Below are 48514 nucleotides of genomic sequence, written 5' to 3'. Positions count from 1 at the left end.
AGATATCTAGAAAATCTGTTTTGCTGCACACTTGAATAATCTTCTTACTGGTTTGCATGGGACTTCCCATACAGACCTTCAGGTCGTCGCCAATCGTTTGGCGCGCCGTCCGCAGGCCTTCGGCCGTGAGGACAGAGGACACCCGGGAGATCGGGTTCAAGGGTTCAGCGAAAGAGGTTTCTAGATATCGCAATGAGGTATCTGCATCTGAATACATAGGGTGTAAGAAGCGAACGCAGGGAACTGAAACATCTAAGTACCTGCAGGAAAGGACATCAACCGAGACTCCGTAAGTAGTGGCGAGCGAACGCGGACCAGGCCAGTGGCAATGATGAATAAAGCGGAACGATTTGGAAAGGTCGGCCATAGCGGGTGATAGCCCCGTACGCGTAGAACAGTCATTGTCCTTGAGTAGGGCGGGACACGTGAAATCCTGTCTGAACATGGGGAGACCACTCTCCAAGCCTAAGTACTCGTGCATGACCGATAGCGAACAAGTACCGTGAGGGAAAGGTGAAAAGCACCCCGACGAGGGGAGTGAAATAGAACCTGAAACCGGATGCCTACAAACAGTCGGAGCCCGCAAGGGTGACGGCGTACCTTTTGTATAATGGGTCAACGACTTAGTGTAACGAGCAAGCTTAAGCCGGTAGGTGTAGGCGTAGCGAAAGCGAGTCTGAATAGGGCGTTCAGTTCGTTGCATTAGACCCGAAACCGAGTGATCTAGCCATGAGCAGGCTGAAGGTTGGGTAACACCAACTGGAGGGCCGAACCCATAACTGTTGCAATAGTTCGGGATGACTTGTGGCTAGGGGTGAAAGGCCAATCAAACTCGGAAATAGCTGGTTCTCCGCGAAATCTATTTAGGTAGAGCGTCGACCGAATACCCTCGGGGGTAGAGCACTGGATGGGCTATGGGGACTCACCGTCTTACTGATCCTAACCAAACTCCGAATACCGAGGAGTACTAGTCGGCAGACACACGGCGGGTGCTAACGTCCGTCGTGAAGAGGGCAACAACCCTGACCTCCAGCTAAGGTCCCCAAGTCATGGCTAAGTGGGAAAGGATGTGAGGATCCCAAAACAACCAGGATGTTGGCTTAGAAGCAGCCATCATTTAAAGAAAGCGTAACAGCTCACTGGTCTAAATAAGGGTCTTTGCGCCGAAAATGTAACGGGGCTAAAGCCATGCACCGAAGCTGAGGATACAACGTAAGTTGTGTGGTAGCGGAGCGTTCCGTAAGTCTGTGAAGGCGGACCCGTGAGGGCTGCTGGAGATATCGGAAGTGCGAATGTTGACATGAGTAACGATAAAGGGAGTGAGAGACTCCCTCGCCGAAAGACCAAGGGTTCCTGCTTAAAGTTAATCTGAGCAGGGTTAGCCGGCCCCTAAGACGAGGCGGACACGCGTAGTCGATGGGAACCACGTTAATATTCGTGGGCCTGGTGGTAGTGACGGATCTTGTGTGTTGTTCAACCTTATTGGATTGGTTGGGCGGCGAAGAGGTTCCAGGAAATAGCTCCACCGTATAGACCGTACCCGAAACCGACACAGGTGGTCAGGTAGAGTATACCAAGGCGCTTGAGAGAACTATGTTGAAGGAACTCGGCAAATTGCACGCGTAACTTCGGAAGAAGCGTGACCCTTTTGCACGCAAGTGTGATGGGGTGGCACAGACCAGGGGGTAGCGACTGTTTATCAAAAACACAGGGCTCTGCGAAGTAGCAATACGACGTATAGGGTCTGACGCCTGCCCGGTGCTGGAAGGTTAAAGGGAGAGGTGCAAGCTTTGAACTGAAGCCCCAGTAAACGGCGGCCGTAACTATAACGGTCCTAAGGTAGCGAAATTCCTTGTCGGGTAAGTTCCGACCTGCACGAATGGCGTAACGACTTCCCCGCTGTCTCCAACATAGACTCAGTGAAATTGAATTCCCCGTGAAGATGCGGGGTTCCTGCGGTCAGACGGAAAGACCCCGTGCACCTTTACTATAGCTTTACACTGGCATTCGCCAAGGCATGTGTAGGATAGGTGGTAGGCTTTGAAGCAGGGACGCCAGTTCCTGTGGAGCCATCCTTGAAATACCACCCTTATCTTCGTGGATGTCTAACCGCGGTCCGTTATCCGGATCCGGGACAGTGTATGGTGGGTAGTTTGACTGGGGCGGTCGCCTCCGAAAGAGTAACGGAGGCGCGCGATGGTTAGCTCAGACCGGTCGGAAATCGGTCGTCGAGTGCAATGGCATAAGCTAGCCTGACTGCGAGACTGACAAGTCGAGCAGAGACGAAAGTCGGTCATAGTGATCCGGTGGTCCCGTGTGGAAGGGCCATCGCTCAACGGATAAAAGGTACGCCGGGGATAACAGGCTGATGACCCCCAAGAGTCCATATCGACGGGGTTGTTTGGCACCTCGATGTCGACTCATCGCATCCTGGGGCTGGAGCAGGTCCCAAGGGTATGGCTGTTCGCCATTTAAAGCGGTACGTGAGTTGGGTTCAGAACGTCGTGAGACAGTTCGGTCCCTATCTGCCGTGGGTGTAGGAATATTGACAGGATCTGTCCCTAGTACGAGAGGACCGGGATGGACGTATCTCTGGTGGATCTGTTGTCCTGCCAAGGGCATAGCAGAGTAGCTATATACGGAATGGATAACCGCTGAAGGCATCTAAGCGGGAAACCAACCTGAAAACGAGTGTTCCCTATCAGAGCCGTGGAAGACGACCACGTCGATAGGACGGGTGTGGAAGTGCAGTAATGCATGAAGCTTACCGTTACTAATAGCTCGAGCGACTTCTTCGTTCCCATTGTTCATGCTCATCGAAGATGAGCATCATCTCTTCTGTCCTGACGCGCTTAGCGCTCCGGACGGGCCGCGCCACAAGGCGCGACGACCGCTGGTCTGTATGGCTGCCCAACTCAAACTCGAGAAAGGCAACACACAGACAGGTCGGAGAAAGACGTGTTCAAATCAAATAGAGCAAAACGCTCTCCAGCTTCTCGATACAACAGCACATGCAAAAGCATGTGTCAGTTGCGTTTCGCCGACCTGGTGGTTATCGCGGGGCGGCTGCACCCGTTCCCATTCCGAACACGGCCGTGAAACGCCCCAGCGCCAATGGTACTTCGTCTTAAGACGCGGGAGAGTAGGTCGCTGCCAGGTCTGCTAAACGCAACAAAAAAATCTTCTCAAATCACACTCCTCCGGCCAAGGCCGATACCAAAGGCCGCATCCAAAGCGGCCTTTTGCAGTTCTAAAGATTACTCGACATCTAAGTCGATCGCAGTCAACGCGGGGTGGAGCAGCCCCCGCCGGACCGCAGAAGGCAAGAAGCCTTCGAGGACCGGCAAAACAAAACAACCGGGCGTATAAGCCACGGTCGCTCACAATCAACGCGGGGTGGAGCAGCCCGGTAGCTCGTCAGGCTCATAACCTGAAGGCCGCAGGTTCAAATCCTGCCCCCGCAACCAAATATCTAAGTCACCATCAAAACCCCGTAGCCAAATGCTGCGGGGTTTTGACGTTTAAGGGAGGTGCGCTTCATCAAGCGGTGCTGGGATGTTGCCCACGCGTTCGGAGCGATATCCGTTATTCGGCAATGCCCTTCGAATAACCCGGCGAGTTGGTGCCGAAGAAATTGAAGCGTGACTTGTCCATGCCTTCCTGCTTGTACCTGACCTTGGCACCGGCGATGGTGGACTCAAATTCCTGACCAGCCGCGAGGCTTGTGGCGAGATCTGTTGTCGATGTCCGCTCGCCGATCAGCAGATGGATGATGGACACGGCCCTCTCGCTGAGGGTTTGGCGGGAGAGGGAAGAGCCGAAGTTGAGCTTCAAGCGGAAATAGGTCCACCGGCCGTCCTTGTTGCCGCGAATCTGGATGAAGAGCGAAGGGGTGCGCCCAGTCTCTGGAAACTCCAGCAAGGAATTGCATTCCCATTCGCCGCTGGGCATCTGGGTGAAAGTCGGAGCCTCCTTTTGCGACAAGTCCGCAAGGGCCTTACAGCGCGCCGCATCGAAATTGCGGATCGACATCCGACCTTCCTTTGCGGCAACCTGCTGAAAAGGCGCGGAATCCACCACTTGCGCCGTTCGGGTATCGCCCATCGTTATACCGACGAAGGATAAGAGGGCGACGATGAGCATTCTCAAAGGCTCCGTTTGTGGATCCGCGCGGCGGCCAGTGTCTGGTCAGAGTGCGCGCGCAACTTCCAAAGCGCCTCGCGACCTTTCAGATGCACGACAACTCCCCATGGTTCGTCGCATGCCTTGACCAAAAAACCAACAAGAGTTTGATGAAGGCGCGCTCCCTCCAAGCTGAAACATCCTGGCGAGTGGCGCGCATGTTCATGTCCAGACGGCGCACAGGCCTTTGCACACGGACGTCTTCATCCTTGATGAAGCGCCCTTTGCAAATCACCGATGCGCTTGACGCGCTGTTTGCGGTTGGAACCGTTGTTATGGGTGAGGGACTGCAGCATGAACTCGCTCATGGCGACGAGTTGGAGCATGCTGTCACTGCTATTCTGATGGAGCGGGATCGTTAAACAGATGTCCGCGCTTTCCGGACCCCACTCGTAGAAGCGCGTGGTGATCAGAACTGTCTTGTAGCCGCCGCTTGCGGCTATTTTGGCAAGGCGCTGGATGGCGGGGAGGTTGCCGCCGCAGTCGATCAGGATCAGGAGCGTATCCTCAGGCTCCTCATCCATCAGTTCGATATAGGTAGAGCCGTCGCTCTGGAGATAGTGCACTCGCTCCCGACATTCGAGCAGCTTCATGTAGAAATACCGACAAAGACCGAAGCTTTCCGCCGACGAGGCGATGAAGACGTTGCGGCTTTCGTTGATAGCGTCGAGTGCAGTCTTCCATACGGGCTGACCGGCGAGATCGTAAACGGCCTGCACGGCCTGAATCTGCTGCATCATCAGGCCCGAAAGCGGTGTCTGCCGTGGCTCCTTGCTCTCGGCAGGAGAGGCGGCGGCCGATGCTGTGACGCGCTCACGCAGGTGTTCGCGAATGTCGCTGAGCTGCCGGTAGCCGAGAGATCGCAAAAATCTGCCGACCGTCATCGGGCTCAAGCCCAGCTTTTCTGCCAGCGTCGCAGCCGTCTCGAACGGAAGCTCGTTCAGATGCTCCATGAGATATTTTGCGATACGCCGCTCCGCGGGTGTACCGGACTTCATCAACCGGGACAGATCGATCAATAACTTTTCCAACAACGCCTCATCACGTTTCTATCGGATGACCATTCAGTGCTTCGCGGGTTGAATGGTGGAGCCAGTGCTTCGTGACACATCCTATCCGCTTCGAAAGAAAAATACTATTTTTTCCCCGTTGTTTTTCATAGTTTAGGCGCGCCTTCTATTCAAGAGAAAGATAATTGCGCAGCCTTCATTCAAGTAACCGCTCATGCCTCGGTATTCTTGTGGAGCAAAGGCAGCCTCCTTATCTGTGCATGCAGGTAACACCCATAAGATGGAGAGTGGTTTGATCCTCGATGCAGCAAGACGCGCCTTTGAGAACCTGTTTGCTTCAGAGACGCGCTCGGTCTTCTGGAAGGTTCTCGGCCTCACCATTCTCGTACTGATCGGTTTATGGTTCGCCATTCGCGGCCTGTTCATCTGGCTTGCATTGCCATGGCTCGATTCGCTTGTTCCCGGCATGCCGGACTGGGCTGGATGGATGAGTTTCGTCCTTGCGATTCTTGCAGGCATCGGCCTGGCGCTCGCGCTTGCGCTGTTGATCTCACCCGTCACCGCGGTAATTGCCGGTCTGTTTCTCGACGATGTGGCGGAGGTGATCGAGAGGGAGGATTATGCCGGTGAGCCCATCGGCCGCGCCATGCCGCTGGGCGAAGCTATGGTCTCCTCCATCAAGTTTTTCGGCATCGTCATTCTCGGCAATGCCATCGCGCTTCTCTTGCTGCTGGTGCCGGGCGTGAACCTGATCGCCTTCTTCATGGTCAACGGCTATTTGCTGGGCCGGGAGTTCTTCGAATTCGCCGCCATGCGCTTCCGCTCTCCAGAGGAGGCGCGGGCCTTTCGCTCAAAACACGCATCGACCGTGTTCATGGCGGGCCTGGTGATCGCAGCCTTTCTGGCGGTGCCCTTCCTCAACCTGCTGACACCGCTTTTTGCAGCATCCTTCATGGTGCATCTGCACAAGTCTATCAGCCGGAAGGACCCGTCATTTACGCTTCAATGGGCCGGGTCTCACTCAGGCACCGATCAGCTGGGGCGGTAATTCGACCAGCGGCGCGGGGATGTCCCAGGTCTTTTCCGGCGATTGACAGATATCGGCGATGATGCAGCGCTCGCATTCCGGCTTGCGTGCTTTGCAGCAATAGCGCCCGTGCAGAATGAGCCAGTGATGGGCGTGGAAGAGGTAGGGCTCGGGAATGATCCTGACCAGCCTGTCTTCCACCTCATCGGGGGTCTTGCCCGGCGCCAGCAGAATGCGGTTGGCGATGCGGAAGACATGGGTATCGACGGCGAGCGTGGGAACGCCGAAAGCCATGGACATGACCACATTGGCGGTCTTGCGGCCGACCCCCGGCAGCATCATCAACTCCTCGCGGGACTTCGGCACCTCACCACCGAAATTGTCGATCAGCATCTGCGACAGCGCAATGACGTTCTTGGCCTTGTTGCGGTAAAGCCCGATGGTCTTGATGTAATCGATCAGCCGCTCTTCCCCGAGCGCCAGCATCTTTTGTGGCGTATCGGCAATTTCAAACAGCGCTCTCGTTGCCCGGTTGACGCCGACATCGGTGGCCTGGGCGGACAGTGCGACGGCCACCACCAGCGTGAAGGGATTGGTGTGCTCGAGCTCGCCCTTCGGCTCCGGCCGCTGGATGGAGAAGCGGCGGAAAATCTCGTTCAGTTGCTCTTGCGAATAGGCCGTCTTCACCCGTTTTTGCCTGGGCTTCGCCGTCGAAATTGACTTTTTTGCTGTTTGGGTGCTGGATCGTTTCTTGTCGATTGTCATAACGGATCTACATGCGCGTTGGTCAGCCGTATCGAGGAAGGCAGATGGAAATGCTCAACGATCAGCCGGTTTTTTCTGCCGAACTCATTCCCTATCGCTCGCTGGGGCGCAAGGGGTTTCGTGTCCTGCTGGTGATCTGCGCGCTCGTTGCAGTCCTCTATGGCGGCTTCTTCCTCGTTACCGGTGCGTGGCCAATCGGCTTCTTTCTGGGGCTTGATTTCTTGCTTCTCTATATTGCCTTTCGCGCAAACTACCGTGCCGCCAAGGTTAAGGAGCAGGTGGTGGTGTCTCGCGCCAACCTCTCCATCCGTAAATTTTCGCCGAAGGGAGAGGTGGTTGAACATCGGTTCAATCCGTTCTGGGCGCGGTTTCGGGTGCGCCGTCACGAGGAATTCGGTATTCTTTCCATGCATGTGTCGGGCGAAGGCCGGGTGACGGATATCGGCTCCTTCCTCAACTCGGATGATCGGGAAAGCTTTGCCAAGGCATTTCGCAATGCGCTGGCGACGGTGAAGCTCAAAATCTGATAGGTCTTGGCAAGAAACGGGTGGAGGCAGACGACAGGTCGTGGTCTTCTGATCGCTAAGGAGACATGCCATGAATGCCAATATCATGCTGAAAGAAGACATCACGCCGGTCGGCAGCGATTATGACATTGTGCGCCAGGTCATCGAGATTCTGACACTGGATTATCGCGACCAACCGTCATTGGACGATATCGCCGCAAGGCTCAACCAGTCACCCACGCAATTGCAGAAGACCTTTACGCGCTGGGCTGGATTGTCGCCGAAAGCCTTTCTGCAGGCCGTGACGCTGGATCATGCCAAGCGGCTGTTGCGGGAGGAAAATCTGCCGCTTTTGGAAACGTCCATCGAAGTCGGCATGTCGGGCCCAAGCCGTCTTCACGATCTCTTCGTGACGCATGAGGCCATGTCGCCCGGCGAGTGGAAGGTGAAGGGCAGCGGACTGCAGATCCGCTATGCCTTTCACCCGTCGCCATTCGGTCTGGCGCTGGTGATGATCACCGATCGTGGGCTGGCCGGCTGCGCCTTTGCCGATGCGGGTGAGGAGACGGAATGTTTCGAGGATATGGCGCGGCGCTGGCCCAACGCCATTTATGTGGAAGACAGCGCCGCGACAGCACCCTATGCCGAGCGGATCTTCGATCCTACCCGCTGGAACAGCGACCAGCCGCTGCGTGTCGTGCTGCTGGGCACGGATTTTCAGGTGCGTGTCTGGCAGAGCCTGTTGAAAATCCCGATGGGCAGGGCCGTCACCTATTCGCATGTCGCGCAGGATATCGGCCAGCCGACGGCGTCGCGCGCCGTGGGTGCAGCGATCGGCGCCAACCCCATCTCTTTCGTCGTTCCCTGTCACCGGGCGCTTGGCAAGAGCGGCGCACTCACCGGCTATCATTGGGGCATTACCCGCAAGCGAGCGATGCTGGGCTGGGAAACGGGGCGGCTGTGATTACGCCCCTTCAGCAGCAGTTTCAGGCGTCGCCAACTCCATCAACGCCCGCGCCGCCGCCTCGTCGGTGATCAGCGTGTTGCAGCCGATGCGTTTGATGGTGGCGCGGATGGCGGTGGCGCGGTGGGCGCCGCCGGAGGCGAGTACGATGTGCCTGGCCTTTTTCAGCGTATCGAGATCGATCGCCATGGCGTGATTGTTGATCGGATGATCGACGGAGCGCCCCTCGGCATCGATGAAGTTGAACATGGTGTCGCAAACGCAGCCCGCCGCCACCAGCTCATCCAGCGTCTGTTTTGAAATGAAACCTTCCGACAGCGAGGTTGAATGCGGGCCGATATCGCCGCAACTGACGATGGCAAGATCGAGATTTTCGGCAAGCGCATAAAGGGTGTTGAGGCCACATTTTTCGATCAGCGCCCGCTTGGTTTCGATGGAATCGACCAGAAGCGGTGCCAGGAACATGTAGCATTCGGCTCCCAAGGCACTTGCCAGACGCCAGGTGTAATCGAGCGGGTTTGTCTGGTGCACGGCAACGATACCGCCGAGCAGCGAGACCACCTTGCAGTTTTCGCGCCGCGGCGGGCGAAAGCTGGACAGCGAGGCAGTCATGGTGCGGCCCCAGCCGACGCCGATCGTGGCATTGTCCGGCACGACTTCGGAGAGAAACTGCCCGAGCGCCAACCCCACGCCCTTGGCAACGTCTTCCGCCTTGTCCGAGCCGGTCGGGATGATCACCGCCTCATCCAGGCCATAGGCTTTCTCCAAATGGATGGAAAGCGCGACGAAATCTTCGATGCCTTCATTGATCCAGATCTGCACGTCGGAGCGCTTCATCGCCTCGTCGAGCAAGCGTATGACAGTGGAGCGGCTGATTCCGAGTTTCTCAGCCACATCCTTCTGCGTCATGCCCTGATTATAATAGAGCCATGCGGCTCTCAGTCTCAGCGATGGTGCTTCGGAAAAGGCCGTATGGGTCTCTCTACGCAGTTTTGCCACTGTCTCTCGCCATGTTCTAAGCCATCGTCCGTTTGGGCGCAGTCTTGCGCGTGCAGTGATCGCCCATGCTGCAAAAGGGTTGCGATCTCCGGCTGTGCCACTCGCGGCCACAAACTTTTCTTGGGTGCAGTATTGCAGACATGAAACTTATGTCAATTGCGATGGGCAAATGTCTTGACTTCCTGCCTTGGACTGCGCGATACTCCTCGCGAACAGAGTTCCCTTGTCGCCGTCTGTACGTTCATCCGTGCGGAACGAAATTCGATAGCGATGGTTTCCGAGACATTCACAAGGATTATACGGCATGACTTCCAAGCTTGATCAACTTCGCGCCATCACCACCGTGGTTGCCGATACCGGTGATATCGATGCGGTGGCCCGTCTGAAGCCGGTGGATTGCACCACCAACCCGTCCATCGTTCTGAAGGCGCTCGGTACGCCAGCCTTTGCGGAGACTGTGAAGGAAGCGGTTGCCTGGGGTCGCAAGCAGGGCGGCAGCGCCGATGGCGTGATTGCCGCAGTGGCCGATCGTCTGGCGATTTCCGTCGGTGCAGCCCTTGTCGATCTCGTTCCGGGCCGCGTCTCCACCGAGGTGGATGCCGATCTCTCCTTCGACACGCAGGCGTCGATCGCCAAGGCGCACAGCATCATTGCCGCCTACAAGGAGCGCGGCATCGAGCGCGAGCGCATCCTCATCAAGCTGGCCTCCACCTGGGAAGGCATCAAGGCGGCGGAAGTGCTGCAGGCGGAAGGCATCGATTGCAATCTGACGCTTCTCTTCTCGCAGGCCCAGGCAATTGCCTGCGCCGAAGCGAAAGCTTTCCTCATCTCGCCCTTCGTCGGCCGTATTCTCGACTGGTACAAGAAGTCGACCGGTGAGACCTACACCGCCGAGACCGATCCGGGCGTGCTTTCGGTGCGCCAGATCTACAATTACTACAAGGCCAATGGCATCTCGACCGTCGTTATGGGCGCCTCCTTCCGCAATGTCGGCGAAATCGAAGCGCTGGCCGGTTGCGACCGCCTGACCATCAGCCCGGCCCTTCTGGAAGAGCTGGACAAGGACACCGGTACGCTGGAGCGCAAGCTGTCTCCCGACAACGCCAAGGCTGAGCCGCTTCAGTCGCTGGACGAGAAGACCTTCCGCTGGCAGCTCAACGAAGACGCCATGGCGACTGAGAAGCTTTCCGAAGGCATTCGCCTGTTTGCCAAGGATCTGGTGTCCCTGCGCGAAATCGTCCGCAAGGAACTGGCCGCCGCGTGATGGCAAAGGACCGGGAACCGAATCGGCGCCCGGTCGTTTTATTCGTATAAGATCTCCAGTCTTGAAGCGCGGCTGTTCCCCTGGCAGTCGCGCTTTTTCTTTGCGTCCTCCGCGTGAGATTATTCAGGAGATGACAAGGCGCGGCGTTGTCCAGCGGCTCAGATACGGATCAAAGCGGTATGACTATGGTGGATGCTGGGGAATTGAGGGCCGCGCGTCATAGACGTTATATTGAATGTTGTCACCGCGCGCGCTGATAAGGCGCTTTCTCTGACGAAGACATCAGGCAGGGCGCAAGTGGTTGCCGCCCGCTACGGCGACGCGGGTGGACGCTTCTTGCGTAAGGACATTCGGTGGAGAGCATCCAGTGTCTTACTGTCCGGCGACCACTTCCGAGATCGCTCGGGCCGTTTCGCGGATCAGGGTCAGACACTCCCCCTCCTTGGGTGCCGCTTCGTTGAGCGAGCCGATATAGGGACAGGTGACGACGGCGAGCGCCGTTCCGTCGAGGGTCAGGATCGGGGCGGAAATGTTGCGCACGCCGGCCGTTTGCAGGCTGTTCATGCTTTCATACCCTTGGGCCTTTACCTGTTGCAGCCGTTCACGCAGGTTTGCGGGCAGCTCTTTTTCATCGCCACGCAGCTGTTCGGCAATCATCAACTCTTGGTGGGTCTCGTTCTGGAAGGCCAGAAGGACGTGACCGGAGCCGGTGTTGAAGAGACTCATCTGCGCGCCGACGCGGATGGAGAGCGCCCAGTAGGTGGACGATTCCTGTTGCGCGATGACGACCACCGAGCCGCGATCATAAACGGCTAGATGACAGGCCTGCTGCGCTTTGGCGGAAAAATCCCGCATCATCGGTGCGGCGAAGGAGACGAGACGCCGGACCGGCTGGTGGAAGTGGGCGAGCCCGAACATCTTCAGGGTCAGGGTAAAGCGGTCGCCATCCTGGCGCTGGACATAGCCGCGGCGGACCAGGCGATCCAGCATGCGATAGAACTCATTCGGGCTCTTGCCGAGCGCCTTGGCGATTTCCACCTGGGTCAGCCCGCCATCGGTGCGGGCCAGAAGCTCGAGAATATCCAGCCCCTTGTCGAGCGCCGGTGCGCGGTATCTATCGCTGTCGTCTTCCGTCATCGGGCCTCTATTGATTGCAAGCTGGCTTGACGGTCTATGAATACACCGTTTACATATGAATTGTCGATGCATATTTGAGATATTGCGCCCGAGGGCGCGGGAGGAGAGCCATTATGGGCCAAGACTTTTCAGGACAGACCGTGGTCATCACCGCAGCCGCGCAGGGCATCGGCCGGGCGACGGCGGAACGCTTCATCGCACTGGGCGCGCGCGTGATCGCGACCGACATCAACGAAGCGGCTCTCGCGACACTTGAGAATGCTGAGACCCGCGTTCTGAACGTTCTCGATGGCGCTGCCGTTCAGGCCTTTGCCGCCGAGATCGGTTCTGCCGATGTGCTCTTCAACTGCGCTGGCTTCGTGCATGCCGGCACCATTCTCGACTGCGAGGAAAAGGACTGGGATTTCTCCTTCGATCTCAACGCCAAAGCCATGTACCGCACCTGCCGCGCCTTTTTGCCCGCCATGCTGGAAAAGGGCAAGGGCGCCATCGTCAACATGTCGTCAGTGGCTTCCAGCGTCAAAGGCGTGCCGAACCGCTTTGCCTATACGGCGTCGAAGGCCGCCGTCGTCGGCCTGACGAAGTCCATCGCCTCGGATTTCGTCACCAAGGGTATTCGCTGCAACGCCATCTGCCCGGGCACGGTGGACAGCCCTTCGCTGCATGACCGCCTGCGCGCCACCGGCGATTACGAAAAGGCGCTCTCCGACTTTATCGCCCGCCAGCCCATGGGCCGCATTGCCAAGCCGGAAGAGATTGCAGCGCTGGTGACCTATCTTGCCTCTGACGAGGCTGGATTTACCACGGGTCAGATCCATGTGATCGATGGTGGCTGGACGGCATAAGTTCTGTATCGCCTTATCGTCAGCCTTGAACCAAGGATGATGGCGAAGGGGTTAAACTCGTCTTCGTCTATGCCACACGGGCCATCGATGTGACCAAAAAAAACGGCCGGGGCGACCCGACCGTTTTTGCATTTCAGGACTGCCTCATCCCTACAGGATCGCCTGTCCGGCCATGAGCGCCAGCACCAGGAAGATGAGGAACACGACCACGGCGATGAAGAACAGGATTCGGGCGATGCCGGAGGCTGCCGCGGAAATGCCTGTGAAGCCGAAAACGCCGGCGATGATCGAGATCACGAAAAATATTAGGGCCCACTTCAGCATGGTCGTTCCTCTTGCGTCAGATTTGAAACGGGCAAACGCTTAAGGTCCGGGACCCACTCGTTTGTCTCTCAGTCTTTGTTTAGCCAAGCCCTTGTCACACAGTGATCTTCACGTGCGCGGGCATGCACTAATGACGCAAAAGTGAGGGAAGAGGTTCCAGGGTACCGAAAATCTTTTTCGAGACCCTGCCCATGCGACGGTTCATGCGTTCGCGGTGGCGGATGTTTTCTTGGCCTTCGTCGTCGTGCGGATGAACGCGAGAATGAAAAGACCGCTCATGATGAGTACGATGGTGGGGGCGGGTGCGCTGTCGATCAGGAAGCTGAGACAGATCCCGAGCGTGGAAGAGAAGAGCGCCACGCAAACGGCGGCAATCAGCATGGCGGAGAAACGCCGTGTGACGAGAAACGCGATGGCGCCGGGTGCCACCAGCATGGCGACGGACAGGATGATGCCGATTGCCTGAAGCGCGCCGACGACGGTGAGAGACAGGACGGCGAGCAGGCCGTAATGCAGGATGCGGACCGGCAGGCCGATGGCCTTGGCGTGTTGCGGATCGAAGGCGTGCACCAGCAGATCCTTGCGCAGGATCACGAGGAACAGCGTGGCGGCAAGCGCAATCAGGCCGGTCTCGATGATATCGTCGACCGATACGCCGAGCATATCGCCGAAGAGAATATGATCCAGATGCACATCGCTCTGCACCTTGACGTAAAGCACCAGCCCCAGGCCGAACATGCCGGAAAAGACGATGCCCAGTACCGTGTCTTCCTTGATGCGGCTGTTTTCCTTCAGAAAGCCGGTGCCGAGCGCGCAGATCATGCCGGCGATGAAGGCGCCGATGGAGAAGGGGATGTTGATGATGTAGGCAATGACGACGCCGGGCAGCACCGCATGCGAGACCGCATCGCCCATCAGCGACCAGCCTTTCAAAACCAGCAGACAGGAGAGCATCGCCATCGGCACCGCGATCATCAGCGTGATGATGAATGCATATTGCATGAAGGGAAGCTGGAAGGGCAAAAGCGCCAGTTCGAGATATTCGCTCATGCGGGCTCCTCAAGTGCGGCGCGGGCCTTGGCGCGGGAGGCGAGATAGCCGTGCTTCGGTGCAAACAGGAAGGCGGTGAGGAAGATCAGCGTCTGTAGCACGACGATGATACCGCCGGTGGCGCCATCGAGGAAGTAGCTCAGGTAAGCGCCGATGAAGCTCGTCGCGGCGCCAATGCCGAAGCTCATGCCGATCAGCCGCTCGAAACGGTCGGTCAAAAGGTAGGCGGTGGCACCGGGCGTCACCACCATGGCGACGACGAGGAAGGCGCCGACCGTCTGAAGAGCCGCGACGGTGGAGGCGGCGAGCAGGGTGAAGAAGATGACCTTCAGCACGTCCGGCTTCAGGCCGATGGTGCGGGCGTGGTTCTCATCGAAGAAGACGACCATGAAGTCCCGCCATTTCAGCGACAGGACCAGCAGACTGATGCCGCCGATCAGCGCCAGCTGGATGGTATCTTGCGTGGTGATGGCAAGAATGTTGCCGAGAACGATGGTTTGAATGTTGATGGAGGTGGGCGAGAGCGACACCATGAAAAGGCCGAGACCAAAGAAGGAAGTGAAGATCAGGCCGATGATGGCGTCTTCCTTCAACCTTGTCTTCTGGTTGAGAAACAGCATCGCTGCCGCCGCAAGGCCGCCGGAGAAGAACGCGCCGAGCGCAAAAGGCAGGCCCACCATGTAAGCGCCCGCCACGCCTGGAACGATGGCGTGGGAGAGGGCATCGCCGATCAGCGACCAGCCTTTCAGCATCAGATAGGCGGAGAGAAAGCCGCAGACGCCACCGACCAATGCGCTGACCCAGATGGCATTCAGCATATAGGAGTAGGTGAAGGGCTCAAGCAGGATGGAGATCATCGCTCCGAGTCTCCCACCTTCGCCGGATCGCTTCTCGTCTCCTGACCGTTCTGGCCGTAGATGACGAAGGGGCGCTCGTCATCGGTGATGACTTTCAGATGCCGCGGGTCGGCATCGTTATGCAGATCAGCACCACCCAGGATGAAGTGGCGGAGGCTTCCGCCAAAGGCCGCCTGAAGATTGGCTTCGGTGAAGGTGTCTTTCGTCTTACCCGAGGCAATGACCGTGCCTTTGACGAAAACGGCGCGGTCGCAGAAATTCGGAACGCTGCCGAGATTGTGGGTGGAGACCAGCATGATGCGGCCTTCGTCGCGCAGCGATTTCAACAGCGCGATGATCTGCTCTTCGGTCGTCACATCGACGCCGGTGAAAGGCTCGTCGAGGAGGATGACCTTGCCTTCCTGTGCCAGTGCGCGCGCCAGAAAGACGCGCTTCCTCTGGCCGCCGGAAAGCTCGCCGATCTGTCGCTTGCGGTAATCCAGCATGTTGACGCGTGCGAGCGCCTCTTCCACCATGCGGTGGTCGCGCTTGGTGGGGATGCGGAAGAAGTTCATGTGGCCGTAACGGCCCATCATCACCACGTCCTCCACCAGAACGGGGAAGCTCCAATCCACCTCTTCGGCCTGTGGCACATAGGCGACGAGGTTCTTTTTCAGCGCGGCGGAGGCCGGCTCGCCGAAGATGGAGACGGTACCGGCGGACAGCGGCACGAAGCCCATGATGGCCTTGAAGATGGTGGATTTGCCCGCGCCATTGACGCCGACAAGGGCAGTGATGGTGCCTTTGGGAATCGAGAAGCTTGCGTGGCGCAACGCCGTATGGCCGTTGCGATAGGTGACCGTCACATCGTCGACGGTCAGTCCATCGTGACCAGACTGACGCTTTGCGGCACGTCTCGGTTTCCCCATTATCATTGACTGAGACCTTTCACGATCGTGGCTGTGGTGGTGCGCAGAAGATCGAGATAGGTCGGCACAGCGCCGTTCGCCTCGCTCAAGGAATCCACATAGAGAATGCCGCCATAGGCCGCGCCCGTTTCCTTCGCCACCTGCTTTGCCGGATCGGGTGACACGGTGCTTTCGCTGAAGATGACGTGGATAGTGTTGGCACGCATCGCGTCGATCACGCCGCGCACCTGCTGCGGCGTGCCTTGGCTATCGGCATTGACCGGCCAGAGGAACAGCTCCTTCAGGCCGAAATCACGCGCCAGATAGGAGAAGGCACCTTCACTCGTCACCAGCCAGCGCTTGTTTTCCGGCAGTGCAGCGATGGCATCGCGCATCGGCTGGATTTCCTGTTTGATCTTGTCCGAATAGGCCTTGGCATTGGCGGCATAGACATCCGCATGGTCGGGATCGATCCCAGTCAGGGCTTTACGGATATTCTCGACATAGATCAGCGCGTTGTCCGGCGACATCCAGGCATGCGGGTTGGGCTTGCCATTATAGGCGCCGCCGCTGATCGAAATCGGCGTCACGCCGTCACTGACGACGACATTCGGAACGCCGGAGAGATTGGCGAGAAACTTCTGAAACCAGAGTTCGAGATTAAGGCCGTTCCATAAGACCAGGTTGGCATCGCGGGCTTTGAGAATATCGCGCGGGGTGGGCTGGTAGTTATGGATCTCCGCACCCGGCTTGGTGATGCTCTCGACGTCGGCTGCGTCGCCCGCAACGTTGCGGGCCATATCGGCAATGATGGTGAAGGTGGTGATCACCTTTGGCTTTTCCGCCGCGACGGCGGAGAAAGGCAGACATGCGACGGCACAGAAAGCGAGAAACGTCGAGCGGGTCAACTTCATGACGATGATCAAACCTTTTTTGCGATTAATTCGCAATAGCAATGTGGGAGGCATCGCAAAGATTGTCAATGCTATTGCAAATCATTCGCATTATGAACGGCTGGGGCCTGCTATTGTTCCGTTCAGATGGTGCAAAGGCCGGGGTTAGCGCTAGGCTCCGAGGTTGAGCAGGCGCCCGCTTGGCGGTGGCAAAGCATAGCCGGCACGGACCACTGTGCGTCCAGCTGGACCAAGCAGGGACTGCCAATCCGCGAGCGCATTTCATCGCGTATCACGCCGGGGAGGGACGCCGGTGCGTTTGCGATGAGGTTCGAGCGGCACTTTGGGCAGATACTGCTCTGAGCATGACGGTGGTCCAGCCAAAAAACTCCGGTTTTGAGCGGTTTGTGCTGTCCGATTAAGTCTTCTTCAATGAGAAGCCATCAAGATCAGTGGCTGCACGGATGTGGCGTATCACCATCCGGCCTTTTCGCTCCGGTTGCGTAACGAAGCGCGACGGGAGAAAAGGGCGTTAGACGAGGTTGTCTATGTCGGGACGTTTGACGTGAAAGCAGTGTTCAAAAGAATACGGTTTTCCCGCAAAGTGGTGTTGATTGGCGGCGGTATCCTCCTTCTCGGTGGTGCCTCCGGCGTTGCTGCCATTGTCGTCGGCAGGGATCAGCTCTTCGGCCCCGACGAGGTCGTGCAGAACGGCCTGGAATGCAAGACGGCGCAGACGGTCAAGATCAAGAAGAACGGTTCGGTCTGGATTCGAAAATTCGTCCGCACCGACGGCGGCGATGGCCCCGAGCGCATGAAGACGGCGTTGCGCGTAGCCAAGGCCATTTACGACAAGGACCATCCCGATCTCGTTCAGGTCTCGGTGCTGGATACCAAGGGCCCACAGATGCGCGCCGACATGCGCGGCCGATCGATTGCCGCGCAGGCGGTCTATATTGCCGATCTCAGCAAGCTGCCGGAAGGCGCGGCTTCACAGAATTATTCCGCCTATTATTACGATGGCGCCGTTGCCGATGACGGCCAGTTTTATGGCCTGCGCATCGATCTGCCGGTTGAAGACGCAAAGGCGATAACCGCATCACTGACCGAATTTGCCGATTGCGTCGATCCGGTCGTTGCCCCTGCTGGCGACGGCCATGGTGCTCCGGTTGGTGGCCATGGAGAGCCTGCCGGTCACGGTGCTGAGGCTGGCGGACACGGTGACAGCAAGGGATCGGATGGCCACGGCGCCGACGCCAAGGCTTCGGACGGGCATGGCGCTGAAGGCGATGGTCACGGTGGTGGTGAAAAACCGGCCGAAGGCGGACATGATGCGCCTGCCAATGCAGGGGGTAGCGGCCACGGTTCTGCCGAACCGCTCCTGACCTCGACGCCTGAAGGCAAAAGCGAAAGCATGTTCAGCTTCGGCTACATCAAATCGCTGCTTTTCGGCAAGGGCGAGACGACTGCGGTGGCGGCCGAGCAGCCAGCAGCAGAAGGCCATGGCGAGCCAGCAGCGGCTGAAGGACACGGCGATGCTCCGGCTTCGGAGAACCATGGCGAGGCAGAGGGTCATAGCGCGCCAGCCGTGGCGGAAGAGCCTGCAGCACAGGACGATGCCGCTTCCGGTGAGGCGGCTGGTGGTCACAATGCGCCTGCGGCACAGGCACCGGCTGAACATGAGGCTGCCGCTGGTGGCGACCACGCCGCAGAGGCTCCGAAGCCCGAGCATTGATTGGGGTGTTGGAGTGAGATGAGGCTGTCTCATCGCCTCATGCTCTTAAGTCATTAGTCAACTCTGCAAGAATGAGAGCAGCGAGATCGAAGGTTGCCATGGAAGGCACGAACCTTTCACCGTCCTCATTTCTCTCCTCGGACCGCCGCATCGCGACGGTCCTTCGCGCCTCTGAAACTCAGTCGGCCTTCTGGCGGCGGGCTGGGAAGAGGATGACGTCGCGGATGGATGGGGCGTTGGTCAGCAGCATGACCAGACGGTCGACGCCGATGCCGAGGCCACCGGCGGGCGGCATGCCCTGGTCGATGGCGTCGAGGAACTCGTCGTCCAGCTGCTTGTCCTTCTCGCCGCGGGCATGGGCCTGTTCCAGCTGCTCCACCATGCGGCGGCGCTGTTCTTCCGGGTCGTTCAACTCGGAGAAGGCGTTGCCCACTTCCCAGGCATTGCAATAGCTTTCGAAACGCTCGACGAGGCGCGGCTCGCCCGGCACTTCCTTGGCGAAGGGCGAGATGTCCTTGGGGAAATGCGTCACGTGGCTTGGCTGGATCAGCGTGCCTTCGACCTTCTCTTCGAAGATGAAGGCGAGGCATTCGCCCCAGGTCCAGTCCTTTTCGACTTCGAAACCGGCAGCCTTGGCGGCAGCGCGGGCTTCTTCGTCGGTCTTGATCGCGAGGAAGTCAATGCCGGTTGCTTCCTTGACGGCATCGGGCATCGGCACACGCTTGAACGGACCCTTGAAGGAAATCTTCTGACCCTGGAAGTCCAGCTCGGTGGTGCCGTGGATGGCGATTGCCAGCGTCTCGAACATGCGCTCCACGAGGCTCATAATGTCCTCGTAGTCGGCATAGGCCCAATAGCATTCCAGCATGGTGAATTCGGGATTGTGCCGCGTCGACACGCCCTCATTGCGGAAGTTGCGGTTGACCTCGAAAACCTTGTCGGAAAGACCGGATACCAGCGTGCGCTTCAGGAACAGCTCCGGCGCGATGCGCAGATACATGTCCATCTTCAGCGTGTTGTGGAAGGTCTTGAACGGGTCGGCAGTCGCGCCGCCATAGACCGTCTGCAGCATCGGGGTTTCGACTTCGAGGAAGCCTTCGGCCTCCATGAAGCGGCGGATGCCGGAAATGATTTTGGAGCGCTGCTGGAAGCGCAGCTTGGATTCCTCGTTGGAGAGGATGTCCAGGTGGCGCTTGCGATAGCGGATTTCGACGTCGGAAATACCGTTCCACTTCTCCGGCATCGGCAGAAGCGACTTCGTCAGCATGGTGATCTCTTCAGCGTTGATAGTCAGCTCGCCGCGCTTGGTGCGGCGCACCTTGCCGGTGACGCCAATGATGTCGCCAATGTCGATCATCGGCAGCATCTCGCGTGCCGCTTCCGGAGTCGTATCCTTGTGGGAGAAGATCTGCACCTTGCCGGAGGCATCATGGATATCCATGAACATGCCGGAATTGCGCGAGGAGTAGACGCGACCGGCAACCGTGACCGTATCGCCCGTTTCGACGTCCGGCTCGATATCGGCATATTTTTCCGCAAGCTCAGCATTGGTCAGCGTGCGGTGGAAGTGCGCCGGATAAACGTCGCCGATCTTGTCGCGCAAAAGCGCCAGCTTCTGGCGGCGCACTTCGGTGGCGTCGGAGGACAGGGCAGTCGTTTCGGTCGTCTTGGTGTCGGTCATGGTCTTGAAGCCTTTTTCGGGCGAGTTGTTCTTGTGTCTGTGGCGGCCACGTCTTGTGCCCGCACTGTCCTATCAGCCCGCAGCGCCAACCATCGTGGTCACGACGGCGATGGCTGCCTTCAGGCGCTGGCGCACGACGGAGCGGCCAAGCAGCGCCATGGAATCGAAAAGCGGCAGCGAGCGCGAGGAGCCGGACATGGCGACGAATAGCGGCGGCGTGACGACGCGCAGCTTTTTGCCGGTGCGTTCGGCCACATCGCGCAGCTCCGCTTCGATGGCCTCGACGTTCCAGTCGGGCATCTTTTCCAGATCGGTGGCGACCGTCGTCAGGATCTCTAGGACCTCGTCCGGCTTGCTCTTCAGCCCGGCAAAGGAGGCAGGTGTGAGGCCCACGTCGCCAGAGAGAAGGAAGCCTGCCAGGTTCGGCAATTCGCCAAGCTTGGAGACGCGGCTCTGCGACAGCTTCAGGCCTTCGGTCAGGCGCTGGTTTTCCATCGCCCATTCCAGCGTGCGAGCAATGAATTCTTCCGGCGAAAGCTTCTCACGCAGCCAGCGGCCGTTCAGCCAGTCGAGCTTCTGAATGTCGAAGATCGCGCCGGCCTTGGAGAGGGCTTCCGGATCGAATTTTTCCGCAAGCTCGTCCATCGACAGCAGCTCTTCGCCTTCAGCGATCTGGATGAAGAACAGGCCGAGGAAATTCATCAGCGCTTCCGGCAGATAGCCGAGTGCCGAATAATAGGAGATCGAGGTCGGGTTCTTGCGCTTGGAAAGCTTAGACTTGTCGGCGTTGCGCATCAAAGAGAGATGCATGAACACCGGCTCCTGCCAGCCGAAGTAGCGATAGAGCAGGATGTGCTTCGGCACCGATGCCAGCCACTCTTCGCCGCGCGCCACATGGGTGATCTTCATCAGATGGTCATCGATGACGTTCGCCATGTGATAGGTCGGCATGCCGTCGGCCTTGATCAGCACCTGCATGTCGACCGATTCCCAAGGGATCGAGACATCGCCATAGACGCCGTCATGGAAATCGCAGGAGCCTTCGGTCGGGATCTTCATGCGCACGACAGACGCTTCGCCCGCCGCCATCTTGGCGGCGACTTCTTCCGCCTTCAGGTGAAGGCAAAGACCGTCATAGCCCGGGGGCTTGCCGGCGGCGCGCTGTGCCTCGCGCATTTCTTCCAGGCGCTGCGGCGTGCAGAAACAGCGGAAGGCGTGGCCCTTGTCGAGCAGTTCCTCAGCGTAAGGCCAATACATGTCCTTGCGCTCGGACTGGCGGTAGGGGCCGTAAGGGCCGCCGACATCCGGGCCTTCCGACCATTTGAGGCCGGTCCATTTCAGCGCTTCCAGAACCTTCTCTTCATATTCGCGCGTGGAGCGCGTGGCATCGGTATCTTCGATGCGCAAAATGAACTCGCCGCCATGCTTCTTGGCAAAGAGATAGTTGAAGAGCGCGATATAGGCCGTGCCGACATGCGGCTCGCCGGTGGGGGAAGGGGCAATACGGACGCGGACGCCGGAAGTGGTCATTGAAATTCACTCGTCGTGACGTTGCAGCGACGCAAGGCGTTATCAGCCTGTTGTCACGGAAATTGACGTTGGATGCGGCAGGATTGGCAAAAACAGGCGCAAGATCAAGCGCCATTTCACACCATCCCATTGGGCATGGCTTAGGCCATATTACGCCGCAGACGTCAAGAAAAGACTGTCTGGCCGCTGGAATGGGGGCGGGCTGCTCAGGAAACCGGCCAGACGTAAAGCAGCATGGGAATGCTGACGATGACGATGATGAAGGAGAGGGGCAAGCCAAGGCGCGGGTAATCGCTGAAACGATAGCCGCCCGGTCCCATGACCAGCGTGTTGCACTGGTGGCCGATGGGGGTGAGGAAATCGCAACCCGCACCGATGGCCACCGCCATCAGGAAGGCTTCGGGCTTGAAGCCGAGTGTCGTGGCAAATCCCGCGGCAATCGGCGCCATGACCAGAACGGTGGCGGCATTGTTGAGGAAGGGCGTGACGGCCATGGCGGTGAGCAGGATCAACCCGAGTGCGGCGAAGGGGGGCAGGCCTTGCGCGACGCTACCAAGCCAATGGGAGATCAACTCGCTTGCCCCTGTGGTTCTCAGACTGTCGCTCACGGGAATGAGAGCCGCCAGCATGACCAGGATCGGGCCATCGACGGACTTGTAGACGTCCGTCAGAGGAATGGCCCCGACCACGATCATCAGGAAGGCGGCAGCGAAGAAGGCGACCGAGACCGGGACCAGGCCGCTGCCGGCTGCAATCATTGCAGCGGCCAGCACGATCAGCGGCATGAAGGCGCGGCGCTGCACCCCAAGCAGGATTTCACGCTGGGCAAGCGGCAGCAGCGAAAATTCCTGCAGCATCAGCGGCACGTTTTTGCGGCTGCCCTGCAACAACAGCACGTCGCCAGCTTGTAGGGTGAGATCGCTCAGGCGTTCGCTGACCCGCTGGCCGCGTCTTGAGACGGCAATCAGATTGACGCCGCGCGTATAGGAGAGCGCCAGTTCGCGCGCCGACATGCCGTTCAGGTGGGAATCATTGCTGACAACGGCTTCCATGGAGACGAGATCGACGACCTTCTCGCCCTTGTCGGTCAGCGGCTTGCCCGAGAGGATGAGCTTTGCCTGGGACACCATCCGGTCGAGGCCTTCCGGGCTACCTTCCAGCATCACCGTATCGCCGCTCTTCAACGTCACATCGGGGAAGGGCGAGATGCGGCGTGGACCGCGCAGAATGGTTCTGGCAATCACATCGCCATCCCCAAGCTTCAGCAGCTCGCGCAGCGGCTTGTCTGCGAGCATGCTGTCGGGCGCAAGTGTCGCTTCAGCAGTGTAGCTTGCCTTGTCGAGAATATCTTCAAGCGATGCCTGCTGCTTTGCCCGCACGGGCAGCAGACGATAGCCGACAGTGAGGAAGAGAATGCCGACGACCGTCAGCGCAAGGCCAACGGGCGTGAAATCGAACATGGTGAAGCTTTGTCCGGTCATCTCTTCGCGAAGGCGGGATACGACGATGTTGGGCGAGGTGCCGATCTGGGTCATCAAGCCGCCGAGCAGCGCGGAAAAGGCCATCGGCATCAGATAGAAGGAGACGGGGCTTCCGGATTTGCGGGCGAACTGGAAGGCGACCGGTATCATGATGGCGAGCGCGCCGATATTCTTGATGAAGGCCGACATCACGGCAACCGCAACCATCAGGAAGGCAAGCTGCAAACCCTTGGAGCGCATTTCCGGCAGGTAGCGCTTGATGGCAAAATCGACGATGCCGGAGCGCGCGACGGCAGAGCTGACGATCAACGCACTGCCGACGATGATGACGATATCGTCGGAGAAGCCGGAAAAGGCCTTATCGAAGGGCACGACGCCGACGGCGACAGCCACCAGAAGCGCGCTGCACGCCACCACATCGTAGCGGAACCTGTCCCACATGAAAGCGACCATCATCCCAGCGATCACGGTGAAGGCGAGGATCTGCTCTGTGGTCATGCGGGGGCACTTTCAGGAGGGCATTGCGGGTGCGCAATGCCGGGATGACCCGGGAAGGGGTGCATCGAGAACGCGGGCGCCGTGCCACTTGTTCCTGACATCATAGCGGGTTTTGCGGAGCGACTGGTGCAGGCGGTGTCCGGGCCGGTGCCGGGTCAAGTCTTTGAGATTGCTTATCCCTCAGCCCTAGAGCGTTTCTATTTAACAAGGAAACGCTCTAGCGTAGCGGCGGGTGAGAATCCCAGCTTTTGCCGGAGCCCGCAGCAGTTACGGGCTCCAGCCTGTCTTTGAAGCGTCAATGCAGGGTGCTGCTCTTCTTGCGCTTGGAATTGCGCGAGACGATGTTGAGCACCTCCACCAGCGCCGAAAACGCCATGGCGGCATAGACGTAGCCTTTCGGCACATGGAAGCCCATGCCCTCTGCGATCAGCGTCGTGCCGATCATCAGCAGGAAGGCGAGCGCCAGCATGACGACGGTTGGGTTACGCTCGATGAAGTTGGCAAGCGGGGTTGCGGCGAGCAGCATGACGGTGACGGCGACGATGACGGCAACCACCATGATCGGAACGTGCGGGGTCATGCCGACCGCGGTGATGATGCTGTCCACCGAGAAGACGAGATCGAGAAGCAGGATCTGGACGATGGCCGACGAGAAGCTGGTAATCGCCGCCTTGCCGCCGACCATGTCTTCCTTGTGGTCGATCGGGTCGACATTGTGGTGGATTTCCTTGGTGGCCTTCCAGACAAGGAAGAGACCGCCGACGATGAGGATGATATCCTTCCACGAGAAGGGCTGGCCGAAGACTTCGAAGACGGGTTCCGTCAGCTGCACGATCCAGGCGACAGTGCCGAGCAGGCCAAGGCGCATGATGAGCGCCAGCCCGATGCCGATGCGCCTTGCCTTTTCACGCTGGTTTTCCGGCAGCTTGTTGGTCAGGATCGAGATGAAGATCAGGTTGTCGATACCCAGCACCACTTCCATGACGATGAGGGTGACGAGCGCCACCCATGCGGTGGGATCTGACAAAAGAGGGACGATGGACTCCATCGGGCCGGACTTCCTTTCAACTGAAGGTTATTATTCGACGGTGATAACGCAGATAATGGGCAATCTATAACGAATAAGTTGCGACGCAAGCATGTCAAAAGCGCCGTCAGGAGAGGTTCCCGGCGGCGCTTCAGACTGACTCGGAAGGGTCAATGGCTTCAGGCGGCTTTTGTTCCGTAAGCGGCCATGAAGACGCGGATGGCGCTGGAGATCACGCGTTCCAGTTCATCATCGGGCACGGGGCCTTCGAGTTCGCCAAAAAGGCGGAATTTGAAGAAGGTGCCGGTGGAGAGTTCGATGAACTGGCGGGCTGCCAACTCGATGTCGTCGACTTGGAGGCTGCCATTTTCAATGTGATGGCGAATGAATTCTTCCAGAACGATGCGGACATTGTTCGGCGCGGAGGAGAAGAAACGGCGCGACAGGTTGGGCATACGGTCGATCACGCCAAGCAGTGAGCGCATGGCAGGTATCATGTCCGTGCAAACCAACCGTGTGGCAAAGGCGGTGCCGAACTGGCGAAGACCTTCGTGGACCTCTTCTGTGCCGGCCAGAATATCGCGCATGGATTCGGCAAATTCGCGCCGGTGCCGGTCTATCAAAGCGGCGAACAACTCTTCCTTATTGGCGAAGTAGACATAGATCGTACCCTTGGAAACCCCGGCTTCCCGGGTGATATCGTTCATGCTGGCGGCATCGAAGCCCTTTTGCCTGAACATGCGCCACGCGCCATCGAGGATCTGTTCGCGCTTGGAGGGGTCTTCGCCCGCCGCAAAGCGTCCACCCGATGCGGCGGTCGAACATGCGTCCTCGATTACCTTCTCTGTCATCGTCTTCCGTCCGATCGCGGTTAACACCCGATTCAATATATCGAACCGAGTGGTTCGATGCCACTTGATATGTGGGTTAAAACCGATTATGTCAATCGAACCGAACGGTTCAGTTCAACAAATTTCGTATAACCAGGTGTCTACCATGTCGTCTCAAAAGAGTGGCGCAGTCCGGGCGATCAATTCGTCTGAAGAAGCAGAAGCCCAGACCAGAGTCCAGGCTGAGGCCCGCACTGAGGAAAACCGTCCGGCAGAGGCCGCGAAGGCCGCAGCGCCCGTACAGCCGCCTGTTCAGAAAAAGAAGCGTAAGCCCTTCCTTCTGCCGATCATCGGTCTTGCGTTGCTCGCAGGCGCTGCCTGGTATGGCTATGACTACTGGACGACGGGCCGCTTCATGGTGTCGACCGACGACGCCTATGTGCATGGCGACATCGCGGTGATTTCGCCGAAGGTTTCCGGCTATGTGGCGAAGGTGGATATTGTCGCCAACCAGCAGGTCAAGGCTGGCGATCCGCTGGTGACGCTGGATGATGGCGACTATCGCCTTGCACTGGAACAGGCCGAGGCGCAGCTTGCCACGCAGCAGTTGTCCTTGAACCGCATCGACGCGCAGATCGCAGGCGGTGAGGCAGCATTGGCACAGGCCGTTGCCCAGAAGGGCGCGCTTGACGCAGCCCTTCAGGGTGCCGAGATCAACAATAAGCGTGCCACCGAGTTGCAGTCCAAGGATGTCGGCACCGCCGCATCCGCCGACAATGCCCGCATCGCACTCGAACAGGCCAAGGCGAATCTCGCTGCCGGTCAGGCAAATGTGGTTGCAGCTGAGGCCAATATCGCGCTCCTGAAGGCGCAGCGTAAAGAGGCCGAAGGCTCGATCAAATCGCTGGAGCTGGCGCGTGACAAGGCAGCCCGCGATCTCTCCTTCACCGTGCTTCGCGCGCCCTATGATGGCGTGATCGGCAATCTTTCGGTCCAGACGGGCGATCTCGTCTCTGCTGGCAAGCGCCTGGCTTCACTGGTGCCGATGAACCAGCTTTATGTCGATGCCAATTTCAAGGAAACGCAGCTCGCTGAAGTCGTGCCCGGTTCCAAGGTGAAGGTGCATGTGGATGCCTTCGATGACGACGCGATCGAAGGCACGGTGCAGTCGATCTCGCCGGCATCCGGCTCGGTCTTCTCCATGCTGCCGCCGGAAAACGCCACGGGCAACTTCACCAAGGTGATCCAGCGCGTACCGGTGCGTATCGTTCTTTCCAAGGAAGACATCGACAAGCACCACCTGCGTGCGGGCTTGAGCGTCGTTGTCGATGTCGATACGCGCACGGCGCCAAAGCAGGCCGACACCCAGGCAGCGCAGAACCAGTCCAAGTAACCGGCGGCCCGGATCAAGGTAGGGACAAGCATTATGGCGGCTACAGCCAGCATGAGCGGCGGCACCACGGCCGCCGTCGACCCGCCGATGGATCGAAGACGCCTGATCGCGTTCTTCGCCATGGTCTTCGGCATGTTCATGTCGATCCTCGACATTCAGATCGTTTCGGCCTCGCTGGCCGAGATCCAGGCCGGTCTCGGTGCCGGTTCGGATGAGATCGCCTGGGTGCAGACCTCCTACCTGATTGCGGAAGTCATCATGATTCCGTTGTCGGGCACGCTGGCGCGCATCCTCTCTACCCGCGTGCTGTTTGCCACCTGTGCGGCGGGCTTCACCATTTCCAGCGCGCTTTGCGCCACCGCGACGAATATCGACCAGATGATCGTCTATCGCGCGATCCAGGGCTTCATCGGTGGCGGCATGATCCCGTCGGTCTTTGCCGCGGCCTTCACCATTTTCCCGCCCTCCAAGCGCCCCATCGTTTCGCCGATCATCGGTCTTGTCGCAACGCTTGCGCCCACCATCGGCCCGACGGTCGGCGGTTATCTCTCCAATGCCTTTTCCTGGCACTGGCTGTTCCTCGTCAACATCATTCCCGGCATCATCGTCACCATTCTGACCTGGAGCCTGATCGATTTCGACAAGCCGGAAACCTCGCTGTGGAAGAAGTTCGACTGGTGGGGCTTGCTCTCCATGGGCGTGTTCCTCGGATCGCTGGAATATGTGCTGGAAGAGGGCAACAACAACGACTGGTTCAATGACGAGAATATCGTCATTGCCGCGATTGCCATGACGATCGGGGCAGTTGTGTTCTTCTGGCGGGCCTTCAAGGTGGATTTCCCGGTGGTGGATCTGCGCGCCTTTGCCGACCGAAATTTCTCCATCGGCTCGCTGTTTTCCTTCGTCATGGGTATCGGTCTTTATGGCCTGACCTATCTCTACCCGCTCTATCTGGGGCGTGTGCGCGGCTATGATGCGCTGATGATCGGTGAGACGATGTTCGTTTCGGGTCTGACCATGTTCTTCACCGCGCCGATTGCAGGGCGGCTTTCAGCCAAGCTCGATCCGCGGGTGATGATGGCGATCGGCTTCATCAGCTTTGCCGCCGGGACCTGGATCATGACGCATGTCACGGCCGATTGGGACTTCAACGAGCTTCTGATCCCGCAGATCCTGCGCGGTTTCGGTCTCATGATGTGCATGGTGCCGATCAACAACATCGCGCTCGGCACGCTTCCGCCCGCCCGCATCAAGAACGCATCCGGTCTCTTCAACCTCACGCGTAACTTGGGCGGCGCGGTCGGTCTTGCCATCATCAACACCTTGCTCAGCCAGCGCACCGACGACCACTATGTCCGCATTGCCGAGCATGTGAATTACGGCAATCCGGCAGCGCTGGATTGGCTGAGCAGCGTCGGCGGCAATTACGACTCCTATGGCCTCGACGGCTCCTCGGTGGCGATCAAGAAGCTCGTCGGCGTGGTATCGCAACAGGCCTGGATCCTGGCCTTTGCCGATGTCTTCCTGCTGCTGACCTTCCTGTTCACCGGCCTCATCTTCCTGACGGTGCTGATCAAAAAGCCGAAGGCGGCCCCGCCGCCCGACGCGGCGCATTGAGGTTTACCTATCCACCGCAGCGCATGTGGGGTCACCGGAAACGGTGGCCCCTTTTTTGGGGGGGCTATTTTCACGACGCCTACAGCATGGTGCCGAACTCCATGCTCTGAGGTTCGATCAATGCAAGAAATGCATCGCAGTCCAACTGCCCGCGCCAGCTCGAACAAATTTTTTCCGCGCTCAGGCGCGCATCCGCAAAGGCGAGATCCAGAAACACCCCGTCATCGAGCTTGACCAGATGCTGGCGGCGCCAGCCCGTCTGTCGCGAGAGGTGGTTCTCCACCATCGCAGCATGGGCCTTGCGCATGTCGGCTTCGTCTACCCCCTGTTTCAGGCGGAAGCGTCCGATTTCCACACCGCTCCCGTTGGCGATAGGGTGTTGAGAGACCGGCGGCAGCCGGTAATGCTGCATACTGATACAACTGGAGACAGATGCCCGGAAGCCAGCGAATTCGGCAGCGCTCGCAACCATTCTCGCCGCCGAATTGGCTTCTTCCAGGCTGCGCCACGCCACCAGATCGACGCGGGTGCGCGCGCCGTCCACCCGCGTGAATGGAGACCAGTGAATGAAGCCGGGAAAGGTCGCAAGCCGTTCCCGCGCCGCGTCGCGTGCGGCATCTGCTTCGTTCTCATCCGTGACCGTGTAGGTGACGATTTCATAAAGTAACGTGGTCATGACAGCTCCTTTGAGTTTGGAGCCGGGTCATACGGTTTTCATCCTGACAGTTTCCGGCAGGAGTGATATGCGATTGACGAGATATGCGCACGCTTCGACTCTTCGCATTGCTGGATAATCTTCGCGGTCGGCTGAGCCCGGTTTCAGCCGAAACATTGGCCGTTGACCTCAATGTCTCGCTTCGAACGATCTACAGGGATATGGCAACCCTACAGGCCATGGGCGCCCCCGTGCGCGGGGAGGCTGGTATCGGCTATTGCATGGAACGCGGATATTTTCTGCCGCCGCTGCAATTCGATGCGGACGAGTTGGAGGCGATTATGCTGGGCACCTGGCTGATCGCGGCGCGGGCAGACGGGGAATTGTCTGACGCCGCAAGGCGTGTGTCGGCCAAGGTCAGCGCCGTCATGGATGGCGAAGCTGGCGAGGCATATGCGCGTTTGCCGTTTCGCGCCGTTTCGCAGCATGCCCCCGGGGATACGAAAACCGGCGTCCATCTCGGTTTCCTGCGAAAAGCCATCAGAGAAAAAGCCTTCCTCGATATTCGATACCTCGATCTGAAGGAGGCCAGAAGCCAGCGTCTTGCCCGCCCTTTGGGCCTGACTGTCTTCGACGAGGTGTGGCTTTTGACGATCTGGTGCGAAACGAAGAATGACTTCCGCAATTTGCGTGTCGACCGGATCGAAGGCGTCGAGCGGACGGGAAAACACTTCCGTCCGGAAAAGGGAAAGCGTTTCGAGGACTATCTGCAAACCTTGACATGATCGGTAAGAGTGGCCGCCCCGGCGCGTGAGGCTCTTCATGAGGTACGTACATCATTTTCTGATTTACGTACCTCAGAAACTCCTCTATGACGTTGCGCCGGGAGGAAGCATGAAGCCGACAGTTCACGATATTGCGTCAAAGGCAGGGGTCAGTCTCGCCACCGTCGACCGGGTGATCAATCTGCGTCCGGGCGTGCATCAGCTGACCCGCGCCAAGGTGGAAGCGGCGATTTCCGAGCTTGGCTATGTGCGCGATATCGCCGCCGCCAACCTCGCCAAGGGGCGCAGTTATGCGCTGGTCTTCATTCTTCCCAACAATGACAATTCCTTCATGGCCGGGCTTCGCAACGAGGTGAGGTGTGCGGCCTCTCGCTCCTATGTGGAGCGCACGTCGATCCGCATCATCGAGGTGCCGCCCTTCGATGCGGCGGCACTGACCCAGGCGCTGGATGTGGCGCGGCTGGAAAAGCCGTCGGGCGTTGCCTTTGTCGCGATCGATTCCGAGGATGTGGTGGAGGCGACGGATCGGCTCGCTGACAGCGGCATTGCCGTGGTGACGCTGGTGTCGGATCTGACGGGCTCGAAGCGCGATCATTTTGCAGGCGTCGATAACGCCGCAGCGGGCCGCACGGCGGCGAGCCTGATGGGGCGGTTCCTGCCCAAGGAGGAGGCCGAGATCGCGGTTCTGGCGGGCTCCATGCTGGTGAAGGATCACCGCGAGCGTCTGGCCGGCTTCGAAGGTGTGATCGAGGCGGAGTTTCCACATCTCTCCATCCGTCCGGTTCTGGAAGGGCGCGACGATGCCGAGAGGGTGGAAGCGCTGGTCGGAGACACTCTGCGCGACAATCTCACGCTTGCCGGGCTCTATAGCCTTGGCGCGGGCAATCGCGGTCTGATCCGGGCGCTGAAGGCGCATGACGGTTTGAGACCTTGCGTCATTGCCCACGAACTGAACGACACGACCGCCGCAGCACTTCGCGATGGCACGCTGGATGCGGTGCTGAACCAGGATGCAGGTCATGAGGTGCGCAGCGCCATTCGCGTCCTCAAGGCCCGCGCCGATGGGCTTGCCGTCATCGAGGCGCAGGAGCGTATCCGTATCGACATATTCCTGAGGGACAATCTGCCTTGAGCGACCCTCGTTTCAACCCATTTCGGGCACGGCCCGGCTGGAACTGCTCCAGCACATTCACATCCAATCTTGGAGGACGATATGTATCTCGGTCTTGATCTTGGCACATCCGGCGTGAAGGCGCTGCTGATCGATGGCGATCAGACGGTCATCGGTTCGGCCAATGGCGCGCTGGATGTCTCGCGTCCGCATCACGGCTGGTCGGAGCAGGATCCGGCCCATTGGATCAAGGCGACCGAAACGGCGGTTGCCGGGCTGAAAGCGAAGTTTCCGGCCGAGCTTTCGGCGGTCAAGGGCATCGGCCTCTCCGGCCAGATGCATGGCGCCACGCTGGTCGATGCGAGCGGCGACGTTCTTCGCCCCTCGATCCTGTGGAACGATACGCGATCCTATGCGGAAGCTGCGAAGCTCGACGCGGACCCGCGCTTTCGCCAGATCACCGGCAATATCGTCTTCCCCGGCTTTACTGCGCCGAAGCTCGTTTGGGTGAAGAACAACGAGCCTGAGATTTTTGCCAAGGTCGCCAAGGTTCTGCTGCCGAAGGATTATCTGCGGCTGTGGCTGACAGGCGAATACATCTCCGAAATGTCCGATTCCGCCGGTACCTCGTGGCTCGATACGGGCGCGCGCAAGTGGTCTTCCGAGCTGCTTGCGGCAACCGATCTTGATGAGACTCATATGCCGTCTCTGGTGGAAGGCACGGATGAGGCGGGTGTTCTGCGCTCCGAGCTGGCCGCTGCCTGGGGCATTTCCGGCAAGGTCGTCGTGGCCGGTGGCGCCGGCGACAATGCCGCATCCGCCTGCGGCATGGGCACGGTTGCCGAAGGCCATGCCTTCGTGTCGCTTGGCACGTCCGGCGTACTCTTTGCCGCCAATGCCTCCTATCTGCCGAAGCCGGAGAGCGCGGTTCACGCCTTCTGCCACGCGCTGCCCAACACCTGGCACCAGATGGGCGTGATCCTGTCGGCCACCGATGCGCTCAACTGGTATTCCGGCATTGCCGGCAAATCGGCGTCCGAACTTTCCAGCGAGTTGGGCGACGACCTGCAAGCGCCAACCGGCGTCACCTTCGCGCCCTATCTTTCCGGCGAACGCACGCCGCACAATGACGCGGCCATTCGCGGCTCCTTCATCGGTCTTTCGCATGAAAGCGACCGCAAGGCGCTGACGCAGGCCGTGCTGGAAGGCGTGACCTTTGCGATCCGCGACAATCTCGAGGCGCTGAAATCGGCTGGTACCTCGATCTCGCGTGTGACCGCCATCGGCGGCGGATCGCGTTCGCGCTACTGGCTGGCCTCGATTGCCACCTCGCTCGGCGTGCCGGTCGATATTCCGGCGGAAGGCGATTTCGGTGCGGCCTTCGGGGCGGCGCGTCTCGGCCTGATTGCCGCGACGGGGGCCGATCCGCTTGCGGTCTGCAGCCAGCCGGAGACGGAGGAGACGATCGAGCCGGTCACATCGCTATCAGGCGCTTACGAAGAGGCTTATGGGCGATATCGGGCGCTTTATCCTGCGATCAAGCCGCTTTCGCATTAGGCGGGGTTGAGGGTGGGGTTTACCCCGCCTCTGTCCTGCCGGACATCTCCCCCTCAAGGGGGGAGATCGGCTGGGTTCACCGGCGCCACGTCCATTACGGCCTCGCTGGGATCGATAGCGATCACGATGGGGTCGAGCGCCCACCACGAATCGATCTCCCCCCGTGAGGGGGAGATGCCCGGCAGGGCAGAGGGGGTGAACCACACCCTCTACCGACACACCACGCACCACCAAGGGAGAAGCAACAATGAGCACTGGATTTTTCGGCAATATCGCCAAGGTCAAATATGAAGGCCCCGACAGCACCAATCCGTTGGCGTTTCGCCACTACAACCCGGACGAGGTTGTTCTCGGCAAGCGCATGGAAGACCATCTGCGCTTTGCGGTCGCCTACTGGCACTCCTTCGCCTGGGAGGGCAGCGATCCCTTCGGCGGACGCACCTTTGATCGTCCCTGGTTTGGCGATGACATGCAGAAGGCCAAGCTGAAGGCCGATGTGGCGTTCGAAATGTTCAGCCTGCTCGGCGCGCCTTACTATTGCTTCCACGATGCGGATGCGCGTCCTGAAGGCAAGACCTTTGCCGAGAGCACCAAGAACCTCAACGAGATCGTCGACTACCTGCAGAAGAAGCAGGAAGAGACCGGCGTCAAGCTTCTCTGGGGCACGGCGAACCTCTTCTCCAACCGCCGCTTCATGGCCGGTGCCTCCACCAATCCAGATCCGGATGTGTTTGCCTATTCGGCAGCCACCATCAAGACCTGCATGGACGCCACGATGAAGCTCGGCGGCGAGAACTATGTTCTGTGGGGCGGTCGCGAAGGTTATGAGACGCTGCTCAACACCGACCTGTCGCGTGAATTCGACCAGATGGCGCGCATGCTGCACATGGTCGTGGAGTACAAATACAAGATCGGTTTCAAGGGCACGATCCTCGTCGAGCCGAAGCCGCAGGAGCCGACCAAGCATCAATATGATTACGATGTCGCGACCGTCTACGGCTTCCTGAAGAAGTACGGCCTCGAAAACGAAGTGAAGATGAACATCGAACAGGGCCACGCGATCCTTGCAGGCCATACCTTCGAGCATGAGCTGGCGCTTGCCAACACGCTCGGCATCTTCGGCTCCATCGATATGAACCGCAACGACTACCAGTCCGGCTGGGATACCGACCAGTTCCCCAACAACGTGCCGGAAATGGCGCTTGCTTACTACCAGGTCCTGCAGGCCGGCGGCTTCACCACCGGTGGCACGAACTTCGATTCCAAGCTGCGCCGCCAGTCGCTCGACCCGGAAGATCTGCTGATCGGCCATATCGGCGGCATGGATTGCTGCGCCCGCGGCCTCAAGGCTGCGGCGAAGATGGTGGAAGACGGCGCGCTCTCCAAGCCGCTTGCTGAGCGCTACGCCAAGTGGGACCAGCCGGAAGCCCAGAAGATGCTGCGCGGCGAGATGAAGCTGGAAGAGATCGCGGCCAAGGTGGAGCGGGAAAACATCAACCCCGAGCCCAAGTCTGGCCGTCAGGAATATCTCGAAAACGTGGTCAATCGCTACGTTTAAGGTTTGCGAACTAGTCGTTCAAAATGAGAGCATCACCCCGGGGTCAAATCCGGGGTGATGTGTTTTACCCGCATTGCGTTGACAAGTTTAGGTCATTTGTCCTAATGGTGATTAGGACAAATGACCTAATCATTGAGTTCTTTAAGTCTGGGGGCTGCGATGAGTTCGACGACACGCGAGGAGATCGTCAAGGTGGCGGATGACCTTTTCTATCGAAAAGGCTTTGACCATACATCTTTCGCCGACATTGCCGGACTGGTGAAGATTTCTCGCGGCAACTTCTATCATCACTTCAAAACCAAGGACGATATCCTCGAAGCGGTGATTGAAAAACGTCTGGCTGATCGCGGCGCCATGCTGACACGATGGGAGATAGAGGGCAGGACACCGGCGGACCGGATCAACAGTTTCATCGATATTCTGATCGTCAATGGGGATAAGATCAAACTATATGGCTGCCCCATCGGCACTTTGACGAGCGAATTGGCGAAGCTGAATCATCCGGCCCAGCCGGATGCGGGACGACTATTTACACTGTTCCGCATGTGGCTGCGTCGTCAGTTTGTCGCGCTCGGTCGGGAAGACGATGCCGATATCCTGGCCATGCATCTCCTTTCTCGAAGCCAGGGCGCAGCGACCCTTTTCAACGCATTCCAGGATCAGGACTTCGTTGAGCGCGAGGTTGCCCAGATGAAGGAATGGTTGAAGCATATCGAAACCGAACGTCTCGAAAGCTCGCTCTAAGCATATGGATGTCGCATCGTAGTGCGATTGTCTCCTGTCTCCTTTCCAATCCAGTTCAAACAACAGGAAACGTCATGTTCATTGTCTTTCTCAGATTCTCCGACAACAAGGCGAAGGCTTCTCAGTTGCTGGAGCAGCACAATGCCTGGATTAGAAAAGGTTTCGATAGCGGTATATTCCTGCTTGCAGGCAGCCTTCAGCCGAACGCGGGCGGAACGCTTCTTGCCCACAATATCGATGAGGAACGCCTTGAGGCGCTCCTTCAGGAAGATCCGTTTGTGGCGGAGCGGGTGGTGCAGGCCGAGATCCATGAGGTGACGCCAGGTCGCGTCGATGAACGGCTTCTGTTTCTCAAGGGATAATCTTGTCGGCAGCTCTATTAGAGAATGATGCGCGTAATGATGTCGTCGCCTAAGGCTTGCGATTTTTTAGCATGTACGGAGTTCAGCTCACCCCCGCACATCTCCCCGATACACATTCGGCGTTGTCCCCGTCAGTCGCCCGAAAATCTTTCGAAACGCGGCGGGGTCGGTGTAGCCGACGGACCAGGCGATGGATTCGATGGAGCCGTTGGTGGTTTCCAGCAGTTGCCGCGCCTTCATGATGCGGACATTCTGGTGATATTCGGTGAGCTTCAGTTTCGTGGCGCGGAAGAAGCGGCGTTGCAGGGTGCGCTCCGAGAGGTTGACGCTGTCTGCCAGTTCGCCGACGCTTTTTTGCAGTTCCGGGGTGGCGTGGAACTGGTGCTGGATTTGCAGCACCTCGCGGTCGCCATGGTCGAAGCGCGGCAGGAAGGCCTTGTAGCGGGCCTGGCTGGTGCGCGGCGGATCGACGATCAGGAAGCGGGCGGTCTCCAGCATCACCGATTGGCCGAGAAGCTTTTCGACGAGCAGCAGGCCGAGATCGGCCCAGGCGAGAATGCCGCCAGCGGTGATCACGTCGCCATCGTCGATGATCATATTGTCGGGCGCCACATCGATGCCGGGGAAGCGTTCCGACAGCCTGTCGGCAAAGGCCCAGTGGGTGGTGGCGCGCCGTCCGTTGATGAGGCCGGTTTCAGCCAGCACGAAAGCGCCCGCACAGACCGAGCAGACGGTCACGCCCTCCGCGTGCTGCTCTGAGAGCCATTCCGACGCTGGTGTCATGCTCTGCATCTTCTCGGGCATGATGATGCTAGGTGGCGCGATGACATAGCGCAGCGCGTGGGGCTGGTCCGGATGCGAGTCCCAGATGCAAGCGACTGTGCTGCCTTCCATCTTCCAGTGGCTGATGCGGATGCTGCTTTCGCCGCTGCGCCCTTCCAGCCTCATGGCCCAGCTGGAAGCGATGCCGAAGAGATCGGTCAGCCCGTAGATCGCCGCCAGCTGACAGTCCGGATAGATGAGTAGCGCAATTTCGATTATGCTGATATTCGTAGCATCAGTCGCATCCATCGCCACCGTTACGGTCTTCTGGGCATCGGGCTGCTGGCTGTTCTCCTGCATTTGCACCATTGTCACTTTTGCCTTCTATAAAGTCATTTGCGCCACGTGTTTTGTGTAGAGCAAGGCGCTAGCTTGTTCAAGTCAACAGCAACCAGGCATGACCTGACAGGAGAGCGCGATGACGGAATCAGGGACAACCAATGATGCCAACCGCTTTTTTATGTCGAGACGCACCGTCTTGATCGGCGGCGCGGCACTGGCCGGAGCCGCACTCTCGCCACTCGATTTTTCATCCGCCTATGCAGCAACCAATTCACCACAAGGAGATATCACCATGGCATACGTTACCACCAAAGACGGCGTGCAGATCTTCTACAAGGACTGGGGTCCAAAGAACGCGCAGCCGGTTGTCTTCCACCACGGCTGGCCGCTGTCTTCCGACGACTGGGACGCGCAGATGCTGTTCTTCCTTGCCAACGGCTACCGCGTTGTTGCCCATGACCGGCGCGGTCACGGCCGCTCCGAACAGGTCTCGGAAGGTCACGACATGGACCATTACGCAGCCGATGCCTTTGCCGTTGTCGAAGCGCTGGACCTGAAAAACGCCATCCATATCGGTCATTCCACCGGCGGCGGTGAAGTTGCCCGCTATGTGGCCAAGCACGGCGAACCGGCAGGCCGCGTTGCCAAGGCGGTTCTGGTGTCCGCCGTTCCGCCGCTGATGCTGAAGACCGAGGTCAATCCAGAAGGTCTGCCGATCGAGGTCTTCGACGGTTTCCGTTCGGCTCTTGCCGCCAACCGCGCGCAGTTCTTCCGCGATGTTCCGGCTGGCCCCTTCTACGGCTTCAACCGTGACGGCGCGACTGTGCATGAGGGCGTGATCCAGAATTGGTGGCGCCAGGGCATGATGGGCGGCGCAAAGGCCCATTATGATGGCATCAAGGCGTTTTCCGAGACGGACCAGACGGAAGACCTGAAGGCGATCGGCGTTCCGACGCTGGTGCTGCACGGCGAAGACGATCAGATCGTTCCGATTGCGGACTCCGCGCACAAGTCGATCAAGCTTCTGAAGAACGGTGAGTTGAAGACCTATCCGGGCTTCTCCCACGGCATGCTGACGGTGAACGCCGATGTGCTGAACGCCGATCTTCTGGCCTTCGCCAAGAAGTAAGACAACGCAAAAGGCCGCTGGCTGGTGCAAACGCTCTGCCGGCGGCCTTTACTTCAAGCCGGATATATCACGAAACTGTGATGGTGACGGGCGCTGCAATTTCTGATGTTTAGCGGTCTCTACAATTGGAGATCGCCCATGCCCGCCTATGCCATTCTCGCTCTTGCTGTGATCAGCGAAGTCGTCGCGACCATGTCGCTCAAGGCATCGAAAGGGTTCACCGTCCTTATCCCCTCCATCGCCGTCGTCATCGGCTATGGTGCCGCTTTCTTCTTCCTGTCGATGATCCTTGATCGCATTCCGGTGGGTGTTGCCTATGCAATCTGGGCTGGCGGCGGCATCGTCTTGACGGCGACACTTGGATGGTTCGTCTTCGGTCAGCGGGTGGATTTCTGGGGCTTCGTCGGCATGGCGCTAATCCTTGCCGGTGTGCTCGTCCTCAACCTGTTGTCCAAAAGCTCCGCCCATTGAAGATCCTGCGCGATGAGGCTTTCTGCGCTGCAACTGCTCACCATGTCGCATGGTTACATTTCCGTGCCTTCTTGTGTGCGCTGCAATAGCGCCTATCTGTGCTTCGTTTCACAAGGGCCGGATCCGTCGCGTCGACGCTCAAAGGCTGGCCCGCGAAGGAGTTTCTATGCTGATTGATAAATTGAACTGGCGCTATGCCACGAAGAAGATGGACCCCGCAAAGTCTGTGTCCGAAGACAAGGTGGACCGCATCATCGAGGCGGCGCGTCTGGCTCCGACCTCAAGCGGCCTGCAGCCCTTCGAAATCATCGTCGTGACCAATCCTGAGGTTCGCGCCAAGATCCAGGAGATTGCCTGGAACCAGGCGCAGATCACCGATGGTTCGCATCTCCTCGTATTCGCCGCCTGGGACAATTACACGCCCGAGCGCATCAACCACATGTTCGACCTCACCAATGAGGAGCGCGGCTTCAAGAACGAAGGCTGGGAAAAGTACCGCCAGTTCCTGCTTGGCATGTATCCGGATCGCGATCCGGAGTCAAACTTCGAGCACGCTGCCCGCCAGGCCTATATCGCCTTCGGCATGGCTGTTGCCCAAGCCGCCTTCGAAGGCGTGGATGCAACGCCGATGGAAGGTTTCGAGCCTGCCAAGCTGGACGAGATCCTTGGCCTTCGTGAGAAGGGCCTGCGCTCGGTGACGATCCTGCCGCTCGGCTATCGTCAGGAAGAGGGCGACTGGCTGGTCAATCTGAAGAAGATCCGCCGTCCGCTGGATCAGTTCGTGACCAAGGTCGACTGAGCCACCTCTGTGTCTTTCGGGCAGATTTTTCCGTCATTCGCGGATAATTGAAATATTCTGCCTATAAATCGGTATCGCATACCGGCATGTATGCGATACACAGATGGCCGAAACGCTAAAGCCTTCGCAGGTTCGGCGTGAAAGTCATCGACTTCAGAAAGTTGACCATGCTCTCAGATGTCTTTCATTGTCGAATGTGCCTTATGGCGGCGTAAACGGTTGTGGCCTGATGGGCCGTCCGCCGGAATGAAGAGACAGTTTCCTCAAGAGCAATGGCATGAATTCCGACATCAGTAAGGGCGCAGCGCGTCCTATCCCGACCTCGACAGCCGACCCGATGGTGGCGTTCGAGGCTGTGACGAAAACCTTTGGCGGCAACGGCAAACAGCCCGCCTTCACCGCGCTTGCAGGCGTGGATTTCGTCGTCCCGCGTGGCGGCATTTCCGGCATTATCGGCCGTTCGGGTGCCGGCAAGTCCACCATGATCCGCCTCGTCAACGGGCTGGAACGGCCGACATCCGGCAAGGTGGTGGTGGATGGCGTCGATGTCGGCGCGCTGGACGAGGGCGGCTTGCGTGGCCTTCGCCGCTCGGTCGGCATGATCTTCCAGCACTTCAATCTGCTATCGTCGCGCACCGCTTACGACAATGTGGCGCTGCCGCTGGAAATTTCCGGCGTCTCGAGGCAAGAGATCCAGCGCAAGGTCGGGCCGTTGCTCGATCTCGTCGGTCTCGGTGACAAAGCCAAGCGCTATCCGGCGGAGCTTTCCGGCGGCCAGAAGCAGCGTGTGGGCATCGCACGTGCGCTTGCGACTGAGCCGAAGCTGCTGCTCTCCGACGAGGCGACCTCGGCGCTCGATCCGGAAACCACGCAATCGATCCTCGAACTGTTGAAGCGCATCAATGCCGAGCTTGGCCTGACCGTGCTGCTCATCACCCACGAGATGGAGGTGGTGAAGACCATCGCTTCGCAGGTTGCCGTCATCGACAAGGGGTTGATCGTCGAGCAGGGCTCCACCTTCGATATCTTCACCCATCCGCGCCACGAGACGACACGCAGCCTGTTGTCGTCCGCCGTCGGCGTCAAGCTGCCGCATTGGGTCACGTCCGGCCTGAAGAGTGAAGCGGCTGTTGGCGACCGCATTCTGGTGCGTCTCGTCTTCTTCGGCGATACGGCGTTCCAGCCGCTGACTGCACGTCTTGTCGCCGAGATCGGCCCGGATGTGAATATTCTGGCGGGCACCATCGAAGAGATTGCCGGGGCGCCCTTCGGCTCGCTGGTCGTGTCCTACCCGGCAACGCCCGAGGTTCTGGCACGGGCGAAACACTTCTATGACGAAACGGGTCTGACGACGGAGGTGCTTGGCTATGTCGCCTGATATGCTGTTCAACATTCTCCTCAAAGGCCTGATCCAGACGCTGCATATGGTGGCGGTTTCCGGCATCGTCGGGTCCGTGCTCGGACTGCCGATCGGCATCTTTCTCGCCACCAGCGGCAAGGGCGAGCTGTTCGAAGCGCCGATGACGAACCGCATTATCGGCTTCATCGTCAATGCGGCGCGCTCCACGCCCTTCATCATTCTGGTGGTGGCGATCATTCCCTTCACCCGGCTGGTTGCCGGCACATCGATCGGCACCAATGCCGCCATCGTGCCCCTCACCGTCGCCACTGTGCCCTTCATTGCAAGGCTGGTGGAAGCGGCGATCCGCGAGGTGGATAAGGGACTGATCGAGGCGGCGCGCGCCATGGGTGCAACGCCGCTTCAGATCGTCACCAAGGTGCTTCTGGCCGAAGCCAAGCCCGGCATTACGCTCGCGCTGACACTCACGCTCGTCAGCCTGATCGGCTATTCGGCGATGGTGGGCGCTGTCGGCGGCGGCGGCCTTGGAGACCTCGGCATTCGCTATGGCTACCAGCGCTTCATGCCGGATGTGATGCTGGCGGTGGTCATCGTCCTCATCGTGCTGGTTCAGCTGGTGCAAAGCGCAGGTGACGCGCTTGCCCGCAGCTTCGACAAGCGCAACCGCAAGACCTGAAAAACGAAGCATCGGGGCAACCGGCGCTCACCGAGACCAAACCATGAACCCAAGGAGACCACATATGAAAAAGCTTATTATCGCTGCTTCTCTCGCAGCTCTTTTTGCAGGCAGCGCGCTGGCTGAAACCATCAAGGTCGGCGTGACCCCTGCCGAACATGCGCAGATCATGGAGCAGGTGAAGAAGATTGCAGCCACCAAGGGCCTCGACATCGAGATCCTCGAATTCTCCGACTACGTCGTGCCGAACCAGGCGCTGGCCGATGGCGAGTTGCAGGCCAACTCCTTCCAGCACCAGCCCTATCTCGACAACCAGATCGCCGACCGCAAGTTCGATCTCGTCAGCGTCGGCACCACCATCACCACGCCGATGGGCGTCTACTCCAAGAAGGTGAAGAGCCTTGACGAGTTGAAGGATGGCGCAACCGTCGGCATCCCGAACGACCCGACCAATGGTGGCCGCGCGCTTCTGGTTCTGGCTTCCAAGGGCCTGATCAAGGTGAACGAAGCTGTCGGCCTCAAGGTCACGCCAGCCGACATCACCGAGAACCCGAAGAACATCCAGATCGTCGAACTCGACGCCGCACAACTGCCGCGTTCGCTGGACGATACCGACGCGTCGGTGATCAACACCAATTATGCAACCGCCGCCGGTCTCAACCCGAAGAAGGATTCGATCGCCATCGAAAGCGAAAAGTCTCCCTATGCGAATGTGATTGCGGTTCGCTCGGAAGACAAGGACAAGCCTTGGGTCAAGACGCTGGTGGAGTCTTACCACAGCCCGGAAGTGAAGAATTTCATTCTGGAAAAGTACAACGGCACCGTCATCCCGTCTTGGTAATCGACCGGCACCCGGTCTGGAAAACGCGCCCCTTCCGCAACCGCGGCAGGGGCTTTTTCTTGCAAAAGTGGCAGAATTGTACGTTTCGTACCAGATTTCTGCGCGTATTTTTAATCTCTTTTGAATGTTTCCCCCGCACCATGGCGCTTTGTAGAGGTGTATAGTTGCGTTCAGCGTGGGGCAGAGCAGAATGAGGATGATTGGCAGGAGATCTGCGGTTGCAGGTGTGCTTTTCGCCTTTGCGCTTATCGTCGCTCTGATCACGGCGCTTGTTCTTTCGGCGCTGACCAATGTCACGCAGATGGCCAACCGGCTGGATGAGGAGCGTTCTCTCCAGACGACGCGCGGGGCGCTTTCCACCTTCCAGCATCAACTGGGCGCGACACTGAATGATTACGCCGCCTGGGACGATGCCGCCCGTTTCGTCTATGCCGAGGATGGCACCGGCTGGATCATCAGCAATTACGGCGACATGACCGTCAATAGCGAGCTCTTCGATACCGCCGTCGTTCTGGACGATCAGGAGGGTGTGCTGCTTGCCTATCAGAATGGCGCGCCGGCACCCTGGAGCGTCGGCTCCTATTTCGGCGGCAGCATTTCTGAAATGATCAACCGCATCCGCAATGCCGGACCGGAGACCAATCCCGAAATGACCGGCTTCATCCGCACGCGTGACGGCGTTGCCGCCGCCGGTGTCGCACTGGTGCGCAAGAAATCCGGCGAACTCGATCCCTCGCTTGGCAAACGCTATCTGGTCTTCGTTCGCCATCTGACCGATGAAAAGGTCGGCAAGCTCGGCCAGACCTATCTGGTCAACGGGCTGTCGCTCAATAACGGCTTTGCAACCACGCCCTATTATGTCGATATCGTCGATCCGAATGGCGAGATCCTTGGGAAGCTGACCTGGACGTCGACCATGCCGGGCGATGTCAGCCTCAACGAAGTCCGCCCGCGGGTTCTCAGCGCCTTTGCCATTGTCGGCGTCTTTTTCCTTGTGCTCTTCATCTTCGGACTTGCCGTGATCCGCAAGCTCAAACGTGAGGAAGCGGTCATGCGCGAAGAGCTTCTGGTCGATCGCTTGAGCGGTCTCTACAATCGCCCTGGTCTGTTTCGTGGCCTGAAGCGCATGACGGAGACGGCCAGTGCAGACGGCTCCTATGTGGAGCTCATCTATCTCGATCTCGACGGTTTCAAGGATGTGAACGATTCCTTTGGCCATGAGGTGGGCGATCTCTTGATCAAGGCCATGGCCGCGGCACTCAAGGTTCTCGCGCCGAAGGATGCCTTGCTGGCACGCCTCGGTGGCGACGAATTCGCCGTTGCCCTGCAAGGACCCGATGCCCGCATTGAGGGCCGCAAGTTCTGCGATGCGCTGCTGGAACTGGTTTCCGAACCCTTCATGCTGGGCGACCGCGTTGCCGCAATCGGCTGCAGCATTGGCATGGCCGTTTCCAAGGGCGGTGATATCCATGGCGAGGAACTGCTGCGGCGGGCGGATATGGCCATGTATGAGGCGAAAGAAGGGGGCGGCGGACGCTATTTCGCCTATCAGGCCGACCTCGATGCGCGCCGCGAAGAACGCAAGCAGCTGGAAGCCGACCTGAAATACGGCATCGACAACAATGAAATCCGCGTGGCCTTCCAGCCAGTCGTCAACACGCTGACGCGCCGTATCATCGGGGTCGAAGCGCTGGCCCGCTGGGACCGCCCGGGCTACGGTCCGGTCTCACCGGATGTCTTCATTGCCGCAGCAGAATCGAGTGGCCTGATCGACAAGCTCGGTATGCAGGTCATGCGCACGGCGCTGAAGGAAGCGGCCGCCTGGCCGGACCTGAAGGTCGCCATCAACATCTCGCCCGTCCAGTTCCGCAACCCCGCCTTTGCCGGCCATGTAGTGCAGGTTCTGGAGGAGACCGGAATTGCGCCGGACCGCGTCATGCTGGAAATGACAGAAGGTTACTTCATCCACCATCCAGAGCGCGCCCAGGCGGCCATCGAAAAGCTGCAGCAGATCGGGCTTAGTATCGCGCTCGACGATTTCGGCTCCGGCTTTGCCAGCACCGGCTATCTGCGCCGCTTCGGTTTCGACCGCATGAAGATCGATAAGTCGCTGGTCGTGGCGCTGGAAGAGGGCGGCCGCTCACTGGAAATGCTGACCGCCACCGTCGCACTTGCCCGCTCGCTTGGCATGCCGGTGACGGCGGAGGGTATCGAAACCGAAGACCAGGCCGTGATCCTCCAGATCTGCGGCTGCGATGAGCTGCAGGGCTATCTCTTCTCCAAGCCTCTGGATGCGGCAGGCATTCACGAGTTGCTGACGCAGCAAGATGCGCCGATGGAGCAGTTGAAGGCTTCATAACGACTAAGCGCGATTACAGCATCGGCCCGAAAATCGGACTCGATTTTCGCAAAGCACGATGCGTCGATTCAAAAAAGGGAAAGCGTCCTTTGTGCGTCCAGTAGGAGGCTCACCGCTTTAGCGCCCCAGATGCTTCTCGCCGCGTTTCTTGGCGATCTCGATCTGCTTCTGGCGGTCGCGGAAGCGTTGGCGGTCTTCTTCGGTCCGGTCGTCGTAACAGCTTGGGCAGGAGACGCCCTCTTCGAAGAGCGGCGACAGGCGCACCTCTTCGGTGATCGGGTTGCGGCAGGCGTGGCAAAGTTGGTGATCGCCCTCGGCAAGACCATGGACCACGGAGACGCGCTCGTCGAAGACGAAGCAGGCGCCTTCCCACAGGCTCTCTTCTTCCGGCACTTCTTCCAGATATTTCAGAATGCCGCCCTTCAGGTGGAAGACATCTTCAAAGCCCTGTTCCTTCATGAAGGCCGTGGCCTTTTCGCAGCGAATACCGCCGGTGCAATACATGGCGATCTTCGGCTTGTTGTGCAGGCCGGGATTGTTCTTCACCCACTCGGGGAACTCGCGGAAGGTCTTGGTCTGCGGATCGACCGCGCCTTTGAAGAGGCCGATTGCCGTTTCGTAATCGTTGCGGGTATCGATGACGATGGTGTCCGGATCGGAGATCAGCGCATTCCAGTCCTTCGGATCGACATAGGTGCCGACGATCCGGTTGGGATCGATATCCGGCACGCCCATGGTGACGATTTCCTTCTTCAGCTTCACCTTCATGCGCACGAAGGGCATCTTCGACGCGCGGCTTTCCTTGTGCTCAAGGCTCGCAAATTCCGGCTGCGCACGCAGATAGGAGAGCACGGTCTGCACGCCGGCATCGGTTCCGGCAATCGTCCCATTGATGCCTTCCGCCGCCAGAAGCAGCGTGCCCTTGACGCCCTGTTCCTGACAGAGCTTGAACAGCGGATCGCGCACGCTCTCGAACCGCGGGAAGCGGGCGAAGTGGTACAGCGCAGCCACGAGGAAATCGCCAGCGGCACCGGAGAGGGTGGAACTGGAAGACGTCGCCTCGGCAGTGGCGTCCGGGCGGAAGGATGTCGTGTTGTCGGTCATGGCCGCTGAAATACAGCCAGATGCGTTCGCTTGCAATCCTGTTGACGCTGGATTTGAATGGGTACTTGTCCCAGGCATGAGAGCGCTTGGCCGCAGTTCTAGTGGGTTTTGGCTTTGATAAAGCTAATGGGCGGACTGCCACTGGTCTCGCGCAGAGAGAATATGCACTTGTTTCCGTCAACGTAGAATCACAAGCGCTGGTCTTGGCAGCGGTGGAAAATTCAAAAATCTTGTGGCTTTCCACATCTTGCGGCAGCTTCTCTAGTCCACGTGTATTGTCATCTGAGTCGACCAAATCGATACCGGGAGGACGCGGGTGGCAAGTTCAATGCGGAGGTGTGCTTGTACAAACCCTGTTTCCAACCGACAGCAGGTTTTAGCGGAGGCGAAGTGACACGATAATGGATTACAGAACGTATCGCTTCGTTGACGATCTGTTTTTGGTCGTTGCTGGCGGCGATGATGTGCTTGAAAAAGCAATCGCGTCTCACGTAAGACTGAAACACATCGTAGAAGAAGCCCTTAAGAAAAATGGAGAACATTTTCAAAGCGCACGGGGCATCGCCTCGGCTGTAAATCGTATAGTAGAACAATACAGACAATTCAGCCCAATTGATGGGATTTACTATGTGGTTGCGTTAGCTGCAGATCGCCTGGATATGCTTGAAGAAGCGGACGGATCGACGCTTTCCGATTACTTTAACCCGATCATCGCGGGATATCGGCTAGAGTGCAGAGATTTTGCAAGTGGTGAACAGCCACGTGTTCTGGAAGAACTTATTAGCCTCATTAGTTGGAAAACGATGAGTTCCGGTCCAGAGTCCATCCACTCGATCATCCAGCCAAAGCTTGAAATATTTGAAAGGGATGTGAAGGCTAGGGCGGAAGAGCTTGCTTCAGTAGTCTCGGAACATCGCGCGCTGTTCAGCGACCAGCAGCTTCTCCACTCACAAGCCGCTGAAGCTACTGTGAGAGCAGAGAAGCAATTGATTGCCGCTGGTCACATATTCGAGCAAAAAGCGCTTGAAATGGAAGATCGCAGCCAGGAAATAGACGCCGACATCCGGCAACTTCGTGCCGACCTAGACGCTCAAGTTGCCAAGTTTGGCACTGAGGCGGCTAGAAAACTATGGGGCGAACGTGAAAAGCAGAGCCGTTTCGCGCTGATCGCTTCTTCTATTGCCATATTTTGTCTGATTGCCGCGCCGATTATCGGCGCCATCTGTTTCACGACCGAGGTCCTGCATTATCTCGCGCAGATCGTAGCGGCATCGAGCCTGCCCACCACCGACGCGACCGGACAAGTTTTGCCCGCGCCCAACGACACGCAGATCACAATCGCTGCCATTGGTAGGCTGGTCATCGTCACCGTTCCTGTCTTTCTATACATCTGGGCCATTCGCCTGGTGGTGCGCTTCAACTCCCGGTCCTTGATGTTGTTGGATGACGCGAGGTTGAGGCTGACCATGCTCGACACCTTCTTCCATTTGATCGAGAAAGAAGGAGCGGTGAAAGAGGATCGCGCGCTGGTGCTTAATGCGCTCTTCCGTCCCGGCCCCGGACATGGCGATAACGTTGATCCGCCAAACTTCACGGAGCTTGTGACAAAGGCAATGGGCTCTACGCCCGGCAAGTAAGATATGCCCCGCCCTTCGACCTCACTCAATTCGTTCGGATGTCAGGCGCACGAACGACACTTCAATAACGCAGTAAACCCTACGCTTCTCAATCTCACCGTGCCGCATGCTTCCATAAAAGCGCAACCATCTCCGCCTCGCGGGCGGCCGTCTCGGCGAAGACATGGTCGGCGAGTTTCAGGCTCTCTTCACGTAGTGCCTGCTGTCGGTCGATGATGGCGTCGAGCAGCAAAGCGAGGGTTTCGCCGCCTGCGAAGCTGTCCGGTTCGCGGTCGGCGAAGGCGGCGAGTACGGAGAGGTCGTGTTCGTGGCCGAGGAGTTTGACCAGTTGTTTGGCGTCCTTCCTCTTGGCGCGCATGGCGGACGGCCAGAGCTTTTGGAGGAGCGCCAGATGCATCCAGTAGATCTGGCCGCTCTTGCGCAGGTCGTGAAAATACTCGTCATGGGCTTGCCCGTGGCAGAGGCCGAGCGCATCGAGCGCCTTGCGGCGTTGCTTTTCCCAGGTCTTGCGGATCATCTTCAGCGCGGTCTTTTCGCCGTGGGAGAGCGACAGGGCCGAGAGTGCGTGCCTGCCTTCCTCGCAGGACTGGATGGCCGCTTCGATCCGCTTTGGCAGGTCGCCGTCCTCATGGGTTGCGTCGTCGCGGCGCTTGCTCAGCACGTCATGAACGGTTGCCAATGCGTCGCGCTCGGCGTCGGAGCGGGCGAAGCCTTGCAGATAGGTGATCGTTTCCACCAGCGCTGCGGCATCGCGCGCGGCTGACAGGGAGCGGGCGATATCGCGGAAGCGGGCGTTTTCCATCTTGCGGAAATCCGGCGCCTCCTTTTCCAGGAAGCGATAGAGCGCCCGGATGCGCTTGAACTTCTTTCGCGCATCATGCACCGCACGGTCCGTGCCGTCCGGCTGATCCTTCAAAAGAGCGATGGCGTCGTGTATGAGTTGAAGAGCCTTTCGCCTGATCTCCTCGACGAAGGAGCGGGCGGGATCAATCTTGAAGGACATGGCGCAGCTCCAAGCTCAGATCTTCCATGGCCATGTGCTGGTTGGAATAGCGCCGGTCGCCGGTCACTTCGGTGCCAAGCCATGCGGGAAGCGCGGGGCGGTCGGTCTCTTCGCGCATCTCGACTTCCGCAACGACGAGACCACGATAGATGCCGTCGAACACATCCACCTCCCAGACGAAGCCTTCGTGATCCACCGTGTAGCGGGTCTTTTCGATGACGATGCCAAGTGCGGTGGTCATCAATTCGCGGGCATCTTCGATAGCGATGGGGTATTCGTATTCGTCGCGCACAAGTGCACCGGTGCCGATCTTGATGGTCAGCCGGGCGTCGGCGTCGTCCATGATCCTGACGCGCACCGAGCGGTCTTCCATCGAGGCGATATAGGCTTGCTGGAAGGACTTCCGAGACGTCGTTTCTCGCTGCCACTCATCGCTGCGGACCAGAAACTTGCGTTCGATTTCTTTTGCCATTCAACACCCTGTGCTGTTTTGCCGGACGGTAAACCAAGTGGTTGTCATGAAAAAGCAATAAATGAGAAAACGTTGCCTCGGCCTCGACATGGCGCAGTGGGCGCGGTATTTGAATGCGCAATTTCAATCGATACAAAAGCGGGAGATATCACCGTGGCCCAGGATTCCGAAAAGCTTCTTCCCATCTTGAAACTTCAACCTGTGGTGCCTGTGCTGATCGTGGACGATCTGGCGTCCGCCGTGCCGCTGGCCCGCGCCCTGGTGGAAGGCGGTCTGAAAGCCATC

General features: G+C 58.8%; 43 protein-coding genes, 1 tRNA gene and 2 rRNA genes (2 of these 46 cut by a window edge). 26 read left to right on the top strand and 20 right to left on the bottom strand.

Translation table 11 applies throughout. The features are described 5' to 3' along the window. From QE435_RS12420 to QE435_RS12410, 3 genes are all read left to right on the top strand, one after another. Window positions 1-2798, top strand: a 23S ribosomal RNA gene (locus QE435_RS12420); it begins 135 nt to the left of the window's first position. Window positions 2799-3044: 246 nt separating this feature from the next. Next, window positions 3045-3159: ribosomal RNA gene (rrf, locus tag QE435_RS12415) — 5S ribosomal RNA — on the top strand. A gap of 231 nt (window positions 3160-3390) precedes the next feature. Then, window positions 3391-3467 (top strand) — tRNA-Met (locus QE435_RS12410). A gap of 118 nt (window positions 3468-3585) precedes the next feature. On the opposite strand, the gene QE435_RS12405 is transcribed toward QE435_RS12410, so the two are convergent. Both QE435_RS12405 and QE435_RS12400 read right to left on the bottom strand, forming a co-directional pair. Beyond that, entirely contained in the window at window positions 3586-4143 is a 558-nt protein-coding gene (locus tag QE435_RS12405; RefSeq protein ID WP_349041564.1) for a DUF6030 family protein, read from the bottom strand. A 242-nt stretch (window positions 4144-4385) separates the two neighbouring features. Further along, entirely contained in the window at window positions 4386-5213 is an 828-nt protein-coding gene (locus QE435_RS12400; protein WP_349041563.1) for a MurR/RpiR family transcriptional regulator, read from the bottom strand. Between the two features lie 271 nt (window positions 5214-5484). Between QE435_RS12400 and QE435_RS12395 the strand changes: the two genes are divergently transcribed. Next, complete coding sequence (locus tag QE435_RS12395) at window positions 5485-6240, top strand: sulfate transporter family protein (protein WP_349041562.1); 756 nt, start codon at window positions 5485-5487, stop codon at window positions 6238-6240. Here the strand turns inward: QE435_RS12395 and nth are convergent. Next, a complete protein-coding gene (gene nth / locus QE435_RS12390) occupies window positions 6214-6984 on the bottom strand; it encodes an endonuclease III (protein WP_349041561.1) in 771 nt (256 codons plus the stop codon). The genes QE435_RS12395 and nth overlap by 27 nt on opposite strands. A gap of 44 nt (window positions 6985-7028) precedes the next feature. On the opposite strand from nth, the gene QE435_RS12385 reads away from it, so the two are divergent. Further along, a complete protein-coding gene (locus QE435_RS12385; protein ID WP_349041560.1) occupies window positions 7029-7511 on the top strand; it encodes a DUF2244 domain-containing protein in 483 nt (160 codons plus the stop codon). Window positions 7512-7581: 70 nt separating this feature from the next. After that, entirely contained in the window at window positions 7582-8454 is an 873-nt protein-coding gene (locus tag QE435_RS12380) for a bifunctional helix-turn-helix domain-containing protein/methylated-DNA--[protein]-cysteine S-methyltransferase (protein ID WP_349041559.1), read from the top strand. Here the strand turns inward: QE435_RS12380 and QE435_RS12375 are convergent, their stop codons facing one another. Then, the gene (locus tag QE435_RS12375) at window positions 8455-9453 is read right to left on the bottom strand and encodes a sugar-binding transcriptional regulator (protein WP_349041558.1); all 999 of its coding nucleotides are present in this window, start codon (window positions 9451-9453) and stop codon (window positions 8455-8457) included. 304 nt (window positions 9454-9757) lie between these two features. Between QE435_RS12375 and tal the strand changes: the two genes are divergently transcribed. Beyond that, entirely contained in the window at window positions 9758-10717 is a 960-nt protein-coding gene (gene tal / locus QE435_RS12370; protein WP_309771827.1) for a transaldolase, read from the top strand. A gap of 372 nt (window positions 10718-11089) precedes the next feature. On the opposite strand, the gene QE435_RS12365 is transcribed toward tal, so the two are convergent. Continuing rightward, window positions 11090-11854, bottom strand: coding sequence for an IclR family transcriptional regulator (locus QE435_RS12365; protein ID WP_349041557.1), 765 nt, complete (start codon window positions 11852-11854; stop codon window positions 11090-11092). Window positions 11855-11967: 113 nt separating this feature from the next. Here QE435_RS12365 and QE435_RS12360 point away from each other — a divergent pair, with 113 nt between their 5' ends. Next, window positions 11968-12699 (top strand): SDR family oxidoreductase, encoded by a 732-nt coding sequence (locus QE435_RS12360; protein ID WP_309771825.1) that lies wholly within the window; start codon window positions 11968-11970, stop codon window positions 12697-12699. Window positions 12700-12849: 150 nt separating this feature from the next. On the opposite strand, the gene QE435_RS12355 is transcribed toward QE435_RS12360, so the two are convergent. The 5 genes from QE435_RS12355 to QE435_RS12335 all read right to left on the bottom strand — a co-directional run bounded on the left by QE435_RS12355 (window position 12850) and on the right by QE435_RS12335 (window position 16731). Next, on the bottom strand, window positions 12850-13023 hold the full coding sequence (locus QE435_RS12355) for a DUF1328 domain-containing protein (protein ID WP_306934454.1): 174 nt from the start codon (window positions 13021-13023) through the stop codon (window positions 12850-12852). 201 nt (window positions 13024-13224) lie between these two features. After that, window positions 13225-14073 carry a metal ABC transporter permease gene (locus QE435_RS12350; protein ID WP_349041556.1) on the bottom strand — a complete coding sequence of 283 codons (849 nt, stop codon included), beginning with the start codon at window positions 14071-14073 and terminating at the stop codon, window positions 13225-13227. Beyond that, window positions 14070-14930, bottom strand: a complete 861-nt coding sequence (locus tag QE435_RS12345; protein ID WP_349041555.1) for a metal ABC transporter permease — start codon at window positions 14928-14930, stop codon at window positions 14070-14072. Before QE435_RS12345 ends, QE435_RS12350 begins: the two co-directional genes overlap by 4 nt. Further along, window positions 14927-15844, bottom strand: coding sequence for a manganese/iron ABC transporter ATP-binding protein (locus QE435_RS12340; protein WP_349041554.1), 918 nt, complete (start codon window positions 15842-15844; stop codon window positions 14927-14929). The genes QE435_RS12345 and QE435_RS12340 overlap by 4 nt, the downstream gene beginning before the upstream one ends. After that, window positions 15841-16731 (bottom strand): metal ABC transporter substrate-binding protein, encoded by an 891-nt coding sequence (locus tag QE435_RS12335; RefSeq protein WP_349041553.1) that lies wholly within the window; start codon window positions 16729-16731, stop codon window positions 15841-15843. Before QE435_RS12335 ends, QE435_RS12340 begins: the two co-directional genes overlap by 4 nt. A gap of 544 nt (window positions 16732-17275) precedes the next feature. On the opposite strand from QE435_RS12335, the gene QE435_RS12330 reads away from it, so the two are divergent. After that, entirely contained in the window at window positions 17276-18445 is a 1170-nt protein-coding gene (locus QE435_RS12330; protein ID WP_349041552.1) for a hypothetical protein, read from the top strand. Between the two features lie 178 nt (window positions 18446-18623). Here the strand turns inward: QE435_RS12330 and lysS are convergent, their stop codons facing one another. The 5 genes from lysS to QE435_RS12305 all read right to left on the bottom strand — a co-directional run bounded on the left by lysS (window position 18624) and on the right by QE435_RS12305 (window position 25513). Continuing rightward, a complete protein-coding gene (gene lysS / locus QE435_RS12325; protein WP_062424978.1) occupies window positions 18624-20126 on the bottom strand; it encodes a lysine--tRNA ligase in 1503 nt (500 codons plus the stop codon). 72 nt (window positions 20127-20198) lie between these two features. Next, entirely contained in the window at window positions 20199-21656 is a 1458-nt protein-coding gene (gltX, locus tag QE435_RS12320) for a glutamate--tRNA ligase (protein WP_349041551.1), read from the bottom strand. A gap of 206 nt (window positions 21657-21862) precedes the next feature. Further along, window positions 21863-23635 (bottom strand): SLC13 family permease, encoded by a 1773-nt coding sequence (locus tag QE435_RS12315; protein WP_349041550.1) that lies wholly within the window; start codon window positions 23633-23635, stop codon window positions 21863-21865. A 295-nt stretch (window positions 23636-23930) separates the two neighbouring features. After that, window positions 23931-24683, bottom strand: a complete 753-nt coding sequence (locus QE435_RS12310) for a TerC family protein (protein WP_349041549.1) — start codon at window positions 24681-24683, stop codon at window positions 23931-23933. 158 nt (window positions 24684-24841) lie between these two features. Further along, window positions 24842-25513 carry a TetR/AcrR family transcriptional regulator gene (locus QE435_RS12305; RefSeq protein ID WP_349041548.1) on the bottom strand — a complete coding sequence of 224 codons (672 nt, stop codon included), beginning with the start codon at window positions 25511-25513 and terminating at the stop codon, window positions 24842-24844. Window positions 25514-25658: 145 nt separating this feature from the next. Here QE435_RS12305 and QE435_RS12300 point away from each other — a divergent pair, with 145 nt between their 5' ends. Both QE435_RS12300 and QE435_RS12295 read left to right on the top strand, forming a co-directional pair. Then, window positions 25659-26885, top strand: a complete 1227-nt coding sequence (locus QE435_RS12300; RefSeq protein WP_349041547.1) for an HlyD family secretion protein — start codon at window positions 25659-25661, stop codon at window positions 26883-26885. Between the two features lie 33 nt (window positions 26886-26918). Further along, window positions 26919-28502 (top strand): DHA2 family efflux MFS transporter permease subunit, encoded by a 1584-nt coding sequence (locus tag QE435_RS12295; protein WP_306934443.1) that lies wholly within the window; start codon window positions 26919-26921, stop codon window positions 28500-28502. Window positions 28503-28581: 79 nt separating this feature from the next. On the opposite strand, the gene QE435_RS12290 is transcribed toward QE435_RS12295, so the two are convergent. After that, the gene (locus QE435_RS12290) at window positions 28582-29178 is read right to left on the bottom strand and encodes a hypothetical protein (protein ID WP_349041546.1); all 597 of its coding nucleotides are present in this window, start codon (window positions 29176-29178) and stop codon (window positions 28582-28584) included. An 83-nt stretch (window positions 29179-29261) separates the two neighbouring features. Between QE435_RS12290 and QE435_RS12285 the strand changes: the two genes are divergently transcribed. The 6 genes from QE435_RS12285 to QE435_RS12260 all read left to right on the top strand — a co-directional run bounded on the left by QE435_RS12285 (window position 29262) and on the right by QE435_RS12260 (window position 35274). Beyond that, on the top strand, window positions 29262-29942 hold the full coding sequence (locus QE435_RS12285; RefSeq protein ID WP_349041545.1) for a YafY family protein: 681 nt from the start codon (window positions 29262-29264) through the stop codon (window positions 29940-29942). Between the two features lie 109 nt (window positions 29943-30051). Next, complete coding sequence (locus QE435_RS12280) at window positions 30052-31074, top strand: LacI family DNA-binding transcriptional regulator (protein ID WP_349041544.1); 1023 nt, start codon at window positions 30052-30054, stop codon at window positions 31072-31074. A gap of 81 nt (window positions 31075-31155) precedes the next feature. Continuing rightward, the gene (gene xylB / locus QE435_RS12275; protein ID WP_349041543.1) at window positions 31156-32610 is read left to right on the top strand and encodes a xylulokinase; all 1455 of its coding nucleotides are present in this window, start codon (window positions 31156-31158) and stop codon (window positions 32608-32610) included. A gap of 247 nt (window positions 32611-32857) precedes the next feature. Further along, window positions 32858-34168 (top strand): xylose isomerase, encoded by a 1311-nt coding sequence (gene xylA / locus QE435_RS12270; RefSeq protein ID WP_349041542.1) that lies wholly within the window; start codon window positions 32858-32860, stop codon window positions 34166-34168. A gap of 159 nt (window positions 34169-34327) precedes the next feature. Beyond that, window positions 34328-34912, top strand: a complete 585-nt coding sequence (locus tag QE435_RS12265) for a TetR/AcrR family transcriptional regulator (protein WP_349041541.1) — start codon at window positions 34328-34330, stop codon at window positions 34910-34912. 74 nt (window positions 34913-34986) lie between these two features. Beyond that, window positions 34987-35274 (top strand): hypothetical protein, encoded by a 288-nt coding sequence (locus QE435_RS12260; RefSeq protein WP_306934437.1) that lies wholly within the window; start codon window positions 34987-34989, stop codon window positions 35272-35274. Window positions 35275-35361: 87 nt separating this feature from the next. Here QE435_RS12260 and QE435_RS12255 read toward each other — a convergent pair whose 3' ends face one another. Then, window positions 35362-36405, bottom strand: coding sequence for a GlxA family transcriptional regulator (locus QE435_RS12255; RefSeq protein ID WP_349042851.1), 1044 nt, complete (start codon window positions 36403-36405; stop codon window positions 35362-35364). 265 nt (window positions 36406-36670) lie between these two features. On the opposite strand from QE435_RS12255, the gene QE435_RS12250 reads away from it, so the two are divergent. From QE435_RS12250 to QE435_RS12220, 7 genes are all read left to right on the top strand, one after another. Continuing rightward, window positions 36671-37507, top strand: a complete 837-nt coding sequence (locus tag QE435_RS12250) for an alpha/beta hydrolase (protein ID WP_349042850.1) — start codon at window positions 36671-36673, stop codon at window positions 37505-37507. A gap of 138 nt (window positions 37508-37645) precedes the next feature. After that, window positions 37646-37978, top strand: coding sequence for an SMR family transporter (locus tag QE435_RS12245; RefSeq protein WP_306934436.1), 333 nt, complete (start codon window positions 37646-37648; stop codon window positions 37976-37978). A 166-nt stretch (window positions 37979-38144) separates the two neighbouring features. After that, on the top strand, window positions 38145-38777 hold the full coding sequence (locus QE435_RS12240; protein WP_349041540.1) for an NAD(P)H-dependent oxidoreductase: 633 nt from the start codon (window positions 38145-38147) through the stop codon (window positions 38775-38777). Between the two features lie 337 nt (window positions 38778-39114). Continuing rightward, window positions 39115-40155, top strand: a complete 1041-nt coding sequence (locus QE435_RS12235) for a methionine ABC transporter ATP-binding protein (protein ID WP_349042849.1) — start codon at window positions 39115-39117, stop codon at window positions 40153-40155. Further along, window positions 40145-40813, top strand: a complete 669-nt coding sequence (locus tag QE435_RS12230; protein WP_306934434.1) for a methionine ABC transporter permease — start codon at window positions 40145-40147, stop codon at window positions 40811-40813. The genes QE435_RS12235 and QE435_RS12230 overlap by 11 nt, the downstream gene beginning before the upstream one ends. A 64-nt stretch (window positions 40814-40877) precedes the next feature. Further along, window positions 40878-41654 carry a MetQ/NlpA family ABC transporter substrate-binding protein gene (locus tag QE435_RS12225; RefSeq protein WP_306934433.1) on the top strand — a complete coding sequence of 259 codons (777 nt, stop codon included), beginning with the start codon at window positions 40878-40880 and terminating at the stop codon, window positions 41652-41654. 196 nt (window positions 41655-41850) lie between these two features. Next, window positions 41851-44013: a bifunctional diguanylate cyclase/phosphodiesterase gene (locus QE435_RS12220; RefSeq protein ID WP_349041539.1), complete on the top strand. Its 2163-nt coding sequence runs from the start codon at window positions 41851-41853 to the stop codon at window positions 44011-44013. 117 nt (window positions 44014-44130) lie between these two features. Here QE435_RS12220 and QE435_RS12215 read toward each other — a convergent pair whose 3' ends face one another. Further along, window positions 44131-45117 (bottom strand): rhodanese-related sulfurtransferase, encoded by a 987-nt coding sequence (locus QE435_RS12215; protein ID WP_306934431.1) that lies wholly within the window; start codon window positions 45115-45117, stop codon window positions 44131-44133. Between the two features lie 401 nt (window positions 45118-45518). On the opposite strand from QE435_RS12215, the gene QE435_RS12210 reads away from it, so the two are divergent. After that, window positions 45519-46754 carry a hypothetical protein gene (locus QE435_RS12210; protein ID WP_349041538.1) on the top strand — a complete coding sequence of 412 codons (1236 nt, stop codon included), beginning with the start codon at window positions 45519-45521 and terminating at the stop codon, window positions 46752-46754. Window positions 46755-46848: 94 nt separating this feature from the next. Here QE435_RS12210 and QE435_RS12205 read toward each other — a convergent pair whose 3' ends face one another. Together QE435_RS12205 and QE435_RS12200 are read right to left on the bottom strand one after the other, a co-directional pair. Next, window positions 46849-47757 (bottom strand): CHAD domain-containing protein, encoded by a 909-nt coding sequence (locus QE435_RS12205; RefSeq protein WP_349041537.1) that lies wholly within the window; start codon window positions 47755-47757, stop codon window positions 46849-46851. After that, window positions 47741-48229 carry a CYTH domain-containing protein gene (locus QE435_RS12200; RefSeq protein WP_306934427.1) on the bottom strand — a complete coding sequence of 163 codons (489 nt, stop codon included), beginning with the start codon at window positions 48227-48229 and terminating at the stop codon, window positions 47741-47743. The genes QE435_RS12205 and QE435_RS12200 overlap by 17 nt, the downstream gene beginning before the upstream one ends. 153 nt (window positions 48230-48382) lie before the next feature. Here QE435_RS12200 and QE435_RS12195 point away from each other — a divergent pair, with 153 nt between their 5' ends. Further along, a protein-coding gene (locus QE435_RS12195; RefSeq protein ID WP_306934426.1) for a 2-dehydro-3-deoxy-phosphogluconate aldolase crosses the window boundary here: on the top strand, window positions 48383-48514 show its beginning. 507 nt of this gene lie beyond the right edge of the window; the window shows 132 of its 639 coding nt (coding positions 1-132); its start codon is at window positions 48383-48385; its stop codon lies off the right edge, out of view.

Source organism: Agrobacterium sp. SORGH_AS 787, assembly GCF_030819035.1.
Classification (GTDB): domain Bacteria; phylum Pseudomonadota; class Alphaproteobacteria; order Rhizobiales; family Rhizobiaceae; genus Agrobacterium; species Agrobacterium larrymoorei_B.
The sequence above is the reverse complement of the archived record's forward strand: the minus strand, read 5'-3'. Positions and strand labels throughout refer to the sequence as shown.

What these genes read in the sequence shown, in the direction of transcription:
- QE435_RS12405 (WP_349041564.1), bottom strand. Translation starts at nt 4,143, where the DNA reads ATGCTCATCGTCGCCCTCTTATCCTTCGTCGGTATAACGATGGGCGAT.
- nth (WP_349041561.1), bottom strand. Translation starts at nt 6,984, where the DNA reads ATGACAATCGACAAGAAACGATCCAGCACCCAAACAGCAAAAAAGTCA.
- QE435_RS12385 (WP_349041560.1), top strand. Translation starts at nt 7,029, where the DNA reads ATGGAAATGCTCAACGATCAGCCGGTTTTTTCTGCCGAACTCATTCCC.
- QE435_RS12380 (WP_349041559.1), top strand. Translation starts at nt 7,582, where the DNA reads ATGAATGCCAATATCATGCTGAAAGAAGACATCACGCCGGTCGGCAGC.
- tal (WP_309771827.1), top strand. Translation starts at nt 9,758, where the DNA reads ATGACTTCCAAGCTTGATCAACTTCGCGCCATCACCACCGTGGTTGCC.
- QE435_RS12365 (WP_349041557.1), bottom strand. Translation starts at nt 11,854, where the DNA reads ATGACGGAAGACGACAGCGATAGATACCGCGCACCGGCGCTCGACAAG.
- QE435_RS12360 (WP_309771825.1), top strand. Translation starts at nt 11,968, where the DNA reads ATGGGCCAAGACTTTTCAGGACAGACCGTGGTCATCACCGCAGCCGCG.
- QE435_RS12355 (WP_306934454.1), bottom strand. Translation starts at nt 13,023, where the DNA reads ATGCTGAAGTGGGCCCTAATATTTTTCGTGATCTCGATCATCGCCGGC.
- QE435_RS12350 (WP_349041556.1), bottom strand. Translation starts at nt 14,073, where the DNA reads ATGAGCGAATATCTCGAACTGGCGCTTTTGCCCTTCCAGCTTCCCTTC.
- QE435_RS12345 (WP_349041555.1), bottom strand. Translation starts at nt 14,930, where the DNA reads ATGATCTCCATCCTGCTTGAGCCCTTCACCTACTCCTATATGCTGAAT.
- QE435_RS12340 (WP_349041554.1), bottom strand. Translation starts at nt 15,844, where the DNA reads ATGATAATGGGGAAACCGAGACGTGCCGCAAAGCGTCAGTCTGGTCAC.
- QE435_RS12335 (WP_349041553.1), bottom strand. Translation starts at nt 16,731, where the DNA reads ATGAAGTTGACCCGCTCGACGTTTCTCGCTTTCTGTGCCGTCGCATGT.
- lysS (WP_062424978.1), bottom strand. Translation starts at nt 20,126, where the DNA reads ATGACCGACACCAAGACGACCGAAACGACTGCCCTGTCCTCCGACGCC.
- gltX (WP_349041551.1), bottom strand. Translation starts at nt 21,656, where the DNA reads ATGACCACTTCCGGCGTCCGCGTCCGTATTGCCCCTTCCCCCACCGGC.
- QE435_RS12315 (WP_349041550.1), bottom strand. Translation starts at nt 23,635, where the DNA reads ATGACCACAGAGCAGATCCTCGCCTTCACCGTGATCGCTGGGATGATG.
- QE435_RS12310 (WP_349041549.1), bottom strand. Translation starts at nt 24,683, where the DNA reads ATGGAGTCCATCGTCCCTCTTTTGTCAGATCCCACCGCATGGGTGGCG.
- QE435_RS12305 (WP_349041548.1), bottom strand. Translation starts at nt 25,513, where the DNA reads ATGACAGAGAAGGTAATCGAGGACGCATGTTCGACCGCCGCATCGGGT.
- QE435_RS12300 (WP_349041547.1), top strand. Translation starts at nt 25,659, where the DNA reads ATGTCGTCTCAAAAGAGTGGCGCAGTCCGGGCGATCAATTCGTCTGAA.
- QE435_RS12295 (WP_306934443.1), top strand. Translation starts at nt 26,919, where the DNA reads ATGGCGGCTACAGCCAGCATGAGCGGCGGCACCACGGCCGCCGTCGAC.
- QE435_RS12290 (WP_349041546.1), bottom strand. Translation starts at nt 29,178, where the DNA reads ATGACCACGTTACTTTATGAAATCGTCACCTACACGGTCACGGATGAG.
- QE435_RS12285 (WP_349041545.1), top strand. Translation starts at nt 29,262, where the DNA reads ATGCGCACGCTTCGACTCTTCGCATTGCTGGATAATCTTCGCGGTCGG.
- QE435_RS12280 (WP_349041544.1), top strand. Translation starts at nt 30,052, where the DNA reads ATGAAGCCGACAGTTCACGATATTGCGTCAAAGGCAGGGGTCAGTCTC.
- xylB (WP_349041543.1), top strand. Translation starts at nt 31,156, where the DNA reads ATGTATCTCGGTCTTGATCTTGGCACATCCGGCGTGAAGGCGCTGCTG.
- xylA (WP_349041542.1), top strand. Translation starts at nt 32,858, where the DNA reads ATGAGCACTGGATTTTTCGGCAATATCGCCAAGGTCAAATATGAAGGC.
- QE435_RS12265 (WP_349041541.1), top strand. Translation starts at nt 34,328, where the DNA reads ATGAGTTCGACGACACGCGAGGAGATCGTCAAGGTGGCGGATGACCTT.
- QE435_RS12260 (WP_306934437.1), top strand. Translation starts at nt 34,987, where the DNA reads ATGTTCATTGTCTTTCTCAGATTCTCCGACAACAAGGCGAAGGCTTCT.
- QE435_RS12255 (WP_349042851.1), bottom strand. Translation starts at nt 36,405, where the DNA reads ATGGTGCAAATGCAGGAGAACAGCCAGCAGCCCGATGCCCAGAAGACC.
- QE435_RS12250 (WP_349042850.1), top strand. Translation starts at nt 36,671, where the DNA reads ATGGCATACGTTACCACCAAAGACGGCGTGCAGATCTTCTACAAGGAC.
- QE435_RS12245 (WP_306934436.1), top strand. Translation starts at nt 37,646, where the DNA reads ATGCCCGCCTATGCCATTCTCGCTCTTGCTGTGATCAGCGAAGTCGTC.
- QE435_RS12240 (WP_349041540.1), top strand. Translation starts at nt 38,145, where the DNA reads ATGCTGATTGATAAATTGAACTGGCGCTATGCCACGAAGAAGATGGAC.
- QE435_RS12235 (WP_349042849.1), top strand. Translation starts at nt 39,115, where the DNA reads ATGGTGGCGTTCGAGGCTGTGACGAAAACCTTTGGCGGCAACGGCAAA.
- QE435_RS12230 (WP_306934434.1), top strand. Translation starts at nt 40,145, where the DNA reads ATGTCGCCTGATATGCTGTTCAACATTCTCCTCAAAGGCCTGATCCAG.
- QE435_RS12225 (WP_306934433.1), top strand. Translation starts at nt 40,878, where the DNA reads ATGAAAAAGCTTATTATCGCTGCTTCTCTCGCAGCTCTTTTTGCAGGC.
- QE435_RS12220 (WP_349041539.1), top strand. Translation starts at nt 41,851, where the DNA reads ATGATTGGCAGGAGATCTGCGGTTGCAGGTGTGCTTTTCGCCTTTGCG.
- QE435_RS12215 (WP_306934431.1), bottom strand. Translation starts at nt 45,117, where the DNA reads ATGACCGACAACACGACATCCTTCCGCCCGGACGCCACTGCCGAGGCG.
- QE435_RS12210 (WP_349041538.1), top strand. Translation starts at nt 45,519, where the DNA reads ATGGATTACAGAACGTATCGCTTCGTTGACGATCTGTTTTTGGTCGTT.
- QE435_RS12205 (WP_349041537.1), bottom strand. Translation starts at nt 47,757, where the DNA reads ATGTCCTTCAAGATTGATCCCGCCCGCTCCTTCGTCGAGGAGATCAGG.
- QE435_RS12200 (WP_306934427.1), bottom strand. Translation starts at nt 48,229, where the DNA reads ATGGCAAAAGAAATCGAACGCAAGTTTCTGGTCCGCAGCGATGAGTGG.